Genomic DNA, 55883 nt, shown 5'->3' with positions numbered 1-55883 from the left:
CCCGACGTGGTCTCGGAGCGCAATCCGCGCCTCGTCTACGCCCGTATGACGGGCTGGGGACAGGAAGGACCGCTCGCCAACGCCGCCGGTCACGACATCAACTACATCTCACTGACCGGTGTCCTCAACGCCATCGGACGCAAGGGTGAACGTCCCGTCCCGCCGCTCAACATGGTCGGCGATTTCGGCGGCGGTTCCATGTTCCTGATCTTCGGCATTCTGTCGGCTCTCGTCGAGCGCTCGACGTCCGGTAAGGGCCAGGTCGTCGACGCGGCAATGGTCGACGGAACCCTCGCGCTCTCCCACATGATGTGGGCATTCCGCGGTCGCGGCGTCTGGTCCGACGAGCGCGGCGTCAATCTCCTCGACACCGGCGCTCCGTTCTACGACACCTACGAGACCTCCGACGGCAAGTACATGGCCGTCGGATCCATCGAACCGCAGTTCTACGCATTGCTGCTCGAGGGCCTCGAACTCGATCCCGCGACGCTCCCTCACCAGATGGACACGTCCAAGTGGGACGACATGAAGAAGCTCTTCACCGAAAAGTTCCTGTCCAAGACTCGCGACGAGTGGGCCAAGATCTTCCTCGGCACCGACGCCTGCGTCTCCCCTGTCCTGACTTTCGCCGAGGCTCCGTCCAACGAACACATCGCGGCTCGCGGTTCGCTCATCGAACTGGACGGCGTCACCCAGCATGCTCCCGCACCGCGCTTCTCGCGCACGCCCACCACGACGCCTGCTGCGCCGGCGCGTGAGGCGACGGATATCGATACGGTCTGGACCTAGGGCCTTCGGCCCCTGTGCGCCTTTTTGGTAGTTACTGCAACCAAAAAGGCGCACGGGGCGTCAGCCCAACCTGTAGAACCTGAACATCTCGTGCTCGATCGGCAGCACGTCCACCCGCTCGAAACCTGCCGCCTTGGCATAGCTTTCGAGTGTCGAGTGCCTCATCACCGTCCCGGTGGCAATGCTTCCCGGATGCGAAAGACTGTCCGGTAAGCAGCAGGTCAGCGAAAATCCGTACAGCAATTGCTCGATCGGACCCGCCTCGGCATCGAACTCATCCGCCGTTCGTTCGTCCATCACGATCACCGGAGCGCCCGGCTGGGCAATCGCCCGAGCCGTGGAAAGAAAACCCACCGGATCCGGAACGTCGTGAAGGCACTCGAAAGCGAAGACGGCGTCGTAGGTCCCGGCATCGGCTCGCCCGGCCTCAGGAGCCTGTCCGGCGACGTCGACCAACGAGAAATGCACGCGGTCGTCCACCCCCCGATCATGAGCGTTACGACGGGCAGCGTTCACCGACGCCGCGTCGACGTCGAAGCCGTGCACTTCGATCTTCGGGTATCCGAGGGCGAGCGCGATCGACGACCAGCCCTCCCCCATCCCGAGATCAGCGACCTGCCCGCCGTCCGAAAGTGTGGCGTGCAGGTCGGTGACCACCGGCAGAAACTGCTGACAGAGCTGATGGAGATACATCGGCCGATTGAGTAGCGCCTGACCCTCGCGAGCATCGGGGCCCATCGATTCCCACGTGACTCCCCCACCGTGACGATAAGCGTCGAGTAGACGTGGCATCGACGACGTCGTCGCGACGAACAGCCTGGCCAGCGGCGCCAGGAAAAGAAGGTTCTCGTCGTCGACCAGAACATCGGCGTGGGCCTGCGGCAGGCTGTACCGGCGATCGGCATCCGAATTGACGTCCACATAACCGGCGACGGCCTGCTGCTCGAGCCACTCCCGCGCATATCTTTCGACGGTCCCTGTCCGGTCCGCCAGCTCCGTCGACGTGAGCGGGCCGTGATCGCTCAGCGCGCGGTACCAGCCCAACCGGTCGCCCAGATACACGGCCTGCAGCTCCGATGCCCCGAGCGTGGCCGCGAACAATCGTTCTGCGAGCGCTTCCGCCGCACTGGTTCCCGCTGCGCCTGTACCGTCTACCGCCGTCATGCCCTACCTCCTGGTTTCACACCACTTTCAGGGTGTGTACCCAGTTCTCAGACGACGACCATTCGTTGGTCTGCCGTGTCGCGATCCGTCGCGAGAGTGTCGTACGCAGCGGCGATGGACGCAACGCCGCGAATGAGGTCCTCGGCAGAACGTGCGTACGGCACGCGGATGAATCGTTCGAACGCACCTTCTACGCCGAAACGGGGGCCGGCGGCAAGGAGTACGCCGAAATTGGGTGCCACCGCCGCCAACGCCGTCGAGACGGGCGCGGACATTCGCATCCAGACCGACATTCCGCCGGAACCGATGGTGGGACGCCAGTCCGGCAGATGCTCGGCCACCGCACCGAGGAGTACCGCACGCTGTTCTCGCAGAACTTCGCGACGCTGTTCGAGCAACGAGCGGTCGTCGGCGAGCAAGTAGGCGGCTGCCAACTGATCCATGACGGGAGTACCGAGGTCGACCGCGGCACGCGCCCCCACCAACTGGGTGATGAGCGCGGCATCGGCGCGAATCCAACCGACACGTAGCCCGCCCCACAGCGACTTCGCGGTCGAACCGAGCGTCACCACTTCGGTTTTCGCTGCGCCTCGCCCATGTGAGGCGACCGGCGCCGGCGGTGGTGCGTCGAGCCACAGATCCACCATCGTCTCGTCGACGACCAGAGTCATTCGCGTTTCGTGCGCAATCTTCGCAAGCTCGGCGCGGCCGGAAGAGTCCATGCAGAGGCCGGTCGGGTTGTGAAAGTCGGGGATCAGGTATGCCATTCTGGCAGCGGTTTGCCTTGCTGCACTACGAATCCCGTCGAGATCCCAGGCTCCGGCTGCCGCGAACTCCGGTCGGACCGGAACCGGTACGGGCCGAGCGCCGTTTCGCCGAATCGCTTCCAGCGCATTGGGGTACGTCGGATGATCGACCAGCACTCGCTCGCCGGGTGAGGTGAGCACCGACAGCAACAATCGAAGCGCGTGCTGCGCACCCGAGGTCACCATGATCTGTTCGGCGGTGGTGGGAAGACCCCGCGCCGTGTAGCGCTGCGCGATCACGTCACGCAAGTCGGCGATCCCGACCGGTTCCATCCCGTGTGTGGGAAGGAAGTTCGGAAGTTCCTGCAGCGCAGACGCATACGCCAGTTCGACCTGAGCGGCGGGAGCTGCCATCGCCGCGTAACTGAGGTCGACGACGGGTCCACTCGGCCCGGGTTGATGGGAGCGGAACATCAACCCGTTCGGCCGCGCGCCGGCAGGCAATGCCACGGTGCTTCGCGAACCCTGCCTGCTGATCAGGTACCCCTCGTCTCGCAGCACCGAGTACGACGACGTGATCGTGGTTCGACTGAGTTCGAGTACCGCCGCAAGTTCACGCTCACCCGGCAGTGCGACTCCCAGCGGAACGCGACCGTCGTGCACGAGCAGGCGGATACCGTCGGCAAGCGCACGGTACGCGGGCCTGCGTCCGGACTCTTCCTGCCAGGATCCCAGATCGCGCGCAAGCGAACGGGCACCGAGAACTCGAGTCATCATGCAGTCCAGTATCGACAACTTGGCTATGTAACTCAATACCAGTCGAGTTGATCATATGTCCATGACTACCTTCGCAACCCTGATCGGCATCGGACTCTTCGTGGCACTCGTCTACTTCTTCGCGCCCGCCGAAGGTGAAGGTACATACATTCGGTTGGAGCAGTTTCGCCTGGCAGCACCCCTCGGCGGCATCTTCCACGACAAGACTTCAGACCGCGAGAACGACGCTGTCAGACCCCCGTGCGATTGTGATCAGGGGGAAGAATTCACTGATCTCAGTCCAGTTGGGTAAAACTGGACTCTTTTCGCACTCAGAAAGTCTCCAGAGAGGGTTCCCATGCCGGCTTCCAAAAAGATTCTCTATATCGATCTCGACAACACCTTGGTCAACTTCCAGTCGGGCATCGATCGCCTGACCCACAGCGTCCGAGAGAAGTACCAGAACGACCTCGACGAAGCGCCGCACATCTTCTCTCGCATGGATCCTCTCGACGGCGCTATCGACGCCTACCACCAACTGGCACAGCAGTTCGACACCTACATCCTCTCGACAGCGCCGTGGAAGAACGCCACAGCCTGGCACGACAAGGTTCTGTGGGTCCAAGAGCACCTCGGAATGGAGGAAGGCAGCGTCGCGTACAAACGTCTGATCCTCTCGCACCACAAACACCTCAATCGGGGGGACTACCTCGTCGACGACCGCGGAGCAAACGGAGCAGATCGATTCGAGGGCGAGTGGATCAAGTTCGGCAGCACCAAGTTTCCCGACTGGAAGACCGTCACCGCGCACTTGTCGAAGCTGGCTTGAAACACGAAATCCCCGCTCATGCTTGCATGAGCGGGGATTTCGAGGGAACGAACTAGCGGACGATCTCGCGCCGGACGATCGTCTCGTCGCGGCCGGGGCCGACACCGATGCAGGAGATGAACGCACCCGAAAGCTCTTCGAGACGAAGCACGTAGTTCTGCGCATTCTGCGGCAGTTCCTCGAAGGTGCGAGCCTCCGAGATGTCTTCCCACCAGCCGGGCATCTCTTCGTAGATGGGCTTGGCGTGGTGAATGTCGCTCTGTGACATCGGCATTTCGTCGTGGCGGACACCGTCCACCTCGTACGCGACACAGATCGGCACGGTGTCGAGGCTGCTCAGCACGTCCAGCTTGGTGAGGAAGTAGTCGGTGATGCCGTTGACGCGCGTCGCGTAACGCGCGATGACAGCGTCGAACCATCCCGTACGACGAGCGCGTCCGGTGGTGACACCGACCTCGCCGCCCTGCTTCGCCAGGTATGCGCCGTGATCGTCGAACAGCTCCGTCGGGAACGGACCGGAACCGACACGCGTCGTGTACGCCTTCAGGATGCCGAGCACGGTGGTGATCTTGGTGGGACCGATTCCCGAACCGACTGCCGCGCCACCCGAAGTGGGGTTGGACGAGGTCACGTACGGGTACGTGCCGTGGTCGACGTCCAGCAGAGTGCCCTGCGAACCTTCGAGCAGAACGGTCTCGCCGCGCTCGAGGGCGAGGTTGAGCTCCAGGCGCGTGTCCGAGATGCGGTGCTTGAAACCCTCGGCCTGCGTCAGTACCTCTTCGACGACCTGCTGCGGGTCGAGTGCCTTGCGGTTGTAGATCTTGACCAGCACCTGGTTCTTGAATTCGAGTGCTGCTTCGACCTTCTGGGTCAGGATCTTCTCGTCAAGGACGTCCGCGGCACGGACACCGACACGGGCGATCTTGTCCTGGTAGCACGGGCCGATGCCGCGGCCGGTCGTGCCGATCTTCTTCGCTCCCAGGAAGCGTTCGGTGACCTTGTCGATGGCCACGTGGTACGGCATGATCAGGTGCGCATCAGCAGAAAGCAGCAGGCGGGACGTGTCCACGCCGCGCTCTTCCAGGCCTGCCAATTCGGTCAACAACACACCCGGGTCGACGACGACACCGTTACCGATGACGTTGTTGACGGCGGGGGTGAGGATTCCGGACGGGATGAGGTGCAGTGCGAACTTGTCACCGTTCGGCAGAACCACGGTGTGTCCGGCGTTGTTACCGCCCTGGTATCGCACGACCCACTGAAGCTGCTCGCCCAGTAGATCTGTAGCTTTGCCCTTACCTTCGTCGCCCCACTGGGCGCCGATCAGGACGATTGCCGGCATGACGTTGTCTCCTACGGTCGACGTGCAGCAGTTGTCCCGCCGCATTGGTACTGCCTGGCTTCCGCGCACATGATGCAGCGCCGAACTGTTGCAGTGACCGAAGGAGCAGTCTAGCCCAGAGCATCAGACCAGACCTGACGGTCCAGAATTTGGCCGGTGACCATCACGATTGCGAGTCGACACAGAGACTCGCACTAAGATCGTCGGCAGTGATTCGGACGGCCATTTCAGGGAAGGGTGGCGAGGTCCCACTACCCGTGAAGAAGTCTTGATCGAGCTAGGAGTGGCTTTGACCCCTGTGGTGCTCAAATGTGGCGATTCGCCGGTTCCACTCCCCCTGGGTGAACTCACGTCGTTCACTGTCCCTGAGCTTCCGGAGAAGCAAGACTTCGACGAGGCACTGTCCCAACTGCAGGTCGTGACGGAGCCTCGCTTGATCGTCGTGGGTAACGACGGCGCGTTTGCCGCGGCATTGACGCGGTTGATGCGATTGGAGCGACTCAACGTCGAACTCGCCTACGTCACCGAGAACAGGTCCGACGCAACCGACGCGTACAAACTCGCGACTGGTGCACGAGCTGCGCGCACGGCCTTGAAAGGCACAGTCCACACCGTGCCGCTCATTCGCGACGACGCTGGAATCGCGCTGGTAGGTGCAGCAACTGTCACGGGTCCGGCGGATGCAGACGAACTGATCGGCGAGGCCTACGTCGACGACAACAAGCTGTTCTCCGGCACAGTCCCCGGCATCCGGATAGTGCCGAGCCCCAAGCTCCCCGGGATCAAGGCATCAGTCGACCGCAAGAGCCGCTGGAGCGGGCGACGCTGGCTGGAAGGCCGAGCCATTCAACTGGGCTCGCCGGCAGCGCGACTGGTTCGCGACGGGGTGGCCAACCCACGCGATCTGAAGCGTTCGACCTTCTACCGGCACGACAAGACTTGGTTGTTGGTCAGGTGAGAACCGGAGCAGCACGGTCGGCGGTTCGGCCGAGCCCTGTCTTCCTCGGCGTCGTTGCGATCACTGTCATCGCCGGAATCGTCGCTTGGAACTCGACGTGGGGTTCCATCGCGGGCCGCGCGGGTGTTTTTGTCCTCGTGGTTGCCGGCTGGGTGGTCACGCTCTGCTTGCACGAATTCGCGCATGCCTATCTGGCGTGGCGTCATGGAGACACCGACGTCGAGGCTCGTGGCTACCTGACGCTCAACCCGCTCAAGTACAGCCATCCGATGCTCTCGATCGGTCTGCCGGTGCTGTTCATCGCATTGGGCGGCATCGGGCTTCCCGGCGGCGCCGTGTACCTGCGCACCGGGATGTTCCCGCCCAAGGTGCAGGCCCGAATATCGCTCGCCGGTCCGTTCACGAATGCCGTCGCCGCCGTGATCCTCCTCGTCGTCATACGTACGTACGGCTCATCGGCCGAGCATCTGACGTTCTGGGCAGGCCTCAGTTTCCTGGCCTTCTTGCAGGTCATGGCAACAGTTTTGAACCTGCTCCCAGTCCCGGGTCTGGACGGTTACAACGCGCTGGAGCCCTACCTCGCACCCAACACACGGCACCAACTCGACCAGTTCAAGCCGTACGGACTGCTCCTGCTGGTTGCGCTCCTGTTCGTCCCACAGATCAATGTCGTCTTCTTCGACGCGATCTACTGGATCTTCGAATTGAGCGGTGTGTCCGACTACTACGCCATGCTCGGTAACGCCCTCATGCGTTTTTGGACGTGATCGAGTGCGCTGGAGGAGACTCGTGAGAGTCTGACATTTCAGACATTCATTCTTCTTCAGGGGAGCATCGATGATTGCGACGTCATTTCAGTCCGGCGGAGTGGAGTACACCCTCACGCGGGCCGAGATTCGACACGTGGAGGCACTGATCGACTTGCTCGCCGACGACCCGATCGGCAGCACCCGGGAGACGACCAACCCCGAAGCCCGAACGATCTACGAGGACGCGTTCAAGCGAATCGACGAGGATCCGGCTCAACTTCTCGTCACCGTTCTGGTCGGCGACGCGGTAATCGGCACAATGCAATTGACCTTCATTCCGGGTATGAGCCGGATGGGTGCCACGCGACTGCAGATCGAAGCTGTTCGCGTCCACGAGGACTACCGAAGTAAAGGCATCGGCAGTTCGATGATCCGATGGGCCTGCGAAGAAGGTGCCCGGCGCGGCGCGTTTCTGGCGCAGCTCACCTCGGATCAAACTCGCAAGGAAGCTCACGACTTCTACGAGCGACTCGGATTTGTGGCCTCCCATGTCGGGTTCAAGAAGTCACTGAGCTGACGCCCTGCCACAAAACTCCCAAACGCGGGGACTCCCAAACGCGAGCTCGAGCACCGGGGCGTAGAGGTGCCCCGGTGCTCACGTCTTCAGTTGTCGCGGTTCACGCCGCTGTGGGTGGGCTGTTCCCGCCGATCGGCTGTTGATACGGATCAACCGACATCGGCGGATAGAACACCGTCTTCCGATCCGGACCGATCTCCACCCGCCACTCCATGTGGTGCAGCGTCCGATGGTGATGGCCGCACAACAAGATCAGATTGTCGAGATCTGTTGGGCCACCATCGTTCCAGTGAACAATATGATGAGCATCGCACCACCCCGACGGAGTCCCGCACCCCGGAAACGCACACCCACCATCCCGAACCGCCAACGCCCGCCTCTGCGGCACCGTCGCTGTTCTCGCTTCCTTACCGCAGTCGAGCGGAACACCATTCTCGTCCAACAAGATCCGCGTCACGGTGCAGTCGCACGCCAACATCCGCGCAGTGTCGATACTGATCGGGCCCACCCAATCCGCCCACGCAAACCCGAGTTCCTCCGTCGACGGCAGGAGGTCTTTCAAAGCCTGCAGATCCGTCATGTCTTTCGCGGACGCGGTAACGGTGATGTGCGGTTTCACCCCGCCCTCGATCGGACCCAACCCCGCTCGCTCGTACCGCCGCAGTAGTTCGCAGAACCCGTCCGCCCGTCGTAATGCCGGCGTACGCGTGTCCTTCACGCCGTCCTTCTCCGGTATCGGCGCAGACAGGCTCGACAACAACGTGATCAGACGCGCCCCGTTCACCGCATCCAGATCACCCTTCACGGTTACTCTGCCGTACAGGCCCTTCGACGCGTAGAACTCGTTCCGCTCCGAATCTTCCCCGACCGGAACGCCGTCCTCACGCTTGCCGTACTGCTTCTCGATCCGCCGGATCGCCGCCCGCACCGCATCACAATCCGCGATGTTCTTCGATGCCAACCCCAACAGGATCCCGCGGGCCTTGTCCACATCCGCCGGCGTCATGTTCTTCGGCGGATGCTGACAGAATGACGCCACCTGACGGGCTTTCAACGCATCCACGTCACCGCGATGAAACGCATCCGCCACAACAGGCTCGAGCAGAAGCAACCGCGCCAGACTGGCCAACAGGCTGCACTCACCGATCTCCAGATTCGTCGAACCATGCAACCATTGTGCGATCGCCCGAAAACCCTTCCCGCCGAGAACCTCACGGGAAAACATCTCCACGATCAGCAACACCATCCGCGACTGCAACTCGTGCCGGGCGCGCACCAGATCCAGAACCTCACCCTTGAGGTCCTCGCCATCCAGCTGCCACGCATCCCGACCGCCCATGCTCAAAGTTTAATCGAACATACTTTCGATAACCAGAGACAAACCGGACAACTTCAAGAAGACCTACACTCGAGAGCTGGTGAGATGCATCGCTATTCGCGCAACCGCCGACGCGATTCGTTGACAGAGACTCGCAACTCCCCCAAAGGCACTTCACGACCCGACTCACTGCGCACCTCGACGCGAACGCGCTCACCAGTAGCGTCGTCGGCCACCTCCAACGGTCCACCTTTTCCGCCGTGCAGATACTTGTCGCCCCACTGCATCAGCGCGAGAACCGCCGGCAGCAGGTCACGGCCCTTCTCGGTGAGCACGTACTCGTGCCGCGTCCGCTTTCCAGGCTCCTTGTACGGCACACGCTCGAACAGTCCCGCCTCAGTGAGTTCTTTCAGCCTCGCCGACGCAACCGCCTCGGTGATGCCGACTCGCGACGCGAAGTCGTCGAAACGCGTTGTGCCGTAATAGGCCTCTCGCAGAATGAGCATCGCGGATCGAGTGCCGACCACTTCCATGGCCCGCCCGATCGAACAGTGCGTGGCCCGCCAGGCGTCGCGATCTTCGAGCACTCCGGTCAGTCGTACAGCGTCCATGCAATTCACCATACCCCCTGGCTTGCCATAACCATAGCCAGAGTCTAGATTGCTGACTATGGAACTTCATAGCCAGCCGGTGCGGACCGGACCCCTGCTCGCGATACTGTCGGGGGCGCCGTTTGTCGCCAGCCTCGATCTTTTTGTGGTCAACGTGGCCTTCGGCGACATCGCCAAGAGCTACCCGGGTCACTCGCTCGGCGAGTTCAGTTGGATCCTCAACAGCTACGCGATCGTCTACGCCGCACTGTTGATACCCCTCGGACGCTGGGCGGACAGGATCGGGCACAAGCGCGCCTTCATCGCCGGCCTCGCACTGTTCACCCTCGCCAGCGCCGCCTGTGCCTTCAGCCCGTCCTTGTGGGCACTGGTGGCCTTCCGTATCGTCCAGGCAGTCGGTGCCGCTGCGCTCACCCCGGCCAGTCTCGGGCTTCTGATCAATGCGCTTCCCGCCGCGAAACGTCAATCCGGCGTTCGCATCTGGGCAGCCGCCGGCGCTGCAGCAGCTGCATTCGGCCCTGTCGTGGGCGGCATCCTCGTAGAGGCCTCGTGGCGCTGGGTCTTCCTGATCAATGTTCCAGTGGGCATCGTGTTGCTCTACTTCGCAGTCCGACTCGTACCGGATACAACACACAAGGACCCCGATGCCGGTATCGACTTCGTCGGCGCTGCCCTCCTCACCGTCGGAATCGGCTCTCTCGCCATGGCACTCGTCCAGGGTCCGGACTGGGGATGGACCGACAATCGCGTTCTGATTGCCTTCGCCGTGGCCGCCGTGACACTACTCTCGTTCTGGTGGAGCAACTCTCGTCACCGGACTCCGTTGATTGCTCCGGATCTTCTGAAGATCCGCTCGTTTGCCTGGTCCAACGTCACCGCCATCCTGTTCAGCGCAGCATTCGCCGCGGGTCTTCTCTCGAACATCCTGTGGCTCCAGGAAGCCTGGGGATACTCCGCTCTGCGAACCGGTTTCGCCGTCTCACCGGGTCCGCTTCTCGTTCCGCTGTTCGCCATCGCCGGCGGATCGCTGACGCGGAGGTACTCGGCGGGACGCGTCGCCGCACTCGGCAGCCTTCTGTGGGCAGTCGGAACCGTACTCGTTCTCGTCTCGGTTGATACGACGCCCAACTACGCGACCGGACTCCTACCAGGCTGGATCATCGCCGGGATCGGTGTCGGCCTTGCCCTGCCGACCATCCTGTCGCAGGCCACGGCGGATCTGGCACCTGCCAGATCGGCCACCGGTAGCGCAATCGTCAGCATGAGCCGACAGATCGGAACCGTTCTCGGCGTGAGCGTTCTGATCGCGGTTCTCGGCTCTGCTGTCGACTACGACACCTTCCGCCAGGCCTGGTGGGTGATCTTTGGCGTCGCGCTTGTGTCTGCCCTGGCATCACTGGGAATGACGCCTGCGACCACACCCACCCCGGTTGTCCCTGCTGAATCCGCCATCCCTGAAAGGAATTTGTCATGAGAGACGCAGTTATCGTCGAAGCCGTTCGCACTCCGATCGGCAAGGGAAAGGCGAACGGCGCCCTGCACGGCATCAACGCCGTCGACCTCCTCGCCCACAGCCTCAAGGCGGTAGTCGAACGCACTGGAATCGATGCAGCATTGATCGACGACGTCATCGGTGGAGCGGTAAGCCAAGTCGGTGAACAGAGCCAGAATGTCACTCGCACTGCCCTTCTCGCCGCAGGCTACCCTGAGTCGGTACCGGGAACCACCGTCGACCGACAGTGTGGAAGTAGCCAACAAGCAGTTCATTTTGCCGCTCAGGGCGTCATTGCCGGTGCGTACGACATCGTTGTCGCTGCCGGAGTCGAGTCGATGAGCCGAGTCCCTATGGGCTCGAGCAGCATCGGGCGCGAATCACTCGGCGTGGGTTTCGAAGAGCGCTATCCGGACGGTCTGGTACCGCAGGGCATCAGCGCCGAATTGATTGCCGCCAAGTGGGGACTGAGCCGCACCCAACTCGACGAGTTCTCGGCGTCGAGTCATCGGAAAGCCGCGCTGGCAACCGAGAGTGGGTACTTCACCAAGGAACTCGCCACGCTCCCGCAGCTGTCGGTCGACGAGGCCATCCGCCCCGGCACCACGGTCGAGACCCTGGCCGGCCTACGGACCGCCTTCGAATCCGACTACTACGCACAGCGATTCCCACAGATCGACTGGTCCATCACCGCGGGCAACAGCAGCCCGCTTTCGGACGGCAGTTCGGCGGTGATGATCACGACCAGTGAGATCGCCGCGAAACTCGGCCTCACCCCGAAGGCACGATTGCACAGCTTCGCAGTTGCCGGCGACGATCCGCTCTACATGCTCACCGCGGTCATCCCGGCTACACAGAAGGTCCTGGCCCGTGCGGGATTGACGGTCTCGGACATCGATCTGTTCGAGGTCAACGAGGCCTTTGCCCCCGTCGTCCTGTCGTGGGCAGCGGACACCGGCGTCGACCTGTCCAAGGTGAACGTCCACGGCGGCGCCATCGCGCTCGGCCACCCACTGGGCGGCAGCGGAACGCGGATCATGACCACCCTGGTCAACGCGATGGAGCAGCGCGGCGCGCGCTACGGACTCCAGACCATGTGCGAGGCAGGTGGGTTGGCAAACGCGACCATCCTGGAGCGTCTGGGCTGAGCGATCCCCGATGGACGGCATTCCGACATCAGTGACCGAGTGCCGTCCATTCGGGATCCGGCTTGCGCGCAACGACCCGAAACACGATTCCGCCCCGGCCGCTGCGCTGCACCTCGTCGATCAGGAAACCGGCGTTTTCGAGGTATTCAACCGGTTGACGGGTGAGATGATCGGCACCGAACCGAACAAAAAGCGGTTCGACGACCTTCATCAACGTACGAGCAACAACGTTCTTGCTCGGTCCGTGCTCGGCGAGGACGAATCGACCACCGGGTACCAGGACTCGAAATGCTTCGTTCGCAACTCGGTCCGGATCGGGGATCGTGCAAAAGGCGTAGGTCGAGACCAACGTGTCCACGCACTCGTCGGGAACATCGAGTGCTTGCACGTCTCCGAGTCGTAGGTCGACTTCGGTCTTCACTCCCTCGGAGACCTTGAGCCTGGCCTGATCGAGCATCGCAGTCGAGATGTCCACGCCGATGACGTAATCGACGTCGTCTCCGTAGAGAGGCAGGTTCAGTCCGGTACCCACGGCGATCTCGACCACGCGGCCATGCGCCTGGTCCACGGCCCATTTCCGGGCGTCACCGAGCACAAAGCGTTCGAAGCGCCCGATCTGTCGGTCGTAGTGCGCCGCCATTGCGTCGAAAGTCTTGGCGACCTGTGCAGTGTCTGGTTCACGCATAGTGCCCCGTTTCGATCGATCTTCTGTGCAGTCTTACACGCGAGCACCGGGTCGGGAAGACCTTTCGTGACGAAGGGCAACCGACCTCGCGAGGTCGTCCCTGACGGATGCCCCCGGTATCGTTCCAGGTGACCTGACCTCACCTACGACGATCATGGATAGAGACCTCGTGCGATCAAGTAACTGCGTCACCGGTTCGGTCCGGCCACCTTTTTCCACTGATTCCACTGGAGGTCTGTGATGGCCGGCGGACTCTTCGCCCTGCTCGACGACGTCGCAGCCCTGGCTCGTATGGCTGCCGCCTCGATCGACGACGTTGCCGCCGCAACCGGTAAGGCGACCGCCAAAGCTGCCGGCGTGGTCATCGACGACGCAGCCGTCACGCCGCAGTACGTCCGTGGGCTCGCAGCCGAACGCGAGTTGCCCATCATCAAGCGCATCGCCATCGGATCGCTGCGCAACAAGCTGCTGATCATCCTTCCGATCGCTCTGCTGCTGAGTCAGTTCCTCCCCTGGCTGCTGACGCCACTGTTGATGGTCGGCGGCTGTTACCTCAGCTACGAAGCGGTTCACAAGATCTGGGGTGCAATCTTCGGCCACGGTGACCACCACGAGGCCGCTGACGAGCATCCTCGCGACGAAGAAGCAGTGGTTTCGGGCGCCGTCCGCACCGACCTGATCCTGTCCGCCGAGATCATGGTGATCGCACTCAACACCATCGCAGGCGAAGGCTTCTGGAGCCGATTGGTGATCCTTGCCGTCGTGGCGGTCGTCATCACCGTGGTCGTCTACGGAGTCGTCGGACTGATCGTGAAGATGGACGACATCGGATTGAAGATCGCCGAGACGTCGTCTGGCTTCACCCACAAGGTCGGCCGAGGCCTCGTTCGCGGCATGCCTCACGTGATGTCAGTGCTCTCGGTGGTGGGTACCGCCGCGATGCTGTGGGTCGGTGGCCACATCCTGTTGGTCGGCATCGACGAACTGGGCTTCCACCCGCTCTACGACGCCGTTCATCACGGCGAAGAAGCAGTCAGAGACATCGCCGGAGTCGGTGGCGTGTTGGCGTGGATCGTCAACACACTTGCGTCGGCGGCACTGGGTCTGGTGGTCGGCGCCATCATCGTCGCAGCTCAACTGGGTATCACTCGCCTGCTCGCAAAGCGTTCTGCAACGGCCTAGTCACTGCGAGTGTGGCGGAGCACCATCTGCTCCGCCACAGCCCGCAGTCCTTCACGCAACGACCGTGGCTCGAGCACTTCGACGTCCGCTCCCAAACCGATCAACTGCGAGAGCGCGACAGCTTCGCTCTCGAGTTTCAGCTCGGCACTCACCCATCCGTCGTTGTCCTCTGGCCCTACTTCGACTGCAGCGGCAAGCTCGCCCACCACATCGGGGAGCCGGCGCCTGCCCTCTGGTGTCAATCGCACGCGACACTCGAAGCGAAGCAGCGACCGGTCGAACTCGGCCATCGACGCCGCCCACCACGACGGCAGGTCGAAATCCACCGGCCGAGTGAACGAATCATCTTCTACCACGGCATTTTTGATGCGCCCGACTCGAAACGACAGCGTTCGACCGTTCATCCCCGCCACCAGATACCAAACACCGGCTTTGATGACCAGACCCAGCGGATCGACCGTCCGCTCGCGATCGCGATAGGCGAAGCGCAGTCGACGCGAGTCCAGCACAGCGGATGTGACGATCGGAAGCGCAGAGATGTCGTCGACGCCGCCGAACCAACCCGGAACGTCCACGAGAATGCGGTCCTGCCACAGTCGTGCACTCTCGCGCAGGGGACCGGGCAGGGAGCGGAGCAGTTTGGCCCCCGCCGAACCGACGGCGTCTGATCGTCCGAGATCTGCAGCGATGGACGGCACACCCAACAGCATGAGTGCGGACGTCTCGTCGTCCGTCATGCCGGACAACTTGGACTGCCATCCGTCGAGCAGACGGATGCCACCACCGGGGCCGCTCTCGGTCCAGATCGGCACACCGGCAGCCGACAACGAGGCCACGTCGCGGTAGATCGTCCGCACTGACACACCGAACTCGTCGGCCAACTGCTCGGCGACGACGCCGCGACTCCCCTGCAAACGCAGCATGAGTTGGAGTAACCGCGCGGATCTCATGGACCGAACATTACCGAGAATCACTGACAGAAGTTGTCAGGAATAGGGGTGCACAATGACCGTCATGGTCACCTGGAAGCAGTTCTCCGAAGAAGTACCCGCTCTTGCCGACGCGGTCCAAGCACGATTCAAAGCCCACAAGCATCACGTCCTCGCAACGCTGCGCAAGGACGGTTCACCACGGGTCAGCGGCACCGAAGTCGAAATCCTCGATGGGCGTCTGGTGCTCGGTTCGATGTTCGGCGCACTCAAGGCGAAGGACCTCATCCGTGACGGGCGCTACGCCCTCCACAGCAATCCCGGCGAACACACCATGGAGGGCGGTGACGCGAAGATCGCCGGAATCGCACGCGAGGTGACCGGCGACGAGTTCGAAGCCGTGCTCGCAAGCTACACCTACGAGGTTCCGAAGCCTCTGCACCTCTTTGTCCTCGACATCGACGAGGTGGTGCACACGACTGTCGACGACGAACACATGTATGTCGACCTCTGGAAGCCGGGCAAAGATATCACCCGCTTCACCAAGTGACGTTCTTCTCGCAGTGCTCTCCGTTGGCACACGATTCCACCTGGACGGTGGCGTGGGAAAGACCGTGACTCTCGAGGACGGTGCGCGCGGATTCCAGAACATTCGACGAATTCGCGTCACTGGTCAGGTGGACCGTGGCGACATCCATGCCGGTGGTGAGAGTCCAGACATGTAGGTCGTGGACACCCATCACGCTCGGCAGCGCCGCCAGGTCGGCCTCGACCGCTTCGACGTCGACGTCGGCCGGCGACGCCTGCGTCAGAATGCGCAGCGATGCTGCGGCCAGTTTGATCGCACGCGGCACCACCCACAGCGAGATGAGAACACCGACGACGACGTCTGCCCACGTCCAGTTGAACAGCAGGACAAGGCCACCGGCGATCAGAACGCCGACGCTACCGACGGCGTCGGCAAGCACTTCGAGGTAGGCGCCACGCACGGCCAGGCTGTCCTTGGAATCGCCGCGCAGCATCAGCATCACGACGATGTTCGCGGCCAGGCCGGCGGCCGCCGTGATGATCAGGGCGCCGCCCGGGATCTCGGGTTCGTTACCGATGCGGCCGATTGCCTCGTAGAAGACCCAGGCGGCGACGGCCAGCAGCATCACCGCATTGGCCATGGCGGTCAGCACTTCGGCGCGGTGCCAACCGAAGGTCCTGGCCGCGGTGGTGCTGCCCCTCTTCGCGAGCAGCAGCGCCGTCAGTCCCATGGCCATACCCACCACGTCTGTGAGCATGTGACCGGCGTCGGCAAGCAGAGCCAACGAGTTGATCAGGATGCCGACCGTGGCCTCGAGCACGAGGAACGCAACGAGGATCGCAAGCGCGATCGCCATTTTTCTGATGCGTTGCGGTGACGGTCCTACGCCGACCGAATCTGCTGCCGAGTGGCCATGTGAATGACCGTGCCCTGCTCCCATTTGTCCTGTTCCCTCCCAAGTCCTTCTCAGAGCATATGCATACATTCGCATACATACAACGAGTTGCTCAGTGAGCGGGAAACGGCAGAGGTCAGTGATCCGGCTCGTAGGCGGGATGAGGCACGGTGGGCGGCAGAGTGGCGATCGACGAGATTCGCTTCATGCCCGCGACCTGCAACAGGTCGACGACCAGCGATCGAATCTGGGCGAACACCACCGTCGAGGACAGGCCTGCGTTCTCCACTATCGCCGGTTTCAGTTCCTTCGCCACCGAGCGCAGGACGCGCGCTGCTTCGGCCTGATCAGGCTGCTCCCCCGGCTCCGCCAGGATCATGTCCTCGAGAACTTCGACGGCTTTCGACAAGCGCTCGACCTGAGCCACCAGACGCGGATCGAGGATCTCGTCGTCCCTGACCAACGTCAACGAACGACGCGCGAGCACTCGAATGTTGCGCATCGCGTTGTCGATGGGATCGGCTGTCGCCATGAGCCTTTCGAGGCGAGGCCGACTGTTCCAGTACAGCGGGGAGATTCGGCTGATCTCCCTCCCGCCGAGAAGGTTACTGCGCAACCCGTCGATGGCACCCTGAGTTGCGCGCGCCTTCTGCAGTGCCTTCACGATCGGGTCCGGGTCATTCGCGACGAGGCCGTCTGCCACCAATTGCAGTACCTCGGAAGCTGTTCCGAGGATTGATGCAGCATCCTTGCGCGCGCGTCGTACCGGGTGGGTGGGGATGATCGCGACCACCGCGATACCCACCAGACCACCGACAAGGGCATCGATCATGCGATCGGGACCGCCGCTGCCGCCCGGCGGGATCAGCGTCGCCACCAGCACAGCCGAGTTTCCCGCCTGCATGGAGAAGATCGGCCCGCTGTTGAGAAGCACCGCGACGGACATCGCCAGCACGACAACCAAACTGATCTGCCACGGTCCGCTCCCGATACCGGAGATGATCAGATCACCGATTCCGATACCGACCGTGACTCCCGCAACCAACTCGAACGAGCGTCGTAGTCGTGCACCCAACGACAGACCGAGCGAGACCACAGCGGCAATCGGCGCGAAGAACGGCGCGTGGTGCCCGATCACCGTGGTGGCAACCCACCACGCCAATCCGGCCGCCAAGGCACATTGAATGATCGGTAGCGCCGACGTCTGAAGCCGACGCACCGATTTGCGAGCCCGGTCCTTGATGCCGGCCCGGCTCGGACGGAAACTGCTAACCGAGGCCAAGCGCTTCGGCGGCGTTGGGATCGCAGTCTTCGAGCAGATCGAGGCAACGCGCGTACTCGTCGGCTTCGCCGATCGTCTTCGCGGCCTTGGCCAGGACTGCGACGCAACGCAGGAAACCACGGTTCGGTTCATGGCTGTAGGGCACGGGACCGAAACCCTTCCAACCGTTGCGACGCAGTTGGTCCAGTCCGCGGTGGTATCCGGTACGCGCGTAGGCGTAGGCCGTGATGGTTTCGCCCTTGTCCAGGGCAGCCTCGGCCAGGTAGGCCCACGCAATGGAGGCAGTGGGGTGGTCGGCCGCTACCTGGGCCGGTTCAGCGTGGTTGAGCAGTGCCGATTCCGCGTCGTCGTCGCCGGGAAGCAGAGTGGGCTTGGGTCCGAGCAGGTCACCGAATTGGGTCATGCGCTCATTGTGCCCGCTACGCCTTTCTGCCACAGGACCGCCTCGCCGACGGTCGGAGTTATGCAGGCTACATACCGGTCGTTACCCTGACATGGTCATTGCTGCATAAGACCGAAGGGTTACCCGTGCCGGACTCGAAAGACGACAACTCGAAAAAGAGCGCAGCCCCGAACGGTGCGCCCGAGAAGTCGGCCCCGACCGAACCTGCGACTGTGGCGATCCAGAAGGCAGACAAGAACTCGAAGGCGGACAAGGCCTCGAAAGCGGACGGCGACGCCAAAGCTGCCAGCGCACCAACCGTCGCGATCCCCAAGGCAACTCAGGCACCCACAGCAGCACCGACACCCCAGCCCAAGCCGGAGCCCGCCACCGTCGCGATTCCGAAAGCCGCGCAGCCGACACCACCACCACCACCCCGGCAGGCTCCGACCCCACCACCACCGCAGCGCGCTGCGCCTCAACCGCAGCAGCGCGCCGCGCCTCAACGTGTGGGTGTCGCAGCGACCCCACCGCCGGCTCAGCCGATGCCGACTCGCATCGAGCCCGCCGCGCCGGAGAAGACCAAGCGCAGCGGCAAGGGCTGGTACATCGCGGCAGCAGCGGCCGGCGTCGCCGTCCTCGCGGCGATCGGCGTCGCCGTATTCGTCTCGTCCAACAGCGGTAGCGGTGAAAGCTCACCCGAAGCTCAGGTCCAGACCGCCATCTCGACGTACGTCGACGCTCTGCAGACCGGCGATCTGGCAACACTGCGAACGTCGACCTGTGGGGCGTTGGGCGAGTACTACCGCACCATTCCCGACGCAGCGTTCGCGCAGGTCCACGACAATGCCGTCGCGCAGAAGACGATCCCGCAGGTCGGAGCCGTCGACGCGGTGCGCATCACCGACGACACCGCGATCGCTCAGGTCCAGGCAAGTTTGCCGAGCACGGGCGAGCAGTCGTGGCGCACGTTCGACCTCGAGCGCCAGGACGGCACGTGGAAGGTCTGCGATCCCAGCAAGTAGGTACCTGAACAGAAAATGCGCGCCGGGGAGAATTTCGCCGGCGCGCATTTTGTTCTGTGAAGCGCAGTTGTGAAACCGATCAGCCTGCCGACACCGAGCGTCCGGCCGACTTCAGGTCGTTGCACGCCTCGACGACGCGAGCCGTCATGCCGGCTTCGGCCTTCTTGAGGTAGCTGCGCGGGTCGTATGCCTTCTTGTTTCCGACCTCGCCGTCGACCTTGAGGACGCCGTCGTAGTTGGTGAAGAAGTGTCCGGCGATCGGACGGGAGAACGCGTACTGGGTGTCGGTGTCGACGTTCATCTTGACGACGCCGAAGTTCAGCGAGTCCTCGATCTCCGACTTCAACGATCCCGATCCACCGTGGAAGACGAAGTCGAAGGGCTGCGAACCGGAAGCCAGGCCGAGCTTGGCAGCGGCGACCTTCTGGCCCTCTTCGAGAACCTCGGGCTTGAGCTTGACGTTGCCCGGCTTGTAGACGCCGTGGACGTTGCCGAAGGTGGCGGCAAGGAGGTACTTGCCCTGTTCGCCGATGCCCAGAGCATCGACCGTCTTCTCGAAGTCTTCGCTCGAGGTGTAGAGCTTGTCGTTGATCTCGGCTTCGACGCCGTCTTCTTCACCGCCGACGACACCGATCTCGACCTCGAGTATGATGCGTGCAGCCTTCGAGAGGGCGAGCAGTTCCTTGGCGATGGCCAGGTTCTCGTCGATCGGGATAGCCGAGCCGTCCCACATGTGCGACTGGAACAGCGGGTTACGACCGGCGTCGACGCGCTCCTGCGAGATCGCGAGCAGCGGACGCACGTAGGTGTCCAGCTTGTCCTTCGGGCAGTGATCGGTGTGCAGCGCGATGGTGACGTCGTACTTTGCCGCGATCACGTGTGCGAACTCGGCGAGCGCAACAGCGCCGGTGACCATGTCCTTGACACCCAAACCGGAACCGAACTCGGCGCCGCCCGTCGAGAACTGGATGATGCCGTCACTGCCGGCGTCCGCGAAGCCCTTGATGGCTGCGTTGATGGATTCGGAGCCGACACAGTTGATGGCGGGGAAGGCAAAGGAATGCTCCTTGGCCCGACCAAGCATCTCGGCATAGACCTCGGGAGTTGCGATAGGCACGGCGGGAGTCCTCCATATACGTGTCGTTCGGAGCGCTCGGCGATGTGAAAGCGCTTCGTGTGGTCCTAGCAGTATGGCAAGTCCGACTCGTCACGTCTCTTTGCGGTCTCGGCCCGCCGCCACCGACGCGATGACCTGCGGTGGTGGGAAACACTCAGATTCGGCCGGTACTCTGGCCACCGTGAATGTGCAGGCAGCAACTGAATCCGTGACGAACCTGGCCTTGCTGCCCGGCTTCCTCGATCCCGTGAACCTCTTGAATTCCTTCGGAACGTGGGTTCTGGTGGGATTGCTTCTGGTGGTCTTCATCGAATCAGGCCTGCTGTTTCCGCTCTTGCCCGGCGATTCGCTCCTCTTCACCGCAGGGCTGATCGCGGCGTCCAAGTCCACCGAGATCGAACCGTTCGCGCCGCTGTGGGTGCTCCTGGTGACCATTCCGATCGCCGCGATTCTGGGTGACCAAGTCGGGTTCTACATCGGCGCCAAGGGCGGAACTGCCCTGTTCAAGACGGACGACGCGCGGTTCTTCAAGAAGAAGTACATCGACGAGTCACACGCCTTCTTCGAAAAGCACGGCCCGATCACCATTATCCTGGCTCGGTTCGTGCCGATCGTGCGTACTTTTGCTCCGGTTGTCGCCGGCGCTTCGAAGATGAAGTACTCACTGTTCCTGACGTACAACATCGTCGGCGGCATCCTGTGGGGTGCCGGCGTGACTTTGCTCGGCTACCTCCTGGGGCAGATCGAATTCATCCGCGACAATGTCGACTACATCTTCATCTTGATCGTCCTGGTGTCGGTTCTGCCGATCGTCTTCGAAATCGGGAAGCGAATTCTGGCGTCGAGACGTGGTGAAACGGCGAATACTTCCACTACGGACAATTCGACGGTGACAGTCCCCGAAGACCCCACCCCCTGATTGCAGAACGAGGCGAAGAACTGACGACGATGACGCTCGCATCCGGCAGTTTCTCCCCGCTCGAGACTGCCGGGCCTCTGTTGGTCTGGATCATCGTCGTCACGTTCGTCTTCATCGAGTGCGCGATCATCCTCGGGTTGTTTCTCCCCGGTGATTCGCTTCTGATCACAGCCGGAATCGTTCTTGCCGGCCACGAATCCGGCGCGGGCCACGTGTGGGCGTTGTCTGTCGGTGCGATGATCGCGGCCATTGCCGGCAACCAGGTCGGGTACGTCATCGGCCACCGGACCGGCAATCACATCAAAGCCCGTAAGGGCGGCAAATACTTCACCGAGAAGAACCTGCACCGCGTGAACATCCTGTTGGAAAAACACGGGTTCTGGGCGGTCCTGATTGCTCGCTGGGTTCCGTGGGTGCGCACCCTGTGCCCGATGGTCGCGGGCGCAGCCAAGATGAACCACACGCGCTACACCATCGCGAGCACCATCGGCGCGATCATCTGGGCGCCCGTGCTCCTGCTGCTCGGTTTCTACGGTGGCTCGTTCCTCGATCGCGTGCCGTGGTTGCTGCCCGCCGTGCTGATCGTGATGATGGTCAGCTTGGTCATCGGTACTGCGCTGGGAATCTGGCAGTACCGCAAGGAGATGGCCCGACCGGCCGAAGACGTCGAGGTCGAAGAAGTCCTCGACTAGAAGCTGACTGCTCAGTGCAGGTGTCCCTGGTCCCACGCCGGCAGCGGGTCCTCGTAGCGAGTCCATGCCCGCGGTCCTTCGCGTAGTTCGTCATCGGTCAGCAGAGCCGGATTGAGGATTCGTGACGGCGCCGCCGGGTCCAGTTTCACTCCGATGAACACGATCTCCTGCCCTGGCACCTCCGCCGCCGACGCCCACAGCTGAGCCGGTTCGATGACGAGGTTGGGGCCTGCCTGCGACCAGATCGCGGCGAACTCGGGCCGACTGGCGATCCAGCAGAATCCCTTGCTCCGCAGGAGTCCGGCGAACTGACCGAGCGCGGCCTCGAGTCGCGCCGGATGAAAGGGTCGCGAGGCGCGGTATGTGACGCTGCGTATTCCGTATTCCTCGGTTTCCGGGGTGTGCCCACCGGCCAGTTCCTCGTCCCAACCGGGTACCTGCGCAGCAAGTTCCGGGTTGTAGAGACCGGTTTCGAGGACACGGTCGAGGGTGACGTTGCCGTGATCTGTTCGAATCAGTTGAGCGGTGGGGTTGAGCCTACGAAGCGTTGCCTCGACGGTTCCTGCCGCCCGCGGGCTCACCAGGTCGGTTTTGTTCAGCAAGATGACGTCGGCGAACTCCACCTGATCGACCAGGAGATCGGAGATGCTGCGTCCGTCCCCCTCCCCGGCTTCGAGGTTGCGCTCGTCCAGTCGTTCGCCTTTTGCCAGTTCGCCGAGGAAGGTCGACGCGTCCACCACGGTCACCATGGTGTCGAGCTTCGCGAGCGAGCCGAGGCTGAAACCGTCCTCGAATTCCCAGTCGAAGGTGGCCGCCACCGGCATCGGTTCGGAGATGCCGGTGGACTCGATCACCAACTGATCGAATCGCCCCTCTCGGGCCAGGGCGCCGACGGCGTCGATCAGATCCTCACGCAGCGTGCAGCAGATGCATCCGTTGGTCAGCTCGACCAACTTCTCTTCCGTGCGGTCGAGCTGACCCTGGCCCGCGACGAGGGCCGCGTCGATGTTGATCTCGCTCATGTCGTTGACGATGACGGCGACCCTACGGCCATCGCGATTGGCGAGAATGTGGTTGAGGAGTGTGGTCTTGCCTGCGCCCAGAAATCCGGACAGCACGGTTACCGGTAGCTGCTTCATTCCTTAATGGTAACCATTGTCATTATCGACAACAGCGGGCGGGCCTACTGCACTGCAGAGGCACTACCCGAGAACTGGCTCTCGGGCCTCGGCAAACCGAAATGATCACGAAGGGTCGTACCCGTGTATTCAGTCCGGAAAAGACCGCGATCCTGCAGGATCGGGACCACACGCTCGGTGAAGATCTCGAGCCCACCCGGGTAGTACGGCGGCATGACGTTGAAGCCATCAGCAGCACCGCTGGTGAACCATTCCTCGATCGTGTCAGCCACCTGCTCGGCGGTTCCGGCAAACACCCGGTGTCCGCGCGCACCCGCCAAACGATGAAGCAGTCCCCGAACCGTCGGACGCTCACGCTCGACGATGCCGGCGATCACCTGCAATCTACTTTGCTTGTTGTCGGTGACATCACCTGCCGCCGCGAACAATTCGACGGGAACCGGTGCATCCAGTTCCAGATTCCGAACATCGGTCCCGGTGAGTGCACCGAGTTGCGCGAGCCCGTACTCCGGCGAAGTCAACTCGTTGAATTCTCGCTCGAGCGCCTTGGCTTGTTCCTCGGTGTCACCGATGAACGGGCTGATTCCCGGCAGAATCTTGACATGATCGGGGTTGCGCCCGAACTGCGCAGCCCTCGACTTGATGTCGGTGTAGAACGCCTGCGCATCGGAAAGTCTCTGGTGCGCTGTGAAAATCGCCTCCGCATACTGACCGGCAAACGCGCGACCGTCGTTGGACGCACCGGCCTGCACCAGCACCGGGTATCCCTGCGGAGTTCGCGGTGCGTTGAACGGTCCCCGCACCCGCAGATGCCGGCCGACGTAGTTGATCTCGTGAATCTTGTTTCTGTCCGCGTAGATTCCGTTCTCCCGGTCCAGACTGATCGCGTCGTCCTCCCAGCTGTCCCACAACCGCACCACCGCGTCGACGAATTCCCTTGCACGCGAATACCGGTCCCCGTGATCCGGGTGCTTGGCCAGCCCGAAGTTGGCTGCCGCCAGATCCGTACCCGTGGTGACGATGTTCCACCCCGCGCGTCCGTTCGAGATGTGGTCGAGCGAGGCGAACAGCCGAGCCAGGTTGTACGGCTCGTAGTACGTGGTCGACGCCGTCGCGATCAATCCGATTCGCTCGGTCGCCACTGCAATGGCCGTCAACAAGGTGATCGGCTCCAATGTCCCTGCGGGACCGTGCTCGACGTCGCTGCGCAACGCGGGACCGTCGGCGAAGAAGATTCCGTCGAACTTCGCCGCCTCAGCAGTGCGAGCGATCTCCTGGAAATACGTGACGTCGAACAGACGTTCCGGGGTTGTCCACGGATGACGCCACGCCGCTTCGTGATGACCGGCGGGGTGGATGAACGCGTTGAGGCTCAGTTGGCGCGGAGAATCAGACATGCCTGAATGCTGGCAACTGCCGCCGCAGTCCGACAGGGTTAGGGTTCGCGTGATTCCAACTCGGGGTGGGCAGGTCGGTATCGTCACATGGGTGAGCCGCGTAGTTGTAGCCGAGTTCGTACCGTCCGGAGCGACAGCAACTGTTCTTCATCAGTGGTGTGAGGTGTTCGCCGAAGGCCAGCGTCACCTGTCCGGGACTGCGCCGACAGCGACTGCGCTGATGGAAATGATCGAGGCCGAGGACAATTCGGCCGATGTACGGCGTTGGATCGCACGCGACGCCGGCACCGACGAGGTCCTCGGCATCGCCCAGGCACGACGCAACTCGGCCGAAGCCGATCTCGCAGAGTTTCGGATGTACGTGACACCCCACGCGCAGCGACGAGGGGTAGGACGAGCGCTTGCCGAACTCGTCGAAGTCGACATCGCCGGGTTCGGCGTGCGAAGAATCAGAGTGACGGCGCTCGTCGGAAGCGCAGCCGAGCATTTCCTGCGATCGTTCGACGGTCACCGCGTGTTGCTTCGGTTGGCCAACCAGGTTCAGCACCTCAGCCCTCCCACCGCACACAGCACCCGCCCCGGCTATCGAATCGTCAGTTGGCGCAACCGAACCCCGGACGAGCTGATCCACTCCTTCTCGGAGGCATTGAACCGACTCCTCGACGCGCCGGGCGCTGAACTGCAGGTGCCCGAACGTAATTGGGGAGCCGACGAGGTCAGATCGTGGGAACAGAAGATGACGGGTGGCTCTCAAGTACTCCTGGTGTGCTGCGCGGTCGACGACAGCGTCGGCGAAGTAGCCGCAGCGACAGTGGTGACGGTGGACGAACATGACAGCACCCACGCATCGCAGCACGACACCGTGGTACTTCCCCAGCACCGCGGACACGGTCTCGCTCGGTGGGTCAAGGAGCAACAAGCGTCTGTGTTGGCAGCTGAATTTCCCTCGCTGCAAAAGATTTACACAACGGTGAACGCGGAAAACCACCCGATGCTGACCGTCAATCGGAGCCTGGGATACCAGTCCGTTGCGGAGCGGATCCTGGTGGAAATCAGGAGAGCCGAGAGTGCGCCGCACAAGCCTCGGTGACGATCTTCCTCCACAGGAGCGGGTGAGACTGCCAGAAGTTGTGCGCGACACCGTCGACGACCTCGAAACTACCGTTAGGCACGAGCTCGGCCAGTTGCTGCAACTGCCACGACGGGCGAATGTCGTCGGCCGCCGCGAGAAATGTCATGGGCACTGGTGAGTCGGCCAACTGCCGAAACAGCTGTGGTTCATGGATCCATTCGATGAACGATTCTTGAAGCGATTGCCAGACAACAGGTTCCCAAGGTATCTGCGGGTCCGGCTCGATTCCCGCTTCGTACTGCTTCGACCATGTCCGGTCCTTGTGGAGGCCGTGCCCCGCGATGCCGACGACGCCGGACACCGATTCCGGACAGTCGAGTGCGTACCGCACCGCCAAGTCGGATCCCCACGAGTGCCCCAGCACGACCCAACTGTCGATCTCGAACGTGCGTCGGACGAGTTCGAGGTCCGCAACCGCCTGCGCCATCGTATGAGCGCCGCCACCGGACCGGCCGACTCCGCGTGGCTCAGGGCACCACGCGCGCATTCCTTCCGGAACCAGCTCGTCGTGAGCAAGATAGTGAACGCATCCCGGGCCGCCGGAGAGAACCAGAACGTCCGCCCCTGCCCCACCGACATCGATGTGAAGACGTACGCCGTCCGTGTCGACCGCGTGCCGGGATTCCATGAGGGAAAAGCCTAACGCTTACGCGGGTATCCAGCCGCCGAGACGACAAATGCCGCCTCCATGAGCATCCACCCACCTACCTGCACCGAGAGGTCTCGCTCGGGCACGCTCGACGAGCGCACGGTTCCGGCGGCGAAGGTGGCGATGTCGCCGGACAGACTCGGCAACTGAGCATCCTTGGTCCAGTCGTGCCCGAACAGCGGCAGACCTTCGATCTGCAGTCTGTTGTTCCAGGCCGCTTCCGCGGAGGACAGAACGATCTGCGCTGCGAGTTCGCGCGCTCGCAGGTCCTCGTGAGTCTCCCAGGACAGGTTCACCACCACGAACGCGAGGTAGCGAGCCAGGATTGCGTTGAACAGTCCGCCGTCGCCTCCGCCACCGCCCGTGATGACTCCGTACTCGGTCATGCCGTCGTACACGGCGTCGACGAGTTTGTGGACTCGCTCGCGGTGGCGCGGTTCGCCCAATCGTGTCGACAACTCGGTTTCCAACCCCAGCGTGACGCCCTGACAGTACGAATAGATCGCGCGCTCGAGGGTGCCGTCGCGGCGGATACCGTCGAAGATCAGTCCGGAGTCCGGATCCCGCAGCGTCTCGTCGATCCAGTCGGCCGTTGCCTGCGCACGCCAGAGTTTTCCGGTGCGCGCCAGCATGATTCCGGCGGGTCCGTTTGCCGGCGTGTTGTAGAAATCGGAGCCTTTGCACCACGGAATACCGCCGCCGTCGGCCGGGGACCACGAATCGAAGAGTTGCGATTCGAGCGCCTGAACCGCGGTTCGGTGATCGACCGAGAACATGCGTTGCGCACGTTCGAGCGAGAGGCCCAGCCACGCCATGTCGTCGTAGTAGTTGTTGGTCCACGCCGAGACGTTGCGGACCCGCACACTGCGGGCAACCTTCGCGACCCGGCGACGACGCTTGGGCGTCGGGTCACGTTCGAGCGCGTCGATCGCAGTGTCGAGCAGGTGTGCTTGCCACCAGTAGTGCCACGGCTTGAACATCCGCTCGCGCCGAACAGCAGGCCAGGCAACCACGCCGAGTGCTGTCCGGGGCATTCCCCACAGGCGCCGAAGGTGACGACTGACTATCGCGCCCTCAGCCGCATCGGCTCGCTCTGCCCACACTTCCTGCATAACTACCTATCCTGTCTGGTCGAGGCGCTACGCGCTAGCCGGAATTCGCGAGCGAGATCAGCGGGAATCGGCGAGATCGGCATGCTCACGTACCCACGCGTGCATCGCAATGCCGGCCGCGACACCGGCGTTGATACTGCGAGTCGACCCGAATTGTGCGATCGAGACCGTCATGGACGCAACCTCTTTCGCATGATCGGTCACTCCGGGCCCTTCTTGACCGAACAGCAGGATGCACTCTCGCGGCAGGCTTGCCGTTTCCAGCGGCACCGACCCCGGGGTGTTGTCGACGGCCACGATCGTGAGTGAATTCTCACGGGCGTACTCGACGAGCTCGCTGATGTCGGCGTGGTGAACGATGTGTTGGTATCGATCGGTCACCATGGCACCCCGCCGATTCCAGCGCCGACGCCCCACGATGTGGACCGCGGCCGCGGCAAACGCGTTGGCCGTGCGGACCACCGTGCCGATGTTGGCGTCGTGCGCGAAGTTCTCGATGGCGACATGCATCGTGTGACGGCGCGAGTCGATATCCGCGACTATCGCTTCCCGCGTCCAGTACCGATACTCGTCCAAGACGTTTCGACGATCACCCTCGGCCAGAAGTACCGGGTCGTAGCGCTCGTCGGTCGGCGGTTCCGTGTCGTGCTCCTCGGCCCAGGGTCCGACGCCGTTGGGATTCTCGCCCCACTCGGTGGGTCCCGGTTCACCGGCTCCGCCGGACACGTCGTCGGCTGCGACTTCGGACATCAGAACACCTCGTTGGAATCTGCAGCCACGGTGAAGCCGTGCGTGGTCTGATCGTTGACACACGAGACGTCTGTCGCGGTGGTCGTACAGGTGAAACCCAGTTTGCTCAGCGGTTGACCGGCCGCCAACACCGGATCGGCGTCGGGGCCGCCAGAGGTGTACACCTCTCCGCCCGAACACATGAAAGCACCCTCACCCTCGTCGGTGACGCGAATACCGTTGCCCCAGTTGACCATGCAGCTCTCCGGCCGCGGCGGAACGGGAGTGGTCGTTCCCTCGCACCCGGCTTCGATTCTGGTGGGCAACTTGATGATGCCGCACTGGAAGTTTCCGTCGGGAGTGGTGAAGTAGTACGACTCGTTGCGCTCGAACTGCACGTCCGTGAGTGTCGTCGTCGGTGGCAGCGTCGTGGTCGGTGGTTCGGTGGTCGTGGGGACGACGGGCGCGACGGTGGTGGTCGTCGTCGGCACTGCGGTAGTGGTGGACGAACTGGGCTGCGCCGCTACGGTCGGCGCTGAATCCGCCTCCCCGCTGCACCCTGCGAGCACGAGCGCCGACCCGACGCCCAACAAGACGAACCCCACCCGAACACGAACCACCCGACTACCTCCACACACGTCATCTTGGCCCAGCAACAGCCGACAGTGCACTCTATCGTGTGGTCGACTAAGTGCTGGTGACGCGCTTGTTCATCAGCCGTGAGAGCCACGCGGGCGAGAACCGCGACGCGCTGAGGAAGAGCTTCGCCTGAGTTCCGACCGGGTAGTGAACCTTGTGCATCCGTCCGGCGCCGCGTGTGGCCGCCCACAGTTCCTGCGCGACGTCGGTTGCAGTCAGCTTGATACCCAACGATCTGGTGGCTCCGGTGTCCATTCCAGTGACCATCGCGGTCTGGACGAACAACGGCCAGAGCGCGAGAACACGGATGTCGTGCTGTGCCCATTCCAGATCGAGCGCCTCGGTCAGGCCGCGGATCGCGAACTTGGTTGCACCGTACGTCGCCAGTTCGGGCTGGCCGTAGATCGCCGAAGCGGAGCACAGATTGACCACCTGAGCGCCGACGGTATCGCGGAGGTACGGGAAAGCCGTGTACGTGCCGTTGAGGGTGCCGGTGATGTTGATGTCGACCATCCGGCGATGCGCCGCAAGAGAAATATCCTCGAACCGTCCCGACGAGAGCACGCCCGCATTGTTGATCAGGATGTCCAGACGCCCGGACTCCCCGGCAAAATCGGCCAGACACTGCGCCCATCCGGCCGGATCGGTGACGTCCAGGACACCCGTCACGACGCTCCCACCGAAACCGTCGATCTCGGCCTTCAAAGAGGCAAGGCCGGCGTCGTCGATGTCGAACGCGCCGACGCGGTATCCGTTGCGCGCGAACAACAGCGACGTCTCCCGCCCGATTCCAGCCGCAGCACCGGTGATGAAGACGTTCGGTTCGCTCATCCGGTCAGGCTATCCTGGATGTGGAGGAAATCTGATGAATCACCGTCGCGTCGTACACACCGTGTGTTTCATCGCGGTGGGGTATCTGATCGTGCTCGCCGTGTGGCTCGGATGGCTGGTCGAGCACACTCCGCCTGGCACGCTGCCCTATCAGATCGGCGGGCTGCTCGCCGCTTTCGGCTCGGTTCTCGGATTCGGAATGGCATGGGCCAACCGCCCGACCCGCGCCGAGCGCAAACTCGAAAAGCACGGCCTCGAAGGGTGGGCACGAATCGACACCGTCACACCCCTGCGCCGAACCGTCGACGGCGAATTGGCCAAGCTCGCACTCCACCTCACGGTTCCAGGTTCCGATTCGTACTCGGGCCGGATCGAGTACGAGATCCGACCCGAGTACAAAGACAAGATCACTCCCGGATCCACGGTCACCGTCATGGTGGACCCGAAGAACCGAGACCGAATCATGCTGTGCCCGTGAAGGACTAGACGCTCTTCTTGCGTCCCAGCGCCAACATGCCCTCCACCAGCATCAGCTGCGCTCCCGCGTACGACGCCAGGATCACTCCCTCGGCAGCAGCGCGGCCGGCAGTCCCGCGGATGAACAGACGACGCACCACGATCAGTCCGTCCGATGCGGTGAAGAGCACTCCGCCCAATCCGAGCCAGGAGCGTCGATCCTTGTTCGGGACGACCACGTCGAGCACGGCGTTGGACTGCGGTGCCAGAGCGGGGTCTGCCGACAACGTCGAGGTGGTTCCCAACATCAATCCATATCCGGTGAGCGGCGTCGACACGCTCGGGGCCTTGGCACGGAGCAGTCCGGACGCCGTCGACCAACCGCTGATGCGGGGCCGCAGGGCAGCGCGGGTCGGCCGAGCGCCGCGGCGCAGCAGGAGCGCCGAGTAACTGGCCTGCATCACCGCGAACGAGGACGCGCCCTTGATCAGACGAGCATCGTTGTCCGGGTCGATCATGAACACGTCGCCGACAGTTGCAGCGGCGAGACCGGCCAGAAGCAGTGCGGTATCGGCAGTTTCCGTCTCCGAGCGCTTGCGCAGCACTCGGGCGGCCAGAGCGGGTGCGATCAACGGCTTCGCGATCTGCTGAACCCGCTCGTTACCGACTACTGCCCCGACCACTGTCGCTGCCGTCGCCGCCGCAAAAACTGCGTGCTCGATGCCCCACTTGCCCGCCATCACAATCCTCCTGTTGGTTACACGTCCAACAGCGACCGTACTGTGTCACTCAGGCGGCATCGCCGGATTTGACGTCCGCGCCGTAGACATCGACGTATTCCTGCCCCGACTGGTCACAGAGCACTGCCATCAATTCGTCCGTCGCCGCACGCACGACGGCCTGGTAGCCACGAAGTTCGCGGTACCGAGAGAAGTCGATCGGCTCCCCTACCGTGATCCGGACCTTGCTGAAGCGCCACATCCGCGTACCCGGCGGGTTGACTGCGTCGCCGCCGTGTACGACGACGGGAATGACCGGCGCCCCGGTTTCCAAGGCAACTCGAATCGCTCCGGTCTTTCCCTTGTACAGGCAACCGTCGGGTGATCGTGTTCCCTCGGGGTAGATCCCCCAGACACCACCCTTGTCGAGAATCCCGATGGCCGTGTCCAACGCCGCACGGGAGGCGTCGGCGCCGCTACGGTCGATCGGCACCTGACCGGCCCCACCGAAGAACCAGCGCTGCATCGCGCCCTTCACACCGGTCCCGGTGAAATATTCACTCTTCGCGACGAAGGTGATGCGTCGGCGCACCATGAGAACCAGGAAGAACGAGTCGACGACTGCCCGATGGTTGCCGGCGAGAATCACCGGCCCTTTCTTGGGGATGTGGTGCTGACCCTCGATCGTCGGCCGCCCGAACAGCCAGAGGACCGGGCCGATCAGGACGTATTTGAACAGCCAATAGAGCACAGGGCATCACCTTTTCCGTCTAGTAGACAGTGTCTACGACGAGAATAGTAGACACTGTCTTCCATGACTGTCAGCAGCCTTCGCGAAACACTCGTCGCCACCGGCGTCGAGATTCTCGATGCCGACGGCGCCACAGACCTGACGCTACGGGAGATAGCGCGTCGGGCGGGCGTGTCGCACGGCGCCCCGCGGAGATACTTTCCGACCCACAACAGCCTGCTAGCCGCGATTGCCTCACACGGCCTGCGCGATCTCGCCGACAGACTCGATCCCGTCCTCGCCGGCAAACAACCCGCTCGTAGCCGATTGATCTCGGCAGCAATCGAATACGTGTCATTCGCCCAGGAGCGACCGGCGATGTTCGAGTTGATGTTTCGCCACGACCTCCTCGAGGGCGCAGGCAGCAACCTCCGAGAGTCTTCTCTCCCACTCTTCGCCGCCCTGCAATCCCTGACCGAAGAGGCCGACGCCTCCGATCCCACCACATCTGCGTTGAACATCTGGACCGGAACCCACGGCATCGCAGTGCTGGCGGCAAATCGAAGCCTCACACTCGTCGCACCCGACCTCGATGTGCCGTCGCTGGTAGCCACCGCCGTGACGGACCACCTTCCACGGACTCGTTGATTTACATAGTTAACCTATGCAATAATATTCTTCGTGACAGACGAAGAACAGCAACTGCACGAACTACTCGTCGACCTCGTGAGCAATACGCACCGCTTCGCGAAGCTGGCAGGCTCCTTCGCGTCCGATCAGTACCCACGCGCCTGGCTGCGCGCACTCTCGCTACTCGAGGAATACGGCGAAATGCGGATCAGCGACTTCGCTCGACTCGACAGAAGCTCGCAGCCCTCTGCCACTGCACTACTGCGCAAACTCGGCGAGAACGGTTACGTCGAACGCCGCGCCGACCCCGAGGACGCCCGGGCAGTTCGAGTGGCCATGACGGACAAGGGACGAAAGATCTTGAACGACGGTCGAAACGAGATCGCCGACGCTCTAGTCCCCCACTTCGTCGAACTCGGGCCCGAGCAGATCAAGAAACTGGCCGACGGATTGGCCGAATTGCGGTCCATCATCAAGACTTCCGATCCCAGCTGAAATACCCACCACTGAAAAAGGAGGTGGCCGTGAGCAACACGACCGCGACATCAACGCACCAGAACGAGGCTCCGCCGAGCCTCCTGAAACAACCGAAAGCGGTGTGGGCGGTAGCCTTTGCCAGCGTCATCGCCTTCATGGGCATCGGATTGGTCGATCCGATCCTCAAACCGATCGGCGAACAACTCGACGCCACACCGTCGCAGGTTTCGCTGCTGTTCACCAGCTACATGCTCGTCACCGGCGTGGCCATGCTCATCACCGGTGTGGTGTCCAGCCGCATCGGCGCCAAGAAAACACTTCTTGCAGGCCTTGCCATCATCATCGTGTTCGCTTCTCTGGCAGGCGCTTCCAGCACCATCGGCCAGATCGTCGGATTCCGTGCGGGCTGGGGACTCGGCAATGCACTGTTCATCGCAACGGCGCTCGCGGCAATCGTCGGCGCGGCCAGCGGCGGCGTGGCACGGGCGATCATCCTGTACGAGGCTGCATTGGGCATCGGTATCGCAGTCGGACCGCTGGTCGGCGGAGTTCTCGGTGACATCAGCTGGCGCGCACCGTTCTTCGGCGTCGCAGCCCTGATGGCGGTCGCCTTCATTCTCATCGTGGTGATGCTTCCGAGCGCACCCAAGCCCGAACACCACACGTCCATCGCTGCGCCCTTCCAGGCGTTGCGGCACCGCGGGCTACTCACCGTTGCCATCACCGCGCTGCTCTACAACTACGGATTCTTCACGCTGCTCGCGTACACGCCGTTCCCCCTCGACATGGGGGCGTACCCGATCGGATTCATCTTCTTCGGTTGGGGCCTGATGCTGGCGATCTCGTCGGTTTTCCTCGCCCCTCGCCTGCAACGACGCTTCGGCACCCTGCCGATGATGATGCTGGCACTGACCCTGTTCGCACTCGACCTGGGCATGATGGCGCTCTTCACCGAGAACAAGATCGTCTTGATCGTCGGTGTCGTCCTCGCCGGTTTGTTCCTCGGCGTGAACAACACACTCATCACCGAAACCGTCATGATCTCAGCTCCCGTGGAGCGGTCGACCGCCTCGGCTGCTTACAGCTTCGTTCGATTCGTCGGCGGCGCCGCTGCTCCGTGGGTAGCCGGCAAGCTCGGCGAATCCAACGTCCACATGCCGTTCTGGGTCGGCGCGGTGCTCACCCTCGCCGCCGTATTCGTCCTGTCGAGCGGACGTAAGGTTCTCGCTCACGTCGACGACCACGATCCCGCGCCGCACAGCGTCGACGAAGCACTCGCCGTCACCGTAGGCGACTGACCCCTGTGAGTGGTTGAGGAGCGCAGGGACTCCTTAACCACTCACGGGGCGTCAGCTCAGGTTCAGATCTTCCAGGCCCAGCAGCGAGCGGTACTCGACGCCCTCGGCACCGATCACCGCATCCGCACCCGTCGCGCGATCGACGACCGTAGCGACTCCGACCACGGTGGCCCCTGCCTCGCGCAGGGCCTTCACTGCTGTCAACGGCGAATTGCCCGTCGTGGTCGTGTCCTCGACAACCAGGACACGCTTGCCGACGATGTCCGGGCCCTCGATCTGGCGCTGCATCCCGTGGGCCTTCGCGGCCTTGCGGACGACAAACGCATCGATCGGTCGGCCGGGAGCGTGCATCACTGCCATAGCGACCGGATCGGCGCCCATCGTCAAACCGCCGACGGCGTCGAAATCCCAGTCCGCGACCAGTTCACGCAGCAGCGAGCCGATCAGCGGCGCTGCCTTGTGGTGAAGTGTCGCGCGGCGAAGGTCGACGTAGTAATCGGCTTCCTTGCCCGAGGACAACGTCACCTTTCCGTGTACAACAGCCAATTCGCGCACCAGCGCAGCCAAATCCTCACGATCGCTCATGAGTGCTCAGCCTACCGACCACTGCCTTGTGTTCGGCTTCTGCCTCTGGGCTACGTCCGGCTTCCGCCTCTGGGCTACGTCCGCCCGCGGCCACGTCCGACGATGTTGGTCAGCCGGCGAACCAGCCCCTTGGGAACGAGACGCCCGGCCGTCGTGAGGACCTTGTACTGGAATCCCGGAATACTGATGACCTTGTCGTCACCGAGATCCTTCATCGACGCCGCAACCACCTGGTCGACGCTCAGCCACATCGGCTTGGGGATCGTGGACATCTCGATGCCCGCGCGCTCGTGGAACTCGGTGCGAATGAAGCCCGGGCACAGCGCCTGCACGCGCACTCCCGTCCCGGCCAACCCGCCGGACAGCCCTTCGGTGAACGAGATGACATAGGCCTTGCTTGCCGAATACGTCGAACCCCGCCCGGACAGCAGGCCCGCGACGCTCGCCACGTTGACAATCGTTCCGTGCGCCGACGCGATCATGCTGGGCAGCGCCGCACGGGTCAGCCGCATCACGGCGGTGACGTTGACGTCGAGTTGAGACTGAAGGAGCGCCGGATCGGCGGTCCAGAACTCGCCGGAGGTACCGAATCCGGCGTTGTTCACCAACACCTCGACGCCCTTCTCCAAACGAAGCGCGACCGTGTCGCGTCCGGCCTCCGATGCGAGATCGGCAACCAGAATCTCCGACTCGGTGCCGAACATCGTCTTCAACTCGGACGCGAGGTCGTGCAATCTGACCTCGTCACGTGCGACGAGAACCAGGTCGTATCCGAGGGAGGCGTATTTCTTGGCGAAACCGGCGCCGAGACCAGAGGTGGGTCCGGTCACCAGGGCAACGGGACGCACAGGGCGATCCGAGTGGGAAGTCGACATACCGGCCACGCTAGTGGTTATCGCGCCTGGACGGGAACCTTAAAGGTCAGTCGACCGGGCGAATTGTGCCCGAGCGCTGCGACGCCGGGCGCTGAGCCGGCTTGTCAGCCGCCTCGGGCTTGCGCAGCGATTGATCCGGACGTGGCGCAGATTCCCGCGGTGCGGGCTCACGCGGTGCGGACTCACGCGGGGCAAATTCACGCGGCGGAGCGTCACGGGGCGGCTGCTCTTGACGCGAACGGGGCTGTTCTACCGGATCCGGAGTTGGGCGAGACTTCTCGGCGCCCGGCCGCGGGCGGCTCGGATCGTGATCGACCTCGAGTTCGTTGGGATCGGTGACGGGAGGCAGGACATGCAGAATGCCGGACAGGCGCGCAACCGACTCGATTGCCGCGTCCCAGTCCCGGCCGTTACTGGTCACCGGAAGCGAACCGAGCGTCCACTGCCCTTCGCTCCACAGCATGCTGATCGACGGCGGAACCGATTCGGTGAACGCCACCATGCGCTGATCACAGACACGACGTGCGATCTCGAGATCGGTCGCGAAGACGACTCGTGAACCGATCGCACCCAACAGGTTCAGGTCGCCGTCCTTGGGCGGAGCCGTCGACTTCAACCGAAGATCGATGTCGACGTCCGACCCGATCTCGCGGCGAACAGCCACGATGGTTGCGGTCTCCTCCAGGTCGAACAGCACGAACTGCTCTCCGCGACGGCGGCCGCGGACGACGTCGGTAGCAGTGAGGTAGTCCTGCTTGGCCATGACCGCGCGGTGCCATTCGCCTGCCAGCTGATCGTCAGTGGCCGTGTACGTGTAACCCTGCGCCTTGGCCCAGATCTGACGCACTCGCCCGGATTGATCTCGCCTCGTCCTGTCGACGTACAGAAGCGCACCCGCGCCTGCGAGTGCAATTGCTGCCAGTCCGAACCACATTCCAGTCATCACCCTCCAGGGTAGCGACTCGCGGCCTCAACCTCCCGCGACACCCTGGTGGACTCGCCCGATGTGTCGTGAACGACTCAGTTGCCGAACTTCGGCAGCGACGTACTCAGAATCGTGTTGGCGGTCATCGTGCCGTTCTCCACAGGCGTTCCGTCCACGACGATGTTGTCTCCCGGTTGCAGATCGGCGATGGTGGCGCGGTTGAGCGCGATGAGCGTGGTGTCCGCGGTGGTCAGAATCGTCACCTGCGAACCCCCGATCGAATCGATGACCAACGTGCCGCCGTCGTTCGACTTCACGGTGCCGACGGCTCCCCCGGCGTCACCGATGACTTCGCCGAGCCCGCCTGGAAGCTGGCTGAGCGGAGAATCCGTCGTCGGAGTCGGCGCCGTGGTGCTGGCCTTCGGCGGTGTCGTGGTCGGCGCCTGCGTCGTGGTGGTCGGGGGAACGAAAGCGGTCTGGGTGCCCTTGTCGTTCGAGCCGAACGCCGAGAACGCGATGATCGCGATCACGGCGACCAGGATCCCGACCACACCGGCGGCCACCCACGTCGCGAGCTTGCGCTTCTTACCGCCGCCCGACGATCCATCGTCGATGAACGGCTGTTCCGGCGGAACTCCGCCGCCACCACCGGCAACCGGATACTGCTGTGTATTTCCGTACTGCTGCGTGTTCCCGTACTGCTGAGCGGTGTACGGCGGATAGGCCTGCGTCGCACCAGGCGGCGGCGCCTGCGGATCGAACTGCGGGTTGTAGGCAGGGAACGCCTGAGTGGGATTCGGCTGCTGCCCCTGCTGACCCTGCTGCCCCAAGTACTCCGTGTTCTGATCCGGTCCGCCGTAGGGATACTGCTGTGCCCCCGGATACTGCTGTGCCCCCGGCGGCTGACCGAAATACTCCGTCGGCTGGTTCGGATTCTGGCCGGACACCGTCCCGTACTGCTCCGTCGGCTGGTCGGGCGTACGCCCCCACACCTCGGTCGCCTCGGGATCCTCACGGCGCGGCCCACCCGAGTTACGCGGATCGTTCTGATCGGTCATGCCTGGCTCACCTTCGGTTGGGACGAAAGAGCGTCGGAGTCGTTCGGAGAGGCGCGGGTGCACTCGTCCCCGGTTCGAGCATCCAGCCATCCAGGGTAGAACAAAATGCGAATGCCCCGCCGATCCAAGTGGATCGACGGGGCATTCCGCTTACCGAATCAGGAGAGAACCAACTGATCCGCGTCCTCGCTGACACCGACGTGCACGGTGTCGCCGTCCTGGACCTTGCCGGCCAGGAGCAGCTTGGCGAGCTGGTCGCCGATCGACTGCTGAACGAGTCGACGCAATGGCCGAGCGCCGTACAGCGGGTCGTAGCCGCGCACTGCGAGCCACATCCGAGCCGCACCGTTCACCTCGAGGGTGAGACGACGCGCAGCCAGACGCTTCTGCAACTGCTCGAGCTGGATGTCCACGATGTGCTCCAACTGCTCCTCGGAGAGCGAGTCGAAGATGACCACGTCGTCGAGACGGTTGATGAACTCCGGCTTGAACGCGTGGCGTACCGCATCCATGACCTGCTCCCGCGTGCCACCGGATCCCAGGTTGGAGGTCAGGATCAAGATGGTGTTGCGGAAGTCCACCGTGCGGCCTTGACCGTCGGTCAGTCGGCCTTCGTCGAGTACTGCGAGCAAGACGTCGAACACGTCGGGGTGTGCCTTCTCGACCTCGTCGAAGAGGACCACCGAGTACGGGCGTCGTCGAACTGCTTCGGTGAGCTGGCCACCGGCTTCGTAGCCGACGTATCCCGGAGGAGCACCGACGAGTCGGGCCACCGAGTGCTTCTCACCGTATTCGCTCATGTCGATACGGATCATCGCGCGCTCGTCGTCGAAGAGGAAGTCCGCCAAGGCTTTGGCGAGCTCCGTCTTACCGACGCCGGTCGGGCCGAGGAACAGGAAGGAACCGGTGGGCCGATTGGGGTCGGCGACACCTGCTCGGGCGCGGCGAACCGCATCCGAGACGGCGACGACGGCGTCGGTCTGGCCGACGACACGCTTGCCGAGTTCGGACTCCATGCGGAGCAGTTTCTCGGTCTCGCCTTCCATCATCCGGCCGGCCGGAATGCCGGTCCAGGCTGCGACCACGTCTGCGACGTCGTCCGGCCCGACCTCTTCCTTGAGCATCACGTCACCGTCGGAGGCGGCTCCGGAAGCGACTGCTGCCTCTTCCAGTTCCTTCTCCAGCGCCGGGATGCGGCCGTAGCGCAACTCGGCTGCCTTGCCCAGATCGCCGTCACGCTCAGCGCGTTCGGACTCTCCTCGCAGGGTTTCGAGCTGTTCCTTCAGCACGCGCACCGAGTCGATGGCCTGCTTTTCGTTCTGCCAGCGGGTGCTGAGCTGATTGAGCTTTTCGCGATCGTCTGCGAGTTCCTGACGCAGCTTCTCGAGCCGAGCCTTGGACGCGTCGTCTGTCTCCTTCTCGAGTGCCACTTCTTCGATTTCGAGTCGGCGAACAGTGCGTTCCACCTCGTCGATCTCGACGGGTCGCGAGTCGATCTCCATACGAAGTCGCGATGCGGCTTCGTCCACGAGGTCGATGGCCTTGTCCGGCAGGAACCGCGAGGTGATGTACCGGTCCGACAGCGCGGCAGCAGCCACCAACGCGGAGTCGGTGATGCGTACGCCGTGGTGCACCTCGTAGCGCTCCTTGAGACCGCGCAGGATGCCGATGGTGTCCTCGACCGAGGGCTCACCGACGAGCACCTGCTGGAAACGACGCTCGAGTGCTGCATCCTTCTCGATGTACTTGCGGTACTCCTCGAGCGTGGTGGCACCGACCAGCCGCAGCTCACCGCGGGCGAGCATCGGCTTGATCATGTTGCCTGCGTCCATCGCGGATTCACCGGTGGCTCCGGCGCCGACGATGGTGTGCAACTCGTCGATGAAGGTGATGACCTGTCCGGCGCTGTTCTTGATGTCGTCGAGAACTGCCTTGAGGCGTTCCTCGAATTCACCGCGGAACTTGGCACCGGCGACCATGGACCCGAGGTCCAGGGACACGACGGTCTTGCCTCGAAGCGATTCCGGGACGTCACCCGCGACGATGCGTTGGGCAAGGCCCTCCACGATCGCGGTCTTGCCGACGCCGGGCTCACCGATGAGTACCGGGTTGTTCTTGGTACGACGCGAGAGCACCTGCACGACACGGCGAATCTCGGTGTCGCGACCGATCACCGGGTCGAGCTTGCCGCTACGTGCAGCTTCAGTGAGGTCGGTGGAGTACTTTTCCAGCGCTTGGTAGGTGCCTTCGGGCTCCGGGCTGGTGACGCGAGCGCTGCCGCGGACGGTGGTGAAGGCTTCACGCAATGTGTCCTGGGTAGCGCCATGACGTACGAGCAACTGTGCGACGTCGGAGTCGCCGCCGGCCAGTCCGTAGAGGACGTGCTCGGTGGAGACGTATTCGTCGTCCATCTCGGTGGCGAGGTGCTGAGCAGCAGTGAGTGCCGCGAGTGCCTCACGCCCGAGTTGCGGGGTGGAGCTTGCGCCGGTTGTCTTGGGCAGGCGATCGACGATTGCCTGTGCTTCACGGTGTACGACCGTGGGGTCGACGCCTACAGCTTTGAGTAGTGGGGCAGCGATGCCGTCGGTCTGGTCGAGCAATGCGACCAGCAGATGGGCAGGCCGGATATCGGGATTACCCGCCGACGACGCCGACTGCAGTGCAGCCGTCATCGCAGCCTGGGTCTTGGTTGTTGGTGTGAACGAGTCCACTTGTCACCTTTCTGGCGAAGTCGAACGGGAAGAGCCGCGACCGGTTGGTATTGCGACTGTGTCAATATGCTCAACGCGGACAAACTTGAGTCTATTCCGCTCAAGTTTGTTTTCGCCAGGCCGAGTTGGTTTCGTAGGTCACATTTTCAGCCGTACTAGAATTGTGGCGAGAGTTGCAGCTGGTGCGAAAGGGGGATGGATTGGATCCGACAGTGATCGCCCGTCTGCAATCCAGCCTCGATTCTCTGACCGACGACGAAGAGAGCCGTGCGCACTTCTCGGCAGTGTTCTACACCGGCCTCTTTGCGGAACATCCTCTGTACCGCTCATTGTTCCCGGCCGGGATGGAATCGCAGGGGCACCGTTTCTTCAGAGCGATCGAGTTCGTCGTCAAGAACCTTCCCCAGCATCGTCGGATCCGGAAGTTCCTCACCCAACTCGGCCGCGATCATCGCCGCTACGGTGTCGAGCGTGAGCACTACGAGGCTGCCGGTGTTGCACTCGAGCGCGCAGTTCGGTCGATGTACGGAACCAGCGCGCACAGTCGCTACAAGTGGACGCCGGAACTGGAGGACGCCTGGTCTCAGTTCACCGACCTCGTCGTGAGCACGATGGCCGACGGCGCCGAATCCGATACGACCCCGGCGCTCTGGGGCGCAACCGTGGTCAGCCACGAACGAGTCCTCGACGATCTGGCGATAGTGCGCCTCGAAGCCGACCCACCCATTCCGTACGGGGCGGGACAGTACGTCGGCGTTCAGATTCCGCAGCGTCCGAAAATGTGGCGGTACTACTCACCGGCGATTCCGACCAACCCTTTCGGTCAGCTCGAGTTCCACATCCGCAAGGTGTCGGGAGGATGGGTCAGCCCCGCGATCGTCAGCGAGACCAACGTCGGTGACCGCTGGGTCATGTCCACTCCCCTCGGCGGTCTCGAGGTCGATTTCACCAGCGACCGTGACGTTCTCATGATCGGATCCGGCACCGGCATCGCCCCACTGCGGGCACAGGTGATGGAAATGTCCCAACGCGCGCACAACCCGCGCGTGCACCTGTTCGTCGGCGGCCGGTATCCGTGCGACCTCTACGACCTCGAAACGCTCTGGCACATCTCACTCAGTAATCCGTGGTTGACCGTCGTGCCGGTTTCCGAAGAACCCGAAAACCCTTGGTGGCACAACGGACCGGTGCTGGAGCCACCCTTCGGAATGCACAGCCGACTGATCGGACCGATCGGAAAAGTGGTCTCGCAGTTCGGCTCGTGGGCCGACCGTCAGGTGCAGATCTCGGGGTCACCGTCGATGATCAAGACCACCGTCTACGCCTTGCGGGCCGGCGGAACTCCACTCGACCAGATCCGGCACGACCCGCTCTACTGACTACAGGAGAACTTTCATGGCCCAGCGAACCTGGTCGAGCACAGTCGTCGAACATCACCGTCTCCGTGAGGATCTGGCGGTTGTCCGCTTGGTCGGCGATGTCGTCCCCTTCCGCCCCGGCCAGTACGTCGATGTCAGCGTCCCGCAGAATTCGCGGTTGCTCCGCCGACTCTCCCCCGCCCTGCCTCCCTCACACGACGGGAAGTTGGAGTTTCACGTCAAGACGGTTCCCGGCGGTTGGGTCAGCGGTTCGATAGTCAAGGACACCCAGCCCGGTGACGTCTGGCAGATCCTCGACCCGCGCGGCAACCTGTCCGTCAACGAGAACGGCCCCACCGTCATCATGGTCGCGGGCGGAACCGGCTTGGCCCCACTCCGGTCGATCATTCTCGATCTGGCTCAGACCCCGAACCCGCCGCAGGTGTACCTCTTCTTCGGTGGCCGAACGCTTCGCGATCTTTACGCAGCGGACATGTTGTGGCTGCTCGCCGATCAGTTTCCGTGGTTGCAGCCCATTCCCGTCGTCGAAGATCTCTCCGACGGCGGCCCGCCCGACGGGTGGTTCGACCGTTTGAACGTCGACATCGGATTCGGCGACGATCATCTCATCGAAGGCACGCTCGCCGACGTCGTCGCGTCGTACGGTGCGTTCACCGAACATCAGGTCTTGGTGTGCGGATCAGCGGCCATGGTTCGATCGACGCGTGATCGATTGATCGAGGCCGGAACGCCGGCCGAGGTCATTCAGTTCGATCCGTACTGACGGTCAGTACGTCGGATCATTGCGAACGGTGTCGACGTCGATGCCCACCGCGCGAAGCCTGAATTTGGTGCTGTTGACCATGGATTCGCTGCCGACGACCTGGATGTCGTAGCCCGCCCAGTCCCCGAACGAGGTCACGACCTTACCGACCTTGCCGACGATGCGCCTGGCCATGCCGATCGGCGGCAGCGGCTCCGGCTCGGTGTGCCACCACGGATTCTCGTCTTCTTCCGAGACCGGGATGATCGTGAGCCACGGGTGCTTCTCGGCCAGCTTCCACAGATGAGGAAGGTCGTAGAGATCGCACGGATGCTGTCCGGAGTAGAACAGTTGGACCTTGCGAGTGTTGCCGCGTCGGATCAGTTCGAGGATCTGAGCGCGAAGAGGCGCGACACCTGTTCCCGACGCGATCATCAAAAGGTCCTTGGAGTTCTCCGGAATCCCCAGGGCGCCGATGGGCGAACCGACCACCCAGGTGTCACCGACAGCGGTTTGGTTCACCATGACCGGGCTGACCCACCCGCCGGTGACCTGACGAACGTGGAACTCGAGGACTCCAGTCCCGTCGTACGGCGTGGCCGGTGAGAGGTAGCGCCACATCCGCGGCCTCGCGGCGACCTGCACGCTGACGTACTGACCGGCGCGGTATTGCATAGTCTGGTCGAGTTGCAGCTTGACGACGGCGACGCCCTTGATGACCGGGCGGCATTCGATGACGGTGGCACTCCAGGCGGGCGGGCCGTCCTCCGCGTTGGCGGCGTCCATCATCGCTGCCGAGATGATCGCGAGCGCGTTGCGCCATGCGCTGTCGACCTCGTCTGTCCACATTTCGGCGCCACCGAAAGTCTCGAGTGCTTCGATCAGGGCATTGCCGACTGCCGTGTAATGCTCGTCGGTGACGCCGTACTTGCGGTGATCGCGGCCGAGCTGCGCGAGGTACTCGAGTATCGCGTCGGACTCGTCGAGGCGTTCGACGACGTGAGCGATAGCGCCGACAAGCCGGTCCCGCTGCACATCCATCGCTGCCGGAAAGAACTCCCGGGTTTCGGGCGATCGAGCGAACAGGATCGAATAGAAGGTACGGGCGAGCCGTTCCGGACCATCTTCTACCGCAGCGACGGATTTGAAGCTCGACCGGACCAGAGAGATTGCTTGCGAATCCACGCTCATCCTCGTCCCGACTAGACGCGGCAAGACCCGCCGCGGAATTTCGTCTGCAGCTTATGTCACAAATGTCTGACTCGTAAATCATTCTGGACAAGTGTCACAATGCGACCCCATTTCGCGGTGTGACCGTCCCTTTCTTATTCTTGCGTGCAAGATAAACAAGAGCTTCGACACTCTCAATCGCCGAGCTAACGTTCAGCGAAATCTCAACCAGCCAAACAGGAGTCGTGCCGTGGATTTTGTTCGACAGGACGAATTGCCCACCGATAGCGGGCTTACGTCCCAGATCGCCTCCACCACCCCGACGCTGACCGAACTTCAACGTCGGGAACTCGAGTGCGTCGAATTTTTCGACTCTCCGGAACTGGGCCACCTCCCGACGTCTCGGCGGCGCGAGGCCTTGCGTGAGCTCCACCGGACCGGTACCTACACGCACACAGCGGAGGAATTGCTCGTCGGCGCCAAACTCGCCTGGCGAAACCACGCCAGGTGCGTCGGTCGCGCGCATTGGCGGACCCTCAAACTCATCGACGCGCGCGATGCCGTCACAGCTTCCGCTCTCGCAGAAGCGTGCTGGGAGCACCTGCGACTGTCGACCAACGGCGGCGCTCTGCAGTCCGTCGTGACGGTCGGGCCGCTTCCCCGCGAGGACGGCCAGGAGTACCGCATCCTCAGCCCGCAACTGATCCGCTACGCCGGCTACCGGCAACCGGACGGCACCATCCTGGGCGACCCGTGGCACGTCGATCTCACCGCTCAGGTCACCGCGATGGGATGGAAGGGCGCCGGCACGGCGTTCGACGTTCTCCCCGTGCTGATTTCGGTTCCCGACGAACCCCTGCAGTACTTCGACGTCCCGACCGACCTCGTTCTCGAGGTCGAGATCGAGCATCCCGAATACAGCTGGTTCGCTGATCTGGGGCTTAAATGGCATGCCGTTCCCGCGGTCTCGGACATGAACCTCGACATCGGCGGAATCGTTTATCCCTGCACACCGTTCAGCGGTTGGTACGTCAGCACCGAAGTCGGTGCACGCAACTTCAGCGACACCGATCGCTACAACATGTTGCCGACCATCGGGGCGATGATGGAGCTCGACATGAGCCACGACCGCACGCTCTGGAAGGACCGTGCACTGGTCGAACTGAACCGTGCAGTTATCCACAGCTATCGCAAGGCCGGCGTCATCATGGTCGACCATCACACTGTCGCAAAGCAATTCATCGATCACATCGCGCGTGAGGACAAGGCCGGGCGCAAGTGCCCGACCGACTGGTCATGGGTGAACCCGCCCATGTCCAGCTCGCTCACGCCGACGTTCCACCGCCTGTACGACGAGCCCGATCTCGACATCCGGCCCAACTTCGTGACAAAAAAGAAGAAGGGCACCGACCAAGGCCGGTGCCCCTTCCACAACTGATCGCACTCAGAAGGGGATCTGCCCCAATCCGACACCGACCACGAGCATCGTGATCGAGATCAGGCCTGCTCGCCACAGGACCTTCTTGTGGTGATCCGCCAGAGAAACACCGGCGAGCGTGACCAGCAGCAGGATCGCCGGGACCAGCGGACTCTGCATGTGCACGGCCTGCCCGGTGATCGAAGCGCGCGCCATCTCCACCGGCCCGATGCCGTACTGGGCTGCCGTCTCGGACAGCACCGGCAGCACACCGAAGTAGAACGCGTCGTTGGTCATGAAGAACGTGAGCGGAATGCTCAGGACGCCCGTGATGACGGCCAGATGCGGGCCCATCGCGTCGGGGATTACCTGCAGCAGCCACTCTGCCATCGCCTCGACCATGCCGGTTCCCTGGAAAACGCCGGTCAGCACCGCTGCTGCCAGGACCATCGCGACAACGGAGACGATGCTCGACGAATGGCGTGCGATTGCTTCGCCCTGATCCTTGACCGCCGGGAAGTTGACCGCGAGAGCGATCGACGACGCAATCATGAACAGCACCGGGATGGGCAGGATGTCCATCACGAGCACGACGAGAAGGATCGTCGTCAGCGCGGCGTTGAACCAGAGCAGCTTCGGTCGCAAGGTGTCCCGCTTGGGGTCGAGGCCGTCGATGAATCGTCCGGTGTCGCCGCCGTCGTCCTCGGAGTCGTTCGAGCCGCCGGTGCCGGCGCTACCGGTGCTGGAACTTCCACCGTTTCCGACCTTTTCGAGGATGCGCTCAGAAGTCAGGACCAAAGTCCCGATCCTGCGGCGCTCCATGATCCCGAGGTGAATCGCGAATCCGAGCACCATGATCAGGCCGACGATCAACGACGGCACCATCGGCACGAACACGTCGGAGGGTGAGAGTCCCAGCGCGCTCGCGGCCCGGACGGTCGGGCCGCCCCACGGAATGATGTTCATCGTCGCGTTGGACAGGCCGGCGATCACCGTCAGAACGACGGGACTGACACCGAGTTTGAGGTAGAGCGGAAGCAGCGCCGAGGTCACGATGATGAAGGTCGTCGAACCGTCTCCGTCCAGCGAGACCACCATCGCGAGCACTGCGGTTCCGACCACGAGCCTCATCGGATCGTCTCGCACCATCCGCAGGATGAGCTTGACCAGCGGATCGAAGAGGCCGACGTCGATCATGATTCCGAAGAAGATGATCGCGAAGAACAACAGCGCCGCGGTGGGTGCGAGCGACTTGATGCCGTCGGTGATCATGTCGCCGATTCCGAGGCCGGCCCCGGCAAGTAGTCCGAAGGCCACCGGAACCAGAGTCAGTCCCACCACCGGGGTCGCGCGTTTGGTGAGAATCAGGAACATGAACACCGCAACCATGAGGAAGCCGAGTGTGACGAGCATGATGAACTCCTTTAGTGCTGAATTGCCGAGAAAAACGGCACGGCAAATCGAGCCGGTGACCTTCGTGGAGGTGAAACGAAACTTCGGTAGTGCTCAGTTGATGCCGGGCGGATCGAGTGTTGCGTCGACGAACCGGGATTGATCGGTGAGGAATGCGGAGAACTCGGGTTCGGTGAGAACTGCACTGTTCCAACCGTTTCGGCGAGACAGCTCGTTCCAGCGCGGACTTGCCGCCAGATCCCGCACCAAATTCTGCAAGTGCTGACGCTGATCGTCCGTCAGGCCCGGCGGCGCCATGAGGCCGCGCCAATTGGTGAACGTGACGTCGACGCCAGACTCCGCCATCGTGGGCGCATCCACCGCCGGGGTACGGGCCGGCGAGCTGACCGCAAGGACCCGAACCGTGCCTGCCGCAATCTGATCGAGGTACTCACCGATACCGGTGGCGGCTACGTCGACCTGCCTCGTGAGCAGTGCGGGAAGCAGTTCGCCGCCGCCGTCGTAGATGCGGTACGGGGAGCGCGACGGATCGACGCCGACCGCCCGTGCGAACAGAAGGCGGAACAACCCGTCCGGTCCACCTTCACTCGAACCACCGCCGATCGAGATCGACGACGGATCCGCCACCCAGGCCTGCGTCAGATCGGCGAGAGTTTTGTACGGTGAATCTGCTGGAACCAGTAGCGCTTCCGGTTCTTCGACGAGTCTCGCAATCGGTGTCACGTCGGCAAGTGTGTGCTCGGACGGCAGTATCTCGAGCGAACCGAGAACTCCGAGCCCCATGACCATGAGTAGGTCGGGATTCCCGCTTTCGAGAGCCAACCGGTTGAGTCCGACGATGCCGCCCGATCCGGGCAGCACAACGACGTCAGCGTCGACGGTCCCTTCGTCGGCCAGTGCTTGCACCATGGTCCGGGCGGTCAGGTCGTAACCACCACCGGCCACCGAGGGCACCAGTACGCGCAGTTCTTCGGAACTCTCACCCGCTCGGCCACCGGCGACGAAGGACTCGACCGGAGTGCATCCGGTCGAGAGCACGAGAGTCATCGCGCAGGCACCGAGCAGGGCGATATGCCTGCTCAGCCGCTTCGATGTGCTCATGGCTTCGTCCTTGTCTGCCGGTACCGATGTGTGAACAGGTTTCATACTGACGCACTTTGTGACTGGGGTCACCATTGGGAAAGCAAATTGATTTGTGCTCATTGTGCTCACGAACGGCCGCTTTCCCGGCATCGAACTGAAGGCTAGGGTCTGGCTGGTGTCCTCAGGAAACGAGCAGGCGGAGCGAGAGAGCAAGTCGTCTCTGTTTGCCCGGCTGTTTCGCCGCCGGCACACTCTGGCGACACAACTTCTCGAACTGCAACTTCTGATCGTCGTTGCAGTTCTCGTGTGCGTCACCGCCCTCTCCCTCGCGCAGTCGTCCGCGAGTTTCCAACGCGAGGAGGGACGTCGCGCACTCTCGGCAGCGGAATCGCTCGCAGCCAATCCGGCAGTACGCGAGCTACTCCCCCAGGCGCAGACCCGTCTCCGCTCCGGACTACAAGGTTCGGTCGACTCGGTACGCGCCATCTCGGGCGTCACCTACGTCTCGCTTGCCGACGCCGACGGCAGTGTCGTCATTTCGACGCGTCCCGGTGATGTCGGCATCGACGCACGTCAGACGGAGGATCGGTCGTGGACGGGTTTGGTCGACACGCCCTCCGGCAAGGCCGTGGAGGCGCACGTTCCGATTCTCGGCAGCGAAGGAGCGATTACCGGAACCGCGATCGTCGGCATCGAGTACCCCTCGATCTGGACACGGCTGCTGCAGTCTGCACCGAATCTCCTGGTATACCTCGCGGTGGCATCCCTTCTCGGCGGCGTCGGGTCGATCCTGTTGGCCCGCAGGGTAAAACGGCAAACCCTCGGCATGGAAGCCGGCGAGATCCTGGACCTGGTTCGCCAACGTGAAGCAATGCTGCGCGGTCTCAAGGAAGGCGTCATCGCATTCGACGCGCAGGGAAAGGTGGTGCTGATGAGCGACAGTGCCCACCAACTCCTCGACATCCCACGCGGCAGCGCCGGTAGATCGGTGCGGGACCTCGGTCTCGACGACCGCCTCCAGAGTGTACTGACCTCCGGCACAACCGAATCCGATCAGTTGGTTCTTGTCGGCGATCGCCTGCTCGTCCTCAACACCGTCTTGATCGAATCGAAAGGCCGCACCATCGGGTCGGTCACCACTTTCCGCGACCGCACCGAATTGCGCTCCGTGGAAGAAGAACTCGACGTGACCAAAACCAGCACCGACGCACTACGCGCCCACATCCACGAGTTCGACAATCAACTGCACACCATCTCCGGCCTCATCCAGCTCGGCGAATACGACGAGGTGGTCGGCTACGTCGAGGGTCTGACCATGGAGCGCGCGCAGGTCAGCGCGACCGTGACCGAGAAGATCGCCGACGTCGGCACCGCCGCACTCGTGATCGCCAAGATAGGTGCTGCTGCACAGGGGTTGGTCACGGTCGAGCTGGCGGCGGACACACATCTGGAGACGGTGGACCGCAGACTCGGACGAGATCTCGTGACAGTGGTCGGAAACCTCGTCGACAATGCCGTCGACGCCGTCGGTGAGATGCCGGAAGCCGCGCGCCGCAAGGTTCGGTTGTCGATTCGGGGCCGTGGCACCGCGGTCGAAGTGCGGGTCGAGGACGCCGGCCCCGGTATCGCGCCGGAGAATCGCGACAGGGTGTTCGGCCAGGGCTGGAGCACCAAGGGACAATCGAGCGACGGACACGGTTTCGGTTTGGCGCTGGTGCGCCTGACGTGTCGTCGGCGGGGCGGCGACGTCACCGTGAGCACTCGTTCGGCAGAGGACATCGAGTGGACTGTCTTCAGCGCAGTCCTACACGACGGAGAGGGCGCATGATCCGGGTACTGGTGGTCGACGACGACTTCATGGTGGCGAAGGTGCACAGCGGATTCGTCTCGCGGATAGACGGTTTCGAAGTGTGCGGCGTTGCCCATTCGGCCGAGACCGCGCTGGCCGCAGTCGGTGAGTTGCAACCCGACCTGGTTCTTCTCGACGTCCACCTGCCCGGCACCACCGGACTCGATCTGATCGCCCCGTTTCGCGAGCTGGCACCGGAGCTGGATGTTCTTGTCATCACTAGTGAGCGTGAGGCCGGCTCGGTCAAGAAAGCGCTGCGCAGCGGCGTCGTGCATTACCTGATGAAGCCCTTCACGTTCGAGGTTCTCCGTGAGCGTCTCGAGCGGTACCGATCGACATATGCGAATCTCGACAGCTCCGGCGAAGCAGAACAGACAGCAGTGGACGAGGCCTTCGGTGTGGCAGGTGGCGCGCCCGGGGCGTCGTCCCACAAAGGTTTGCCCAAAGGACTCAGTCCTGAGACCCTTCAGCTGGTCGAGGCAGCACTACGAGACGAAACCGAACCCGCCTCGGCCACAGATATTTCCGAGAGGGTCGGCATCTCACGCGCGAGCGCGAGGCGCTACCTCGAATACCTCTACGAAACCGGGCGGTCCACCACTTCGCTGAAATACGGAGTGGTGGGCCGCCCGGAACGTCGTTACGTCTGGAAACGCTGACCCTTCGCTACCCGACGCTGGTTCCTAGACCGCGCGGGCGCTGGTCTCCCAGTACCGCGCACGCAGCGCCTTCTTGTCCAGCTTGCCCAGCGGTGTCAGCGGAAGGGAATCCACGAAGTCGATGCTCTTGGGAGCGTGAACCGAACCCTTGGCCGCCTTCACCTTGTCGACCAGTTCCTCGGTGTCGACGGTCAGTCCGGCACGAAGTACGACACAGGCCTTGACGGCTTCGCCCCACTTGTCGTCCGGCACACCGACTACCGCCACCGACGCGACGGACGGATGCGCCGAGATCACGTCTTCGATTTCGCGGGGGAACACGTTGAAACCACCGGTCACGATCATGTCCTTCTTGCGATCGACGATGGACATGAACCCGTCCTTGTCCTTGCGCGCGATGTCGCCGGTGTGCAGCCAACCACCCCGGAACGCCTCAGCGGTTTCGGCCGGCTTCTTCCAGTAGCCCTTCATGATCAGCGGGCCACGGACGCAGATCTCACCGAGTTCTCCCTGCGGCACCTCGTTGAGGTCGTCGTCGAGCAACCGGACGTCGAGCCACGGCACCGGACGCCCACACGTGGCGAGGCGGGCCGGATCGTCGGCGAGGTGTTCTTCCTTGCGCAGCACCGAGATAGTCATGCCGCACTCGGTCTGACCGTAGAACTGGAAGAAGATCTGACCGAACTTCTTGATGCCCTCCTGCAGTCTGGCGGGAGACATCGCGGACGCTCCGTAAAACAGCGTCTGCAAACTCGAGACGTCCCGCTTGGGCAGATCGGGGTGGTCCATGAGCATGTAGATCATGGTGGGCACCAACATGGTTGCCGTGATCTTGTGCTTCTCGATCGCTTCGAGCACAGCACCTGGCTCGAAGGCAGGCAGGACGATCAACGCACCGCCGCGCAGCAAGGTCGGGATGAAGAACGCTGCACCTGCGTGTGAGAGTGGCGTGCAGATGAGGAAGCGGTTGTCCTCGGGCCACTGCCACTCCGACATCTGGATCTGATTGAGCGCAGCACCCGAACGGAAGGATCCGACAACACCTTTGGGCTTGCCGGTCGTTCCACCGGTGTAAACCATGCTGCTGGCGTCTTCGGCGTCGACGTGCGCTGCCTTCAGCGGCGCGGGCTCGAACGTGGCAGCCAGCGCGAGGATGTCGATTCCCACCTCGGACGGCCCCATCGAGAGCACGTTGGTCAACGACGGTGACGACGCCTTCAACTCGGCGGCACGCTCTTCGAAGGCATTGGGATCGAAGATCAGCGTCTCGATCTCGGCGTCGTCGACGATGTACTTGTGGTCGTCGAGCGATCCCATCGGGTTCAAGGCGCTCGCCCGGCAGCCGGTGATCATGGTCGCGCCCATACTGATCAGAACCTCGGGGCGATTCTTCGACAGCATCGCGGTGCTGGTGCCCTGAGTGATTCCCAAAGACGCGAGCGCCTGGGCGAAGCAGCTGATCTGATCGCGCATCTGACCGCCGGTGAGGATCACGTCGCCGAGGTACAGCGCGGGCTTGTCGTGATTGCGTTCCAGAGCGGTGATGAGCAGGTCCGGACCGTATACCGGTCGGTGCAGGTCAGCGAACTCGTCTGTCATCTGGTCTTCCTTCTGCTCGGCGCGTGCAGTCATCGAGATGTGCTCCCGGTCACGGATACGATATCCAGAATTGCACAAAACTGGAACAGGTTCCACCTCTTCGATCGAATCCGAGAATGCTCCCGATCAGCGGGAAGCCCGTCGTCACCCGCGAGAGCGGTGGTTAGCGTCGATGTACCCACCGAGACGACAGCGTCTCGGTCGCGTCCAACGGAGAGTGTCATGACTACCAACCTCGGTACCGCCCACTTCACGGCAACTGCTCCGCGTACTGCCACCACGCTCCTCTCCGATTTCGACTCGTTGTACGGCACCGTGCGCTCGGCACCCGACGGGGCCGTCGTCGAGCAGGACGTCGTGTTCTTCGGACGCCCCGATCCAGGCGCACTGCTCACCGGATCCGTGAGGGCGCTGAGTTCGACACTCGAGCGGATCACCGAATACCACGACCAGACCGGGCATCTGGTGGCCGAGGTCTTCGTCCGGGAAGCCCCGACAGCGGGCACCGGAACCGATTCCGTTGCCGCCCTTGCTGATTTCGCTGCTCGTCGTTACGGCTCGGCGTCACTACGACGCTTCCGCGGACGTTGCACCGCGACTTCCACGGGAACAGATCTGCACTGCTCCGTGACAGTGCTCGCGACGTACGAGAAGGACCACGAGAGCGTGGCCGACGTAGCTCTGGTCGCCACCGATCCCGCTGGGGTCGTCACTGCCCGGGCCTGGGCGACTTACGCGATCGACGATGTGGCGACACTCGCGAGCTGAATCTCTGCAGGTCACCGAGTAGGCGTTCCATCCAGCGGGAACTGCCGTATCTCCAGCGGACGCTTCGTCGTTGTATGAGACGGATCACATCACTGGAGCGTCGCAAGACGCGGCTCGGAGGAAGACATGGCACTCGGAACCGGCCCACTCACCACTACGGACACCCCGACGCAGACGGGCGCCGGCGAGGAAATTCGAGAAATCGAAGCGGCAGCGCCTCCCGCACGGTTCGCACGTGGATGGCACTGCCTCGGACTGAGCAATACCTATCGCGACGGTCAGCCCCACCAGATCGAGGCATTCGGCACCAGCCTTGTCGTCTTCGCCGACAGCAAGGGCGACATCAAGATTCTCGACGCATACTGCCGCCACATGGGTGGCAACCTTGCTCACGGAACCGTCAAGGGCGATTCGATCGCCTGCCCGTTCCACGACTGGCGTTGGGGCGGTAACGGAAAATGTACGGCGATCCCCTACGCACGACGCGTTCCGCCGCTGGCCAAGACGCGGGCATGGATCACTCTCGAGAAGAACGGTCAGCTGTTCGTCTGGCACGATCCCCAGGGAAATCCCCCGCCCGCCGAGGTCACGATCCCCGACATCGAGGGCTTCGGAAGCGATGAGTGGAGCGACTGGAGCTGGAACACGCTCACCATCGAAGGCTCTCATTGCCGCGAGATCGTCGACAACGTCGTGGACATGGCCCACTTCTTCTACGTTCACTACTCGTTCCCCAAGTACTTCAAGAACATCTTCGAAGGTCATGTCGCGAGCCAGTACATGGAATCGGTGGGACGTGAGGACGTCATCAGCGGCACCAACTACGGCGATCCCAACGCTGTGCTCCGTTCGGATGCTTCATATTTCGGACCGTCGTACATGATCGACTGGATCAAGAGCGAAGCCAACGGGCAGATCATCGAGACCGTCCTGATCAACTGCCACTACCCGATCTCGAACAATGCGTTCGTCCTGCAGTACGGCGCGATGGTCAAGAAGCTACCCGGTATGGACGACGAGTCCACTGCCGCGATGGCCGCGCAGTTCACCGAGGGCGTCGAGATGGGATTCCTTCAGGACGTGGAGATCTGGAAGAACAAAGCTCCGATCGACAACCCACTGCTCTCCGAGGAGGACGGCCCGGTTTACCAGTTGCGTCGCTGGTACAACCAGTTCTACACCGACGTCGAGAATGTCACGGAAGACATGACGAAGCGCTTCGAATTCGAGATCGACACCACCCGCGCAGTGGAGAGCTGGAAGCGGGAAGTCGCCGAAAACGTTGCCGCACGCGACGCCCAGGCACTCGAGACAACCTCCTGATCCGCAGTCGAAAACACTGCTGAGACAACCAGACTGGATGCAAGGAACAACATGACGTACGAAGTGCTCGAACAGATCAACGCGATGGCCGACGACATCTTCGCCGAAGGCATCGAGGCCGAGCGGATCGGCCGGGTGGCCGACGACACCGCCAAGAAGATGAAGGCAATCGGTTCCATCCGCATGCTGCAGCCCAAGGAGCATGGCGGCATGGAGGCGCATCCGCGCGAATTCGCCGAAACCGTCATGCGCATGGCTTCACTGAACCCGTCGGCCGGCTGGGTCCACGGGATCGTCGGAGTTCACCCGTGGCAACTCGCGTTCGCGGATCCCAAGGTGCAGCAGGAGATCTGGGGATCCGATCCCGACACCTGGATGGCATCGCCGTACATGCCCGGCGGAATGTGTATCCCCACCGACGGCGGCTACAAGTTCTCCGGTCGCTGGCAGTTCTCCTCCGGTACCGACCATTGCGACTGGGCATTCCTCGGCGCGATGGCGTGCGACAAGGACGGCAACATGGAGATGCCGCCGCGCATGCTCCATGTGATCATTCCGCGCACCGACTACGAGATCATCGAAGACTCGTGGGATGTCATGGGACTTCGCGGCACCGGCTCCAAGGATCTCGTAGTCAAGGATGCGTATGTCCCCGATTACCGCGTCATGGACTGCGACGAGGTCATCGACGGCACGGCAGTGCGCAAGTACGGGCGCACCGAGACGCTGTACCTCATGCCGTGGTCGAACATTTTCCCCCTCGGAATCACCGCCGCCACGATCGGCATCTGCGAGGGAATGCTCTTCCACGCCAACGAGTACCAAGCCGATCGCATCAACGCGCAGGGCACGGCGATCAAGGACGACCCGTACACCTTGTTCGCCATCGGTCAGGCAACCGCCGACATCCGGGCTGCGCGCGACACCCTGCTTGCCAACGTCGACCGCATGTGGGATCGAGTGGACGCTGGCAAGGAAGTGACCTTCGAGCAGCGCGCGGAGGGACGTCAGACTCAGGTACAGGCCGCCTGGCGCGCCGTCAACGCAATCGATCAGGTCTACCCACGCTGCGGTGGCAACGCATTGCGGATGGACAAGCCGCTTCAGCGATTCTGGCGCGATGCTCATGCTGGACAGCATCACGCAATTCACGTGCCGAGCACCGTTTTCCACGCCGCATCACTGAGCCGTCTCGGCGCAGACCCGCAGGGTCCGCTGCGGGCGATGATCTGATCAGACTTCGACACAAGAAATCGACAGGAAAAAGACACGATGACACGCACTGACATCAAGGGACTTGGCTACGTCAAGATCTCGACCAACGACATGGCACGTTGGCGCACTTTCGCTTTCGACGTTCTCGGCTTCGCCAAGGGCAGTGGGCCGGACGAGAACGCGCTCTACCTACGACTCGACGAGCGTGCTGCTCGCATCGTCGTCGTCGAGGGTGAGCGCGACGAGATCGTCAACATCGGTTGGGAGGTCGCCGACCACGCCGCACTGCGCCGCGTTCAAGAAGCACTCGAAAAGAACGGCACCGAGGTCGAGCAGCTTTCGCTCGCCGAAGCAGATGCTCGACGGGTCGAAGAGGTCATCGCCTTCACCGATCCCGGCGGAGCAGCCATCGAGGTCTTCCACGGAGCGATCCTCGACCACAGCCCCGTGGTGACGCCCTTCGGCGCTCGATTCGTCACCGGCTCACAGGGTCTCGGCCACGTCGTACTCCCCGTCATGGACAGTGCTGCGAGCTTCGACTTCTACACCGAGGTGCTCGGCTTCTACCCGCGCGGCGCCTTCCGCCTGCCGGCCCCGCCTGAATTCGGGCCGCTGCGAATCCGTTTCATGGGCGTCAACGAGCGTCACCACAGCTTGGCCCTGTGCCCGGCACCGCACGGCGGCGCACCCGGCCTGATTCACATCATGGTCGAGGTGGACACCCTCGACGCCGTCGGCCAGGCACTCGACCGCGTGATGAAGGACGGATTCTCCGTGTCGTCGACCCTGGGTCGTCACACCAACGACAAGATGATCTCCTTCTACGTCCGCGCACCTGGCGGCTGGGACATCGAGTTCGGCACCGAGGGCGCGAGGGTGGATCAGGACTCGTACTCCTCCGAGGAGATCACCGCTGACAGCTACTGGGGCCACGACTGGTCCGGAAGCGAACCACTGGCAGCTATGTAGTACCCGCCGGTGGCGATCAATACCTGCCGGTGGCGATGTAATACCTGCCAGTAGTTAAACGACGAGGGGGTTTGCGCGAGCATTCGCGC

The 55883-nt window shown here is 63.0% G+C and carries 56 protein-coding genes (1 of these 56 cut by a window edge); 27 read left to right on the top strand and 29 right to left on the bottom strand.

Features of this window, described 5'->3' with window-relative positions:
- A protein-coding gene (locus AC1Q61_RS13890; protein ID WP_042924245.1) for a CaiB/BaiF CoA transferase family protein crosses the window boundary here: on the top strand, positions 1-789 show its 3' portion. The gene continues 312 nt to the left of window position 1, outside the view; the window shows 789 of its 1101 coding nt (coding positions 313-1101); its start codon lies off the left edge, out of view; it ends in the stop codon at positions 787-789.
- A gap of 60 nt (positions 790-849) precedes the next feature.
- Here AC1Q61_RS13890 and AC1Q61_RS13885 read toward each other — a convergent pair whose 3' ends face one another.
- Together AC1Q61_RS13885 and yczR are read right to left on the bottom strand one after the other, a co-directional pair.
- Positions 850-1953 carry a class I SAM-dependent methyltransferase gene (locus tag AC1Q61_RS13885; RefSeq protein ID WP_073513519.1) on the bottom strand — a complete coding sequence of 368 codons (1104 nt, stop codon included), beginning with the start codon at positions 1951-1953 and terminating at the stop codon, positions 850-852.
- Between the two features lie 47 nt (positions 1954-2000).
- Positions 2001-3476: a MocR-like transcription factor YczR gene (yczR, locus tag AC1Q61_RS13880; protein ID WP_492651111.1), complete on the bottom strand. Its 1476-nt coding sequence runs from the start codon at positions 3474-3476 to the stop codon at positions 2001-2003.
- Between the two features lie 61 nt (positions 3477-3537).
- Between yczR and AC1Q61_RS13875 the strand changes: the two genes are divergently transcribed.
- On the top strand, positions 3538-3768 hold the full coding sequence (locus AC1Q61_RS13875) for a hypothetical protein (RefSeq protein WP_042924212.1): 231 nt from the start codon (positions 3538-3540) through the stop codon (positions 3766-3768).
- A gap of 45 nt (positions 3769-3813) precedes the next feature.
- The gene (locus tag AC1Q61_RS13870) at positions 3814-4284 is read left to right on the top strand and encodes a 5' nucleotidase, NT5C type (protein WP_042924209.1); all 471 of its coding nucleotides are present in this window, start codon (positions 3814-3816) and stop codon (positions 4282-4284) included.
- A 52-nt stretch (positions 4285-4336) separates the two neighbouring features.
- Here AC1Q61_RS13870 and AC1Q61_RS13865 read toward each other — a convergent pair whose 3' ends face one another.
- The gene (locus AC1Q61_RS13865) at positions 4337-5626 is read right to left on the bottom strand and encodes an adenylosuccinate synthase (protein ID WP_003944351.1); all 1290 of its coding nucleotides are present in this window, start codon (positions 5624-5626) and stop codon (positions 4337-4339) included.
- Between the two features lie 283 nt (positions 5627-5909).
- Here AC1Q61_RS13865 and AC1Q61_RS13860 point away from each other — a divergent pair, with 283 nt between their 5' ends.
- The 3 genes from AC1Q61_RS13860 (at position 5910) to AC1Q61_RS13850 (ending at position 7910) form a co-directional block, all read left to right on the top strand.
- Positions 5910-6584, top strand: coding sequence for a hypothetical protein (locus AC1Q61_RS13860; RefSeq protein WP_080961056.1), 675 nt, complete (start codon positions 5910-5912; stop codon positions 6582-6584).
- Complete coding sequence (locus AC1Q61_RS13855) at positions 6581-7351, top strand: site-2 protease family protein (RefSeq protein ID WP_003944319.1); 771 nt, start codon at positions 6581-6583, stop codon at positions 7349-7351. The genes AC1Q61_RS13860 and AC1Q61_RS13855 overlap by 4 nt, the downstream gene beginning before the upstream one ends.
- 70 nt (positions 7352-7421) lie before the next feature.
- A complete protein-coding gene (locus AC1Q61_RS13850) occupies positions 7422-7910 on the top strand; it encodes a GNAT family N-acetyltransferase (RefSeq protein WP_007726792.1) in 489 nt (162 codons plus the stop codon).
- Between the two features lie 100 nt (positions 7911-8010).
- Here the strand turns inward: AC1Q61_RS13850 and AC1Q61_RS13845 are convergent, their stop codons facing one another.
- On the bottom strand, positions 8011-9249 hold the full coding sequence (locus tag AC1Q61_RS13845; protein ID WP_042924206.1) for an HNH endonuclease signature motif containing protein: 1239 nt from the start codon (positions 9247-9249) through the stop codon (positions 8011-8013).
- A 92-nt stretch (positions 9250-9341) separates the two neighbouring features.
- The gene (locus AC1Q61_RS13840; RefSeq protein WP_003944415.1) at positions 9342-9839 is read right to left on the bottom strand and encodes a winged helix-turn-helix transcriptional regulator; all 498 of its coding nucleotides are present in this window, start codon (positions 9837-9839) and stop codon (positions 9342-9344) included.
- Positions 9840-9897: 58 nt separating this feature from the next.
- Between AC1Q61_RS13840 and AC1Q61_RS13835 the strand changes: the two genes are divergently transcribed.
- On the top strand, positions 9898-11313 hold the full coding sequence (locus AC1Q61_RS13835) for an MFS transporter (RefSeq protein ID WP_215515721.1): 1416 nt from the start codon (positions 9898-9900) through the stop codon (positions 11311-11313).
- Entirely contained in the window at positions 11310-12479 is a 1170-nt protein-coding gene (locus AC1Q61_RS13830; protein WP_042452159.1) for a thiolase family protein, read from the top strand. Before AC1Q61_RS13835 ends, AC1Q61_RS13830 begins: the two co-directional genes overlap by 4 nt.
- 28 nt (positions 12480-12507) lie before the next feature.
- Here AC1Q61_RS13830 and AC1Q61_RS13825 read toward each other — a convergent pair whose 3' ends face one another.
- Positions 12508-13164 (bottom strand): class I SAM-dependent methyltransferase, encoded by a 657-nt coding sequence (locus tag AC1Q61_RS13825; protein ID WP_042924200.1) that lies wholly within the window; start codon positions 13162-13164, stop codon positions 12508-12510.
- Between the two features lie 240 nt (positions 13165-13404).
- On the opposite strand from AC1Q61_RS13825, the gene AC1Q61_RS13820 reads away from it, so the two are divergent.
- Positions 13405-14346, top strand: a complete 942-nt coding sequence (locus tag AC1Q61_RS13820) for a DUF808 domain-containing protein (RefSeq protein WP_030535980.1) — start codon at positions 13405-13407, stop codon at positions 14344-14346.
- Here the strand turns inward: AC1Q61_RS13820 and AC1Q61_RS13815 are convergent.
- Complete coding sequence (locus tag AC1Q61_RS13815; RefSeq protein WP_042924198.1) at positions 14343-15296, bottom strand: helix-turn-helix transcriptional regulator; 954 nt, start codon at positions 15294-15296, stop codon at positions 14343-14345. The genes AC1Q61_RS13820 and AC1Q61_RS13815 overlap by 4 nt on opposite strands.
- Positions 15297-15360: 64 nt before the next feature.
- Here AC1Q61_RS13815 and AC1Q61_RS13810 point away from each other — a divergent pair, with 64 nt between their 5' ends.
- On the top strand, positions 15361-15825 hold the full coding sequence (locus AC1Q61_RS13810; protein ID WP_039972744.1) for a pyridoxamine 5'-phosphate oxidase family protein: 465 nt from the start codon (positions 15361-15363) through the stop codon (positions 15823-15825).
- On the opposite strand, the gene AC1Q61_RS13805 is transcribed toward AC1Q61_RS13810, so the two are convergent.
- The 3 genes from AC1Q61_RS13805 to AC1Q61_RS13795 all read right to left on the bottom strand — a co-directional run bounded on the left by AC1Q61_RS13805 (position 15815) and on the right by AC1Q61_RS13795 (position 18384).
- On the bottom strand, positions 15815-16744 hold the full coding sequence (locus AC1Q61_RS13805; protein WP_007726784.1) for a cation diffusion facilitator family transporter: 930 nt from the start codon (positions 16742-16744) through the stop codon (positions 15815-15817). The genes AC1Q61_RS13810 and AC1Q61_RS13805 overlap by 11 nt on opposite strands.
- 91 nt (positions 16745-16835) lie before the next feature.
- Positions 16836-17981 carry an FUSC family protein gene (locus tag AC1Q61_RS13800; protein WP_003944297.1) on the bottom strand — a complete coding sequence of 382 codons (1146 nt, stop codon included), beginning with the start codon at positions 17979-17981 and terminating at the stop codon, positions 16836-16838.
- Positions 17968-18384, bottom strand: a complete 417-nt coding sequence (locus tag AC1Q61_RS13795; protein WP_007726781.1) for a DUF3151 domain-containing protein — start codon at positions 18382-18384, stop codon at positions 17968-17970. The genes AC1Q61_RS13800 and AC1Q61_RS13795 overlap by 14 nt, the downstream gene beginning before the upstream one ends.
- Positions 18385-18509: 125 nt before the next feature.
- Here AC1Q61_RS13795 and AC1Q61_RS13790 point away from each other — a divergent pair, with 125 nt between their 5' ends.
- A complete protein-coding gene (locus tag AC1Q61_RS13790; protein ID WP_042924195.1) occupies positions 18510-19388 on the top strand; it encodes an Rv0361 family membrane protein in 879 nt (292 codons plus the stop codon).
- 79 nt (positions 19389-19467) lie between these two features.
- On the opposite strand, the gene fbaA is transcribed toward AC1Q61_RS13790, so the two are convergent.
- Complete coding sequence (fbaA, locus tag AC1Q61_RS13785) at positions 19468-20505, bottom strand: class II fructose-bisphosphate aldolase (protein WP_007726777.1); 1038 nt, start codon at positions 20503-20505, stop codon at positions 19468-19470.
- A 181-nt stretch (positions 20506-20686) separates the two neighbouring features.
- Here fbaA and AC1Q61_RS13780 point away from each other — a divergent pair, with 181 nt between their 5' ends.
- Together AC1Q61_RS13780 and AC1Q61_RS13775 are read left to right on the top strand one after the other, a co-directional pair.
- Positions 20687-21424 (top strand): VTT domain-containing protein, encoded by a 738-nt coding sequence (locus AC1Q61_RS13780; RefSeq protein ID WP_003944390.1) that lies wholly within the window; start codon positions 20687-20689, stop codon positions 21422-21424.
- Positions 21425-21453: 29 nt separating this feature from the next.
- Positions 21454-22116 carry a DedA family protein gene (locus AC1Q61_RS13775; protein WP_003944306.1) on the top strand — a complete coding sequence of 221 codons (663 nt, stop codon included), beginning with the start codon at positions 21454-21456 and terminating at the stop codon, positions 22114-22116.
- Positions 22117-22127: 11 nt separating this feature from the next.
- Here AC1Q61_RS13775 and AC1Q61_RS13770 read toward each other — a convergent pair whose 3' ends face one another.
- Positions 22128-23255, bottom strand: coding sequence for a GTP-binding protein (locus tag AC1Q61_RS13770; RefSeq protein WP_492651147.1), 1128 nt, complete (start codon positions 23253-23255; stop codon positions 22128-22130).
- 44 nt (positions 23256-23299) lie between these two features.
- Positions 23300-24652 (bottom strand): LLM class flavin-dependent oxidoreductase, encoded by a 1353-nt coding sequence (locus tag AC1Q61_RS13765; protein WP_007726771.1) that lies wholly within the window; start codon positions 24650-24652, stop codon positions 23300-23302.
- Positions 24653-24743: 91 nt separating this feature from the next.
- Here AC1Q61_RS13765 and AC1Q61_RS13760 point away from each other — a divergent pair, with 91 nt between their 5' ends.
- A complete protein-coding gene (locus tag AC1Q61_RS13760; protein WP_308251817.1) occupies positions 24744-25742 on the top strand; it encodes a GNAT family N-acetyltransferase in 999 nt (332 codons plus the stop codon).
- On the opposite strand, the gene AC1Q61_RS13755 is transcribed toward AC1Q61_RS13760, so the two are convergent.
- The 5 genes from AC1Q61_RS13755 to AC1Q61_RS13735 form a co-directional block, all read right to left on the bottom strand.
- Positions 25705-26412 (bottom strand): alpha/beta fold hydrolase, encoded by a 708-nt coding sequence (locus AC1Q61_RS13755; protein WP_042924188.1) that lies wholly within the window; start codon positions 26410-26412, stop codon positions 25705-25707. The two genes, AC1Q61_RS13760 and AC1Q61_RS13755, sit on opposite strands and share 38 nt — an antisense overlap.
- 11 nt (positions 26413-26423) lie before the next feature.
- Positions 26424-27545 carry a glycoside hydrolase family 76 protein gene (locus AC1Q61_RS13750; RefSeq protein ID WP_003944321.1) on the bottom strand — a complete coding sequence of 374 codons (1122 nt, stop codon included), beginning with the start codon at positions 27543-27545 and terminating at the stop codon, positions 26424-26426.
- Between the two features lie 57 nt (positions 27546-27602).
- On the bottom strand, positions 27603-28295 hold the full coding sequence (locus AC1Q61_RS13745; protein WP_042924186.1) for a TrmH family RNA methyltransferase: 693 nt from the start codon (positions 28293-28295) through the stop codon (positions 27603-27605).
- On the bottom strand, positions 28295-28894 hold the full coding sequence (locus AC1Q61_RS13740; protein WP_003944380.1) for a DUF6636 domain-containing protein: 600 nt from the start codon (positions 28892-28894) through the stop codon (positions 28295-28297). Before AC1Q61_RS13740 ends, AC1Q61_RS13745 begins: the two co-directional genes overlap by 1 nt.
- Positions 28895-28961: 67 nt before the next feature.
- Positions 28962-29744 (bottom strand): SDR family oxidoreductase, encoded by a 783-nt coding sequence (locus AC1Q61_RS13735; RefSeq protein WP_042924184.1) that lies wholly within the window; start codon positions 29742-29744, stop codon positions 28962-28964.
- Between the two features lie 34 nt (positions 29745-29778).
- On the opposite strand from AC1Q61_RS13735, the gene AC1Q61_RS13730 reads away from it, so the two are divergent.
- Positions 29779-30222 carry a hypothetical protein gene (locus AC1Q61_RS13730; RefSeq protein WP_007726759.1) on the top strand — a complete coding sequence of 148 codons (444 nt, stop codon included), beginning with the start codon at positions 29779-29781 and terminating at the stop codon, positions 30220-30222.
- A gap of 4 nt (positions 30223-30226) precedes the next feature.
- Here the strand turns inward: AC1Q61_RS13730 and AC1Q61_RS13725 are convergent, their stop codons facing one another.
- On the bottom strand, positions 30227-30940 hold the full coding sequence (locus tag AC1Q61_RS13725; protein ID WP_003944391.1) for a lysoplasmalogenase: 714 nt from the start codon (positions 30938-30940) through the stop codon (positions 30227-30229).
- A gap of 49 nt (positions 30941-30989) precedes the next feature.
- A complete protein-coding gene (locus AC1Q61_RS13720; protein WP_003944312.1) occupies positions 30990-31670 on the bottom strand; it encodes a lysophospholipid acyltransferase family protein in 681 nt (226 codons plus the stop codon).
- 63 nt (positions 31671-31733) lie between these two features.
- Here AC1Q61_RS13720 and AC1Q61_RS13715 point away from each other — a divergent pair, with 63 nt between their 5' ends.
- From AC1Q61_RS13715 to AC1Q61_RS13705, 3 genes are read left to right on the top strand one after another with little or no spacing between them, the layout of a single operon-like run.
- Entirely contained in the window at positions 31734-32297 is a 564-nt protein-coding gene (locus AC1Q61_RS13715) for a TetR/AcrR family transcriptional regulator (RefSeq protein WP_042924180.1), read from the top strand.
- A gap of 33 nt (positions 32298-32330) precedes the next feature.
- On the top strand, positions 32331-32774 hold the full coding sequence (locus AC1Q61_RS13710) for a MarR family winged helix-turn-helix transcriptional regulator (RefSeq protein ID WP_003944339.1): 444 nt from the start codon (positions 32331-32333) through the stop codon (positions 32772-32774).
- Positions 32775-32797: 23 nt separating this feature from the next.
- Positions 32798-34054, top strand: coding sequence for an MFS transporter (locus AC1Q61_RS13705; protein ID WP_003944384.1), 1257 nt, complete (start codon positions 32798-32800; stop codon positions 34052-34054).
- Positions 34055-34105: 51 nt separating this feature from the next.
- Here the strand turns inward: AC1Q61_RS13705 and pyrE are convergent, their stop codons facing one another.
- The 5 genes from pyrE to clpB form a co-directional block, all read right to left on the bottom strand.
- Positions 34106-34639, bottom strand: coding sequence for an orotate phosphoribosyltransferase (gene pyrE, locus AC1Q61_RS13700; RefSeq protein ID WP_003944385.1), 534 nt, complete (start codon positions 34637-34639; stop codon positions 34106-34108).
- A gap of 74 nt (positions 34640-34713) precedes the next feature.
- The gene (locus AC1Q61_RS13695; protein WP_037131478.1) at positions 34714-35514 is read right to left on the bottom strand and encodes an SDR family NAD(P)-dependent oxidoreductase; all 801 of its coding nucleotides are present in this window, start codon (positions 35512-35514) and stop codon (positions 34714-34716) included.
- Positions 35515-35560: 46 nt separating this feature from the next.
- On the bottom strand, positions 35561-36448 hold the full coding sequence (locus AC1Q61_RS13690) for a TtfA family protein (protein WP_003944407.1): 888 nt from the start codon (positions 36446-36448) through the stop codon (positions 35561-35563).
- Positions 36449-36534: 86 nt separating this feature from the next.
- Positions 36535-37497: a hypothetical protein gene (locus tag AC1Q61_RS13685; protein ID WP_042924176.1), complete on the bottom strand. Its 963-nt coding sequence runs from the start codon at positions 37495-37497 to the stop codon at positions 36535-36537.
- 158 nt (positions 37498-37655) lie between these two features.
- Entirely contained in the window at positions 37656-40208 is a 2553-nt protein-coding gene (clpB, locus tag AC1Q61_RS13680; RefSeq protein ID WP_492651146.1) for an ATP-dependent chaperone ClpB, read from the bottom strand.
- 182 nt (positions 40209-40390) lie between these two features.
- On the opposite strand from clpB, the gene AC1Q61_RS13675 reads away from it, so the two are divergent.
- Positions 40391-41587 (top strand): FAD-binding oxidoreductase, encoded by a 1197-nt coding sequence (locus tag AC1Q61_RS13675; RefSeq protein WP_046379818.1) that lies wholly within the window; start codon positions 40391-40393, stop codon positions 41585-41587.
- A 16-nt stretch (positions 41588-41603) separates the two neighbouring features.
- Positions 41604-42350 carry an FAD-binding oxidoreductase gene (locus AC1Q61_RS13670; RefSeq protein WP_492651145.1) on the top strand — a complete coding sequence of 249 codons (747 nt, stop codon included), beginning with the start codon at positions 41604-41606 and terminating at the stop codon, positions 42348-42350.
- A 3-nt stretch (positions 42351-42353) separates the two neighbouring features.
- Here AC1Q61_RS13670 and AC1Q61_RS13665 read toward each other — a convergent pair whose 3' ends face one another.
- Positions 42354-43514: a globin domain-containing protein gene (locus tag AC1Q61_RS13665; protein ID WP_047888744.1), complete on the bottom strand. Its 1161-nt coding sequence runs from the start codon at positions 43512-43514 to the stop codon at positions 42354-42356.
- A 235-nt stretch (positions 43515-43749) separates the two neighbouring features.
- On the opposite strand from AC1Q61_RS13665, the gene AC1Q61_RS13660 reads away from it, so the two are divergent.
- Positions 43750-44937, top strand: coding sequence for a nitric oxide synthase oxygenase (locus AC1Q61_RS13660; RefSeq protein WP_020906627.1), 1188 nt, complete (start codon positions 43750-43752; stop codon positions 44935-44937).
- Positions 44938-44943: 6 nt separating this feature from the next.
- On the opposite strand, the gene AC1Q61_RS13655 is transcribed toward AC1Q61_RS13660, so the two are convergent.
- The gene (locus AC1Q61_RS13655) at positions 44944-46329 is read right to left on the bottom strand and encodes a CitMHS family transporter (RefSeq protein ID WP_492651144.1); all 1386 of its coding nucleotides are present in this window, start codon (positions 46327-46329) and stop codon (positions 44944-44946) included.
- A gap of 93 nt (positions 46330-46422) precedes the next feature.
- On the bottom strand, positions 46423-47475 hold the full coding sequence (locus AC1Q61_RS13650; protein WP_007726742.1) for a Bug family tripartite tricarboxylate transporter substrate binding protein: 1053 nt from the start codon (positions 47473-47475) through the stop codon (positions 46423-46425).
- A 112-nt stretch (positions 47476-47587) separates the two neighbouring features.
- Between AC1Q61_RS13650 and AC1Q61_RS13645 the strand changes: the two genes are divergently transcribed.
- Complete coding sequence (locus tag AC1Q61_RS13645) at positions 47588-49240, top strand: sensor histidine kinase (protein WP_228401992.1); 1653 nt, start codon at positions 47588-47590, stop codon at positions 49238-49240.
- Complete coding sequence (locus AC1Q61_RS13640; RefSeq protein ID WP_042452198.1) at positions 49237-49920, top strand: response regulator; 684 nt, start codon at positions 49237-49239, stop codon at positions 49918-49920. The genes AC1Q61_RS13645 and AC1Q61_RS13640 overlap by 4 nt, the downstream gene beginning before the upstream one ends.
- A 24-nt stretch (positions 49921-49944) precedes the next feature.
- On the opposite strand, the gene AC1Q61_RS13635 is transcribed toward AC1Q61_RS13640, so the two are convergent.
- Positions 49945-51519 (bottom strand): AMP-binding protein, encoded by a 1575-nt coding sequence (locus tag AC1Q61_RS13635; protein WP_031332006.1) that lies wholly within the window; start codon positions 51517-51519, stop codon positions 49945-49947.
- Between the two features lie 222 nt (positions 51520-51741).
- Here AC1Q61_RS13635 and AC1Q61_RS13630 point away from each other — a divergent pair, with 222 nt between their 5' ends.
- The 4 genes from AC1Q61_RS13630 (at position 51742) to bphC (ending at position 55794) form a co-directional block, all read left to right on the top strand.
- On the top strand, positions 51742-52287 hold the full coding sequence (locus AC1Q61_RS13630; RefSeq protein WP_003944299.1) for a hypothetical protein: 546 nt from the start codon (positions 51742-51744) through the stop codon (positions 52285-52287).
- 126 nt (positions 52288-52413) lie between these two features.
- Positions 52414-53610: a 3-ketosteroid-9-alpha-monooxygenase, oxygenase component gene (locus AC1Q61_RS13625; protein ID WP_003944428.1), complete on the top strand. Its 1197-nt coding sequence runs from the start codon at positions 52414-52416 to the stop codon at positions 53608-53610.
- Positions 53611-53661: 51 nt separating this feature from the next.
- Entirely contained in the window at positions 53662-54843 is a 1182-nt protein-coding gene (locus AC1Q61_RS13620) for an acyl-CoA dehydrogenase family protein (RefSeq protein ID WP_003944352.1), read from the top strand.
- 39 nt (positions 54844-54882) lie between these two features.
- Positions 54883-55794 carry a biphenyl-2,3-diol 1,2-dioxygenase gene (gene bphC, locus AC1Q61_RS13615; protein WP_007726736.1) on the top strand — a complete coding sequence of 304 codons (912 nt, stop codon included), beginning with the start codon at positions 54883-54885 and terminating at the stop codon, positions 55792-55794.
- Positions 55795-55883 lie beyond the last annotated feature (89 nt).

The sequence above is a fragment of the Rhodococcus sp. MPR-R1B genome (assembly GCF_058793255.1).
This window is presented reverse-complemented; position numbering and strand designations above follow the sequence as displayed.

What these genes read in the sequence shown, in the direction of transcription:
- AC1Q61_RS13885 (WP_073513519.1), bottom strand. Translation starts at nt 1,953, where the DNA reads ATGACGGCGGTAGACGGTACAGGCGCAGCGGGAACCAGTGCGGCGGAA.
- yczR (WP_492651111.1), bottom strand. Translation starts at nt 3,476, where the DNA reads ATGATGACTCGAGTTCTCGGTGCCCGTTCGCTTGCGCGCGATCTGGGA.
- AC1Q61_RS13875 (WP_042924212.1), top strand. Translation starts at nt 3,538, where the DNA reads ATGACTACCTTCGCAACCCTGATCGGCATCGGACTCTTCGTGGCACTC.
- AC1Q61_RS13870 (WP_042924209.1), top strand. Translation starts at nt 3,814, where the DNA reads ATGCCGGCTTCCAAAAAGATTCTCTATATCGATCTCGACAACACCTTG.
- AC1Q61_RS13865 (WP_003944351.1), bottom strand. Translation starts at nt 5,626, where the DNA reads ATGCCGGCAATCGTCCTGATCGGCGCCCAGTGGGGCGACGAAGGTAAG.
- AC1Q61_RS13850 (WP_007726792.1), top strand. Translation starts at nt 7,422, where the DNA reads ATGATTGCGACGTCATTTCAGTCCGGCGGAGTGGAGTACACCCTCACG.
- AC1Q61_RS13845 (WP_042924206.1), bottom strand. Translation starts at nt 9,249, where the DNA reads ATGGGCGGTCGGGATGCGTGGCAGCTGGATGGCGAGGACCTCAAGGGT.
- AC1Q61_RS13840 (WP_003944415.1), bottom strand. Translation starts at nt 9,839, where the DNA reads ATGGACGCTGTACGACTGACCGGAGTGCTCGAAGATCGCGACGCCTGG.
- AC1Q61_RS13835 (WP_215515721.1), top strand. Translation starts at nt 9,898, where the DNA reads ATGGAACTTCATAGCCAGCCGGTGCGGACCGGACCCCTGCTCGCGATA.
- AC1Q61_RS13830 (WP_042452159.1), top strand. Translation starts at nt 11,310, where the DNA reads ATGAGAGACGCAGTTATCGTCGAAGCCGTTCGCACTCCGATCGGCAAG.
- AC1Q61_RS13825 (WP_042924200.1), bottom strand. Translation starts at nt 13,164, where the DNA reads ATGCGTGAACCAGACACTGCACAGGTCGCCAAGACTTTCGACGCAATG.
- AC1Q61_RS13820 (WP_030535980.1), top strand. Translation starts at nt 13,405, where the DNA reads ATGGCCGGCGGACTCTTCGCCCTGCTCGACGACGTCGCAGCCCTGGCT.
- AC1Q61_RS13815 (WP_042924198.1), bottom strand. Translation starts at nt 15,296, where the DNA reads ATGAGATCCGCGCGGTTACTCCAACTCATGCTGCGTTTGCAGGGGAGT.
- AC1Q61_RS13810 (WP_039972744.1), top strand. Translation starts at nt 15,361, where the DNA reads ATGGTCACCTGGAAGCAGTTCTCCGAAGAAGTACCCGCTCTTGCCGAC.
- AC1Q61_RS13805 (WP_007726784.1), bottom strand. Translation starts at nt 16,744, where the DNA reads ATGGGAGCAGGGCACGGTCATTCACATGGCCACTCGGCAGCAGATTCG.
- AC1Q61_RS13795 (WP_007726781.1), bottom strand. Translation starts at nt 18,384, where the DNA reads ATGACCCAATTCGGTGACCTGCTCGGACCCAAGCCCACTCTGCTTCCC.
- AC1Q61_RS13775 (WP_003944306.1), top strand. Translation starts at nt 21,454, where the DNA reads ATGACGCTCGCATCCGGCAGTTTCTCCCCGCTCGAGACTGCCGGGCCT.
- AC1Q61_RS13770 (WP_492651147.1), bottom strand. Translation starts at nt 23,255, where the DNA reads ATGAAGCAGCTACCGGTAACCGTGCTGTCCGGATTTCTGGGCGCAGGC.
- AC1Q61_RS13765 (WP_007726771.1), bottom strand. Translation starts at nt 24,652, where the DNA reads ATGTCTGATTCTCCGCGCCAACTGAGCCTCAACGCGTTCATCCACCCC.
- AC1Q61_RS13755 (WP_042924188.1), bottom strand. Translation starts at nt 26,412, where the DNA reads ATGGAATCCCGGCACGCGGTCGACACGGACGGCGTACGTCTTCACATC.
- AC1Q61_RS13750 (WP_003944321.1), bottom strand. Translation starts at nt 27,545, where the DNA reads ATGCAGGAAGTGTGGGCAGAGCGAGCCGATGCGGCTGAGGGCGCGATA.
- AC1Q61_RS13745 (WP_042924186.1), bottom strand. Translation starts at nt 28,295, where the DNA reads ATGTCCGAAGTCGCAGCCGACGACGTGTCCGGCGGAGCCGGTGAACCG.
- AC1Q61_RS13735 (WP_042924184.1), bottom strand. Translation starts at nt 29,744, where the DNA reads ATGAGCGAACCGAACGTCTTCATCACCGGTGCTGCGGCTGGAATCGGG.
- AC1Q61_RS13730 (WP_007726759.1), top strand. Translation starts at nt 29,779, where the DNA reads ATGAATCACCGTCGCGTCGTACACACCGTGTGTTTCATCGCGGTGGGG.
- AC1Q61_RS13725 (WP_003944391.1), bottom strand. Translation starts at nt 30,940, where the DNA reads ATGGCGGGCAAGTGGGGCATCGAGCACGCAGTTTTTGCGGCGGCGACG.
- AC1Q61_RS13715 (WP_042924180.1), top strand. Translation starts at nt 31,734, where the DNA reads ATGACTGTCAGCAGCCTTCGCGAAACACTCGTCGCCACCGGCGTCGAG.
- pyrE (WP_003944385.1), bottom strand. Translation starts at nt 34,639, where the DNA reads ATGAGCGATCGTGAGGATTTGGCTGCGCTGGTGCGCGAATTGGCTGTT.
- AC1Q61_RS13695 (WP_037131478.1), bottom strand. Translation starts at nt 35,514, where the DNA reads ATGTCGACTTCCCACTCGGATCGCCCTGTGCGTCCCGTTGCCCTGGTG.
- AC1Q61_RS13690 (WP_003944407.1), bottom strand. Translation starts at nt 36,448, where the DNA reads ATGTGGTTCGGACTGGCAGCAATTGCACTCGCAGGCGCGGGTGCGCTT.
- AC1Q61_RS13685 (WP_042924176.1), bottom strand. Translation starts at nt 37,497, where the DNA reads ATGACCGATCAGAACGATCCGCGTAACTCGGGTGGGCCGCGCCGTGAG.
- AC1Q61_RS13670 (WP_492651145.1), top strand. Translation starts at nt 41,604, where the DNA reads ATGGCCCAGCGAACCTGGTCGAGCACAGTCGTCGAACATCACCGTCTC.
- AC1Q61_RS13655 (WP_492651144.1), bottom strand. Translation starts at nt 46,329, where the DNA reads ATGCTCGTCACACTCGGCTTCCTCATGGTTGCGGTGTTCATGTTCCTG.
- AC1Q61_RS13650 (WP_007726742.1), bottom strand. Translation starts at nt 47,475, where the DNA reads ATGAAACCTGTTCACACATCGGTACCGGCAGACAAGGACGAAGCCATG.
- AC1Q61_RS13640 (WP_042452198.1), top strand. Translation starts at nt 49,237, where the DNA reads ATGATCCGGGTACTGGTGGTCGACGACGACTTCATGGTGGCGAAGGTG.
- AC1Q61_RS13635 (WP_031332006.1), bottom strand. Translation starts at nt 51,519, where the DNA reads ATGACAGACGAGTTCGCTGACCTGCACCGACCGGTATACGGTCCGGAC.
- AC1Q61_RS13630 (WP_003944299.1), top strand. Translation starts at nt 51,742, where the DNA reads ATGACTACCAACCTCGGTACCGCCCACTTCACGGCAACTGCTCCGCGT.
- AC1Q61_RS13625 (WP_003944428.1), top strand. Translation starts at nt 52,414, where the DNA reads ATGGCACTCGGAACCGGCCCACTCACCACTACGGACACCCCGACGCAG.
- AC1Q61_RS13620 (WP_003944352.1), top strand. Translation starts at nt 53,662, where the DNA reads ATGACGTACGAAGTGCTCGAACAGATCAACGCGATGGCCGACGACATC.
- bphC (WP_007726736.1), top strand. Translation starts at nt 54,883, where the DNA reads ATGACACGCACTGACATCAAGGGACTTGGCTACGTCAAGATCTCGACC.